The sequence below is a fragment of the Pseudomonas sp. 06C 126 genome (assembly GCF_001855215.1).
Lineage (GTDB): Bacteria > Pseudomonadota > Gammaproteobacteria > Pseudomonadales > Pseudomonadaceae > Aquipseudomonas > Aquipseudomonas proteolytica.
Window position 1 is genome coordinate 57,519 of the sequence record NZ_MIFU01000045.1, and the last position, 57,472, is coordinate 114,990.

Annotated in this window: 51 protein-coding genes and 1 tRNA gene (2 of these 52 only partly in view); 22 read left to right on the top strand and 30 right to left on the bottom strand. The window is 60.8% G+C overall.

What is annotated here, in order from left to right; all coding sequences use genetic code 11:
- Positions 1-24 carry the 3' portion of an acyl-CoA dehydrogenase C-terminal domain-containing protein gene (locus tag BHC62_RS06200; protein ID WP_070994497.1) on the top strand. The gene continues 1,761 nt to the left of window position 1, outside the view, so 24 of the gene's 1,785 nt are visible here — the last part of the coding sequence; its start codon lies beyond the left edge, outside the window; its stop codon occupies positions 22-24.
- Positions 25-158: 134 nt separating this feature from the next.
- On the top strand, positions 159-1,937 hold the full coding sequence (locus tag BHC62_RS06205; RefSeq protein WP_070994498.1) for an acyl-CoA dehydrogenase C-terminal domain-containing protein: 1,779 nt from the start codon (positions 159-161) through the stop codon (positions 1,935-1,937).
- 227 nt (positions 1,938-2,164) lie between these two features.
- Here BHC62_RS06205 and BHC62_RS06210 read toward each other — a convergent pair whose 3' ends face one another.
- Positions 2,165-3,085, bottom strand: coding sequence for a LysR family transcriptional regulator (locus tag BHC62_RS06210; protein WP_029296894.1), 921 nt, complete (start codon positions 3,083-3,085; stop codon positions 2,165-2,167).
- Between the two features lie 206 nt (positions 3,086-3,291).
- Here BHC62_RS06210 and BHC62_RS06215 point away from each other — a divergent pair, with 206 nt between their 5' ends.
- From BHC62_RS06215 to BHC62_RS06230, 4 genes are all read left to right on the top strand, one after another.
- Entirely contained in the window at positions 3,292-4,563 is a 1,272-nt protein-coding gene (locus tag BHC62_RS06215) for an aspartate aminotransferase family protein (protein ID WP_070994499.1), read from the top strand.
- 233 nt (positions 4,564-4,796) lie between these two features.
- Positions 4,797-5,162, top strand: a complete 366-nt coding sequence (locus BHC62_RS06220; RefSeq protein WP_070994500.1) for a type II toxin-antitoxin system RelE/ParE family toxin — start codon at positions 4,797-4,799, stop codon at positions 5,160-5,162.
- A complete protein-coding gene (locus BHC62_RS06225) occupies positions 5,146-5,466 on the top strand; it encodes a DNA-binding transcriptional regulator (protein ID WP_029296888.1) in 321 nt (106 codons plus the stop codon). The genes BHC62_RS06220 and BHC62_RS06225 overlap by 17 nt, the downstream gene beginning before the upstream one ends.
- A 97-nt stretch (positions 5,467-5,563) precedes the next feature.
- Entirely contained in the window at positions 5,564-5,722 is a 159-nt protein-coding gene (locus tag BHC62_RS06230; RefSeq protein ID WP_007904205.1) for a YqaE/Pmp3 family membrane protein, read from the top strand.
- Positions 5,723-5,726: 4 nt separating this feature from the next.
- Here BHC62_RS06230 and pqqE read toward each other — a convergent pair whose 3' ends face one another.
- From pqqE to rpsU, 16 genes are all read right to left on the bottom strand, one after another.
- Entirely contained in the window at positions 5,727-6,857 is a 1,131-nt protein-coding gene (gene pqqE / locus BHC62_RS06235; protein WP_371128907.1) for a pyrroloquinoline quinone biosynthesis protein PqqE, read from the bottom strand.
- A complete protein-coding gene (gene pqqD / locus BHC62_RS06240; RefSeq protein ID WP_070994502.1) occupies positions 6,850-7,125 on the bottom strand; it encodes a pyrroloquinoline quinone biosynthesis peptide chaperone PqqD in 276 nt (91 codons plus the stop codon). Before pqqD ends, pqqE begins: the two co-directional genes overlap by 8 nt.
- On the bottom strand, positions 7,122-7,874 hold the full coding sequence (gene pqqC / locus BHC62_RS06245; RefSeq protein WP_070994503.1) for a pyrroloquinoline-quinone synthase PqqC: 753 nt from the start codon (positions 7,872-7,874) through the stop codon (positions 7,122-7,124). Before pqqC ends, pqqD begins: the two co-directional genes overlap by 4 nt.
- Positions 7,875-7,884: 10 nt before the next feature.
- Positions 7,885-8,796, bottom strand: a complete 912-nt coding sequence (pqqB, locus tag BHC62_RS06250; RefSeq protein ID WP_070994504.1) for a pyrroloquinoline quinone biosynthesis protein PqqB — start codon at positions 8,794-8,796, stop codon at positions 7,885-7,887.
- A gap of 75 nt (positions 8,797-8,871) precedes the next feature.
- On the bottom strand, positions 8,872-8,946 hold the full coding sequence (gene pqqA, locus BHC62_RS06255) for a pyrroloquinoline quinone precursor peptide PqqA (protein WP_003194766.1): 75 nt from the start codon (positions 8,944-8,946) through the stop codon (positions 8,872-8,874).
- Positions 8,947-9,109: 163 nt separating this feature from the next.
- Positions 9,110-11,506, bottom strand: coding sequence for a pyrroloquinoline quinone biosynthesis protein PqqF (pqqF, locus tag BHC62_RS06260; RefSeq protein WP_070994505.1), 2,397 nt, complete (start codon positions 11,504-11,506; stop codon positions 9,110-9,112).
- A 50-nt stretch (positions 11,507-11,556) separates the two neighbouring features.
- On the bottom strand, positions 11,557-12,351 hold the full coding sequence (locus tag BHC62_RS06265) for a carbon-nitrogen hydrolase family protein (RefSeq protein WP_070994506.1): 795 nt from the start codon (positions 12,349-12,351) through the stop codon (positions 11,557-11,559).
- Between the two features lie 11 nt (positions 12,352-12,362).
- Entirely contained in the window at positions 12,363-14,054 is a 1,692-nt protein-coding gene (locus BHC62_RS06270) for an NAD(P)/FAD-dependent oxidoreductase (RefSeq protein ID WP_070994507.1), read from the bottom strand.
- Between the two features lie 145 nt (positions 14,055-14,199).
- The gene (locus BHC62_RS06275; protein WP_029296872.1) at positions 14,200-14,661 is read right to left on the bottom strand and encodes an Lrp/AsnC family transcriptional regulator; all 462 of its coding nucleotides are present in this window, start codon (positions 14,659-14,661) and stop codon (positions 14,200-14,202) included.
- Between the two features lie 380 nt (positions 14,662-15,041).
- Positions 15,042-15,284, bottom strand: coding sequence for a hypothetical protein (locus BHC62_RS06280; protein WP_070994508.1), 243 nt, complete (start codon positions 15,282-15,284; stop codon positions 15,042-15,044).
- Positions 15,285-15,294: 10 nt separating this feature from the next.
- On the bottom strand, positions 15,295-15,795 hold the full coding sequence (locus BHC62_RS06285) for a hypothetical protein (protein WP_070994509.1): 501 nt from the start codon (positions 15,793-15,795) through the stop codon (positions 15,295-15,297).
- A gap of 243 nt (positions 15,796-16,038) precedes the next feature.
- Positions 16,039-16,115: transfer RNA gene (locus tag BHC62_RS06290), tRNA-Ile, on the bottom strand.
- A 15-nt stretch (positions 16,116-16,130) separates the two neighbouring features.
- Positions 16,131-19,874 carry a bifunctional diguanylate cyclase/phosphodiesterase gene (locus BHC62_RS06295; protein ID WP_070994510.1) on the bottom strand — a complete coding sequence of 1,248 codons (3,744 nt, stop codon included), beginning with the start codon at positions 19,872-19,874 and terminating at the stop codon, positions 16,131-16,133.
- Between the two features lie 125 nt (positions 19,875-19,999).
- Positions 20,000-21,850, bottom strand: coding sequence for an RNA polymerase sigma factor RpoD (gene rpoD, locus BHC62_RS06300; protein ID WP_029296867.1), 1,851 nt, complete (start codon positions 21,848-21,850; stop codon positions 20,000-20,002).
- 67 nt (positions 21,851-21,917) lie between these two features.
- On the bottom strand, positions 21,918-23,888 hold the full coding sequence (dnaG, locus tag BHC62_RS06305; RefSeq protein WP_070994511.1) for a DNA primase: 1,971 nt from the start codon (positions 23,886-23,888) through the stop codon (positions 21,918-21,920).
- 454 nt (positions 23,889-24,342) lie between these two features.
- Positions 24,343-24,558, bottom strand: a complete 216-nt coding sequence (gene rpsU / locus BHC62_RS27265; RefSeq protein ID WP_002551877.1) for a 30S ribosomal protein S21 — start codon at positions 24,556-24,558, stop codon at positions 24,343-24,345.
- A 203-nt stretch (positions 24,559-24,761) separates the two neighbouring features.
- On the opposite strand from rpsU, the gene tsaD reads away from it, so the two are divergent.
- Entirely contained in the window at positions 24,762-25,787 is a 1,026-nt protein-coding gene (tsaD, locus tag BHC62_RS06315) for a tRNA (adenosine(37)-N6)-threonylcarbamoyltransferase complex transferase subunit TsaD (protein WP_029296833.1), read from the top strand.
- A 34-nt stretch (positions 25,788-25,821) separates the two neighbouring features.
- On the opposite strand, the gene plsY is transcribed toward tsaD, so the two are convergent.
- Entirely contained in the window at positions 25,822-26,391 is a 570-nt protein-coding gene (plsY, locus tag BHC62_RS06320; RefSeq protein ID WP_029296831.1) for a glycerol-3-phosphate 1-O-acyltransferase PlsY, read from the bottom strand.
- Positions 26,392-26,465: 74 nt separating this feature from the next.
- Here plsY and folB point away from each other — a divergent pair, with 74 nt between their 5' ends.
- Together folB and folK are read left to right on the top strand one after the other, a co-directional pair.
- On the top strand, positions 26,466-26,819 hold the full coding sequence (gene folB, locus BHC62_RS06325; RefSeq protein ID WP_029296829.1) for a dihydroneopterin aldolase: 354 nt from the start codon (positions 26,466-26,468) through the stop codon (positions 26,817-26,819).
- A complete protein-coding gene (gene folK / locus BHC62_RS06330; protein WP_070994512.1) occupies positions 26,810-27,322 on the top strand; it encodes a 2-amino-4-hydroxy-6-hydroxymethyldihydropteridine diphosphokinase in 513 nt (170 codons plus the stop codon). The genes folB and folK overlap by 10 nt, the downstream gene beginning before the upstream one ends.
- A gap of 73 nt (positions 27,323-27,395) precedes the next feature.
- Here the strand turns inward: folK and BHC62_RS06335 are convergent, their stop codons facing one another.
- The 11 genes from BHC62_RS06335 to BHC62_RS06385 all read right to left on the bottom strand — a co-directional run bounded on the left by BHC62_RS06335 (position 27,396) and on the right by BHC62_RS06385 (position 41,516).
- Positions 27,396-28,625 carry a multifunctional CCA addition/repair protein gene (locus BHC62_RS06335; protein ID WP_070994513.1) on the bottom strand — a complete coding sequence of 410 codons (1,230 nt, stop codon included), beginning with the start codon at positions 28,623-28,625 and terminating at the stop codon, positions 27,396-27,398.
- Between the two features lie 63 nt (positions 28,626-28,688).
- Positions 28,689-30,251, bottom strand: coding sequence for a SpoVR family protein (locus BHC62_RS06340; RefSeq protein ID WP_029296823.1), 1,563 nt, complete (start codon positions 30,249-30,251; stop codon positions 28,689-28,691).
- The gene (locus tag BHC62_RS06345; RefSeq protein ID WP_029296821.1) at positions 30,248-31,519 is read right to left on the bottom strand and encodes a YeaH/YhbH family protein; all 1,272 of its coding nucleotides are present in this window, start codon (positions 31,517-31,519) and stop codon (positions 30,248-30,250) included. The genes BHC62_RS06340 and BHC62_RS06345 overlap by 4 nt, the downstream gene beginning before the upstream one ends.
- 113 nt (positions 31,520-31,632) lie before the next feature.
- A complete protein-coding gene (locus tag BHC62_RS06350) occupies positions 31,633-33,555 on the bottom strand; it encodes a PrkA family serine protein kinase (protein ID WP_017739508.1) in 1,923 nt (640 codons plus the stop codon).
- 283 nt (positions 33,556-33,838) lie between these two features.
- Positions 33,839-34,168: a thiosulfate sulfurtransferase GlpE gene (glpE, locus tag BHC62_RS06355; protein WP_029296818.1), complete on the bottom strand. Its 330-nt coding sequence runs from the start codon at positions 34,166-34,168 to the stop codon at positions 33,839-33,841.
- 32 nt (positions 34,169-34,200) lie between these two features.
- Positions 34,201-35,052, bottom strand: a complete 852-nt coding sequence (locus tag BHC62_RS06360; RefSeq protein WP_070994514.1) for a symmetrical bis(5'-nucleosyl)-tetraphosphatase — start codon at positions 35,050-35,052, stop codon at positions 34,201-34,203.
- The gene (apaG, locus tag BHC62_RS06365; RefSeq protein WP_029296814.1) at positions 35,052-35,432 is read right to left on the bottom strand and encodes a Co2+/Mg2+ efflux protein ApaG; all 381 of its coding nucleotides are present in this window, start codon (positions 35,430-35,432) and stop codon (positions 35,052-35,054) included. Before apaG ends, BHC62_RS06360 begins: the two co-directional genes overlap by 1 nt.
- A 187-nt stretch (positions 35,433-35,619) precedes the next feature.
- Positions 35,620-36,432: a 16S rRNA (adenine(1518)-N(6)/adenine(1519)-N(6))-dimethyltransferase RsmA gene (gene rsmA, locus BHC62_RS06370; protein WP_029296812.1), complete on the bottom strand. Its 813-nt coding sequence runs from the start codon at positions 36,430-36,432 to the stop codon at positions 35,620-35,622.
- A complete protein-coding gene (gene pdxA, locus BHC62_RS06375) occupies positions 36,429-37,418 on the bottom strand; it encodes a 4-hydroxythreonine-4-phosphate dehydrogenase PdxA (RefSeq protein WP_070994515.1) in 990 nt (329 codons plus the stop codon). Before pdxA ends, rsmA begins: the two co-directional genes overlap by 4 nt.
- Positions 37,415-38,749 carry a peptidylprolyl isomerase gene (locus BHC62_RS06380; RefSeq protein WP_169851218.1) on the bottom strand — a complete coding sequence of 445 codons (1,335 nt, stop codon included), beginning with the start codon at positions 38,747-38,749 and terminating at the stop codon, positions 37,415-37,417. Before BHC62_RS06380 ends, pdxA begins: the two co-directional genes overlap by 4 nt.
- Positions 38,730-41,516 (bottom strand): LPS-assembly protein LptD, encoded by a 2,787-nt coding sequence (locus BHC62_RS06385; protein ID WP_070994516.1) that lies wholly within the window; start codon positions 41,514-41,516, stop codon positions 38,730-38,732. The genes BHC62_RS06380 and BHC62_RS06385 overlap by 20 nt, the downstream gene beginning before the upstream one ends.
- A gap of 130 nt (positions 41,517-41,646) precedes the next feature.
- On the opposite strand from BHC62_RS06385, the gene BHC62_RS06390 reads away from it, so the two are divergent.
- From BHC62_RS06390 to BHC62_RS06400, 3 genes are read left to right on the top strand one after another with little or no spacing between them, the layout of a single operon-like run.
- Entirely contained in the window at positions 41,647-42,672 is a 1,026-nt protein-coding gene (locus tag BHC62_RS06390; protein ID WP_070994517.1) for an aminoglycoside phosphotransferase family protein, read from the top strand.
- The gene (murU, locus tag BHC62_RS06395) at positions 42,669-43,343 is read left to right on the top strand and encodes an N-acetylmuramate alpha-1-phosphate uridylyltransferase MurU (protein ID WP_070994518.1); all 675 of its coding nucleotides are present in this window, start codon (positions 42,669-42,671) and stop codon (positions 43,341-43,343) included. The genes BHC62_RS06390 and murU overlap by 4 nt, the downstream gene beginning before the upstream one ends.
- A 1-nt stretch (position 43,344) precedes the next feature.
- Entirely contained in the window at positions 43,345-44,112 is a 768-nt protein-coding gene (locus tag BHC62_RS06400) for a DnaJ domain-containing protein (protein ID WP_029296800.1), read from the top strand.
- 113 nt (positions 44,113-44,225) lie between these two features.
- On the opposite strand, the gene BHC62_RS06405 is transcribed toward BHC62_RS06400, so the two are convergent.
- Entirely contained in the window at positions 44,226-45,203 is a 978-nt protein-coding gene (locus BHC62_RS06405; protein ID WP_070994519.1) for an alpha/beta hydrolase family protein, read from the bottom strand.
- Between the two features lie 61 nt (positions 45,204-45,264).
- Here BHC62_RS06405 and BHC62_RS06410 point away from each other — a divergent pair, with 61 nt between their 5' ends.
- The 10 genes from BHC62_RS06410 to trpE form a co-directional block, all read left to right on the top strand.
- Positions 45,265-47,658 carry a PAS domain S-box protein gene (locus tag BHC62_RS06410; RefSeq protein ID WP_176770968.1) on the top strand — a complete coding sequence of 798 codons (2,394 nt, stop codon included), beginning with the start codon at positions 45,265-45,267 and terminating at the stop codon, positions 47,656-47,658.
- A 137-nt stretch (positions 47,659-47,795) separates the two neighbouring features.
- A complete protein-coding gene (locus BHC62_RS06415; RefSeq protein WP_029296794.1) occupies positions 47,796-48,425 on the top strand; it encodes a response regulator transcription factor in 630 nt (209 codons plus the stop codon).
- A 223-nt stretch (positions 48,426-48,648) separates the two neighbouring features.
- Positions 48,649-49,761, top strand: coding sequence for an ABC transporter ATP-binding protein (locus BHC62_RS06420; protein WP_029296791.1), 1,113 nt, complete (start codon positions 48,649-48,651; stop codon positions 49,759-49,761).
- Positions 49,762-49,807: 46 nt separating this feature from the next.
- The gene (locus BHC62_RS06425) at positions 49,808-50,848 is read left to right on the top strand and encodes an ABC transporter substrate-binding protein (RefSeq protein WP_029296789.1); all 1,041 of its coding nucleotides are present in this window, start codon (positions 49,808-49,810) and stop codon (positions 50,846-50,848) included.
- Between the two features lie 157 nt (positions 50,849-51,005).
- Complete coding sequence (locus BHC62_RS06430; RefSeq protein ID WP_070994521.1) at positions 51,006-52,253, top strand: ABC transporter permease; 1,248 nt, start codon at positions 51,006-51,008, stop codon at positions 52,251-52,253.
- A 12-nt stretch (positions 52,254-52,265) separates the two neighbouring features.
- Positions 52,266-53,093 carry an ABC transporter permease gene (locus tag BHC62_RS06435; RefSeq protein ID WP_029296783.1) on the top strand — a complete coding sequence of 276 codons (828 nt, stop codon included), beginning with the start codon at positions 52,266-52,268 and terminating at the stop codon, positions 53,091-53,093.
- 216 nt (positions 53,094-53,309) lie between these two features.
- Complete coding sequence (locus BHC62_RS06440) at positions 53,310-54,458, top strand: iron-containing alcohol dehydrogenase (RefSeq protein ID WP_029296779.1); 1,149 nt, start codon at positions 53,310-53,312, stop codon at positions 54,456-54,458.
- Positions 54,459-54,542: 84 nt separating this feature from the next.
- A complete protein-coding gene (gene rpe / locus BHC62_RS06445; RefSeq protein ID WP_029296776.1) occupies positions 54,543-55,217 on the top strand; it encodes a ribulose-phosphate 3-epimerase in 675 nt (224 codons plus the stop codon).
- Positions 55,214-56,032, top strand: a complete 819-nt coding sequence (locus BHC62_RS06450) for a phosphoglycolate phosphatase (protein ID WP_029296774.1) — start codon at positions 55,214-55,216, stop codon at positions 56,030-56,032. Before rpe ends, BHC62_RS06450 begins: the two co-directional genes overlap by 4 nt.
- 68 nt (positions 56,033-56,100) lie before the next feature.
- Positions 56,101-57,472 carry the 5' portion of an anthranilate synthase component I gene (gene trpE, locus BHC62_RS06455; RefSeq protein WP_029296771.1) on the top strand. The gene runs 110 nt beyond the window's last position, so 1,372 of the gene's 1,482 nt are visible here — the first part of the coding sequence; it begins with the start codon at positions 56,101-56,103; its stop codon lies beyond the right edge, outside the window.

The window sequence follows — 57,472 nt, forward strand, 5'->3', positions numbered from 1 at the left end:
CCTGCCGAGCTGTTCGCCTTGTAGGAATCGGTGGCGTGACTGTTAAATACCAATTGGTCACAAGCAGACCCTATGTGTCACAAAAGTTGTTCGGTTACACTCCGGGTCTGTGAAACCGATCCTACCGAATCACTTTTAACGTTCCTACGAGGTTTGCCATGGCTGACTACAAAGCGCCGCTGCGCGATATGCGCTTCGTCCTCAACGAAGTATTCGAGGTTGCCAAGCTGTGGGCGCAATTGCCGGCCCTGGCCGAGACCGTCGACGCCCAAACCGTCGAGGCAATCCTTGAAGAGGCTGGCAAAGTCACCGCCAAGACCATCGCCCCGTTGAGCCGCAGCGGCGACGAGGAAGGTTGCCGCTGGGACAACGGCGTGGTCACCACCCCGGCCGGCTTTCCCGAAGCCTACAAGACCTATGCCGAAGGCGGCTGGGTGGGCGTCGGTGGCGACCCGGCCTACGGTGGCATGGGCATGCCCAAGGCCGTGTCGGCCCAGGTCGAAGAAATGATCAACTCCTCGGGCCTGGCGTTTGGCCTGTACCCGATGCTGACGTCCGGCGCCTGCGTGTCGATCAACACCCACGCCAGTGAAGAACTGAAAGCCACTTACTTGCCGAATATGTACGCGGGCGTGTGGGCCGGTTCCATGTGCCTGACCGAGCCCCATGCCGGTACCGATCTGGGGATTATTCGTACCAAGGCCGAGCCCCAGGCAGACGGTTCCTACAAGGTCAGCGGGACCAAGATCTTCATCACCGGTGGCGAACACGACCTCACCGAAAACATCATCCACCTGGTGCTGGCCAAGTTGCCGGACGCTCCGGCCGGTCCAAAGGGCATCTCGCTGTTCCTGGTGCCCAAGTTCATGGTCAATGCCGATGGCAGCCTGGGCGCACGCAACACGGTGACCTGTGGTTCGATCGAACACAAGATGGGCATCCAGGCTTCCGCCACTTGTGTGATGAACTTCGACGACGCCGTTGGCTACCTGGTCGGCGAGCCGAACCGTGGCCTGGCGGCTATGTTCACCATGATGAACTACGAGCGCCTGGGCGTCGGCATCCAGGGCCTGGCGACCGGCGAGCGCTCTTACCAGAACGCGGTGGAATACGCGCGTGACCGCCTGCAAAGCCGTTCGCCGACTGGCCCCAAGGCCAAGGACAAGATCGCCGACCCGATCATCAACCACCCTGACGTGCGCCGCATGTTGCTGACCATGAAGGCGGCGAACGAAGGCGGCCGTGCATTTTCCACTTATGTGGCGATGCAACTGGACACCGCCAAGTTCAGCGAAGACGCCGCGACCCGCAAGCGCGCGGATGACCTGGTGGCGCTGCTGACCCCGGTATCCAAGGCCTTCCTCACCGACCTGGGCCTGGAAACCACCGTGCACGGCCAGCAGATCTTCGGCGGCCATGGTTATATCCGTGAGTGGGGCCAGGAGCAGTTGGTGCGTGACGTGCGTATCACGCAGATCTACGAAGGCACCAACGGCATCCAGGCGCTGGACTTGATGGGGCGCAAGATCGTTGGCAGCGGCGGGGCGTTCTACACCCTGTTTGCCGATGAGATCCGCCACTTCATCGCCACGGCCAGCAGCGACCTGGCTGAGTTCACCCAGCCCCTGAGCGCTGCGGTGGACGAGCTCGACACCTTGACTGCCTGGGTGCTGGATCGCGCCAAGACCAACCCGAATGAAATCGGCGCGGCGTCGGTGGAGTATCTGCATGCCTTCGGCTACATGGCCTATGCCTATATGTGGGCGTTGATGGCCAAGGCGGCTTTGGGCAAGGAGACCGAGGAAGACTTCTATGCCAGCAAACTGGGGACGGCGCGCTTCTACTTCGCTCGTCTGCTGCCGCGTATTCACTCCCTGAGTGCCTCCGTGAAGGCCGGCAGTGAATCGCTGTTCTTGCTGGACGAAGCGCAGTTCTAATCGGGGGAGGTCATGTAAGCATTCTCTTACATGACGTACTGCTAATCGTCCTCTATCGCCAGATTGGATCCACAGCTAATCTACTTCACATGGACGTCGCGCAGGAAGCGCAAAGCAACAACAGGGACACGTAGGATTCTGCCAGGGTGGCGGAGTGAAATGGATGTCAGGGAAACAGTCTGCAAAGCCCCGCTTCGGCGGGGTTTTCTTATTGCCCGCGAAAAAGTTCAGGCCAGCCCGTCGACCGTGCTTGCCGGCCCATGTGGCCCATTCATCACGTCTTCGAGCAAGGTGCGCAGCAACTCCAGCGTGGCTTGCTGACGTTGTACATCCCGGCACACCAAACCCACTTTCAGCGGCACCCGTGGCTCACTCAAGGGCTTCCACAATAGCGCGTGGCTGCTGTGTTCATCCTGTGATCGGCCAGGCAGTACTGTCGCCAGCCGGGTATGGGGCAGGCTGTCGAGAATCCCCACCATAGTGTTCAGCTCGGCCTGGACCTGCGGCCGGCGCCCCAGGTTCGCCAGTTGCGCCTGCCAGATCTGCCTGATCTGGAACTCTTCCCCGAGCAACAGCATGGGCAATTCCGCTGCTTGTTTGAGGGAGACCTTCTTGAATTCACGCAAAGGGTGGTCGGCAGGGATGACTACTTTCAGTTCATCTTCATACAGCAGTACGCCGTGCAATCCCGGTTGGCGTGCCGGTAGGTAGCTGATGCCAATGTCCAGCGAGCCATTGAGCAGGCGACGTTCGATCTCCAGGCCCGTCAGCTCATAGATCTGCACCACCAGGTGTGGCTGGGCTTTGCGCACGCGTTCGAGCATCTGTGGCACCAGGCTGGTGTGCACGGTTTGCAGCACACCGATAGCCAGGGTCCGCAGCGCCTGGCCCTTGAAATGCCGCAGGGCCTCGACGGCTTGCTGCATGCCATCGAGCAGCGGCAGGGCATGGTTGTACAAGGTGTGGGCAGCCAGGGTCGGCAACAGGCGTTTGCTGCTGCGTTCGAACAAGCTGACATCGAGGTGCTGCTCCAGCTGGCGGATCTGCTGCGACAGCGCTGGCTGGGAGATCGACAGGCGCTCTGCGGCCCGGCCCACATGGCCCTCTTCGTACACCGCGACGAAATAACGCAGTTGCTTGAAATCCATAAGTAATGCTTATCGAAAATGCTGGAAAATCGAAATGGCTGTACGCCCCCAAGGCGCCTAGTCTAGCGCCTATTCATAGGGCTTACAGGGCCAAGACGCGAGATGAATACCGTTTACAGCGATGGTGTTTACATAGGCAAGGCAAAAAACGAATTGCCGGGCTTCCGCCAATCCAGAGTTGCCAACAACCGGTGGGGTGTGCAGGCATGAACCTGTTCAACTTGCGCCGTCCGGCGCCGAGCCTGGACGATCTGTTACTGGACGCGAAAACCCCGATGCTGCGTGATGAGCTTTCCACTCAATCCCTGATGCCCACAGTGGCCCGCCCTCCGCAGGTTTTCGTACGCGGCCAGGGTTCGTGGCTATGGGACAGTGAAGACCGTGCCTACCTCGACTTTACCCAGGGTGGTGCGGCCAACAGCCTTGGCCACAGCCCTTCAGTACTGGTGCGCGCGTTGGCCGACCAAGCGCAAGCGCTGATCAACCCCGGCAACGGGCTGCACAACCGCAGCCAACTGAACCTGGTGGACCGCTTGTGTCACAGCACCGGCAGCGACCAAGCCTACCTGCTCAACAGCGGTACGGAAGCCTGCGAGGCGGCGATCAAGCTGGCGCGCAAGTGGGGCCAACTGCACCGTGGTGGCGCCTATCGCATTATTACCGCTGGCAACGCCAGCCACGGGCGCAGCCTGGCGACGCTGGCGGCCTCTGGCGACAATCGTTTCGAGCCACAACTGCCAGGCTTCTGCCACGTACCGTTCAATGACCTGCCCGCCCTGCATGCCGCGGTCGACGCACAAACCGTCGCGATCATGCTGGAACCGATCCAGGGCGAAGCCGGCGTCATCCCGGCCACCGAGCATTACCTCAAGGGTGTGGAGCGGCTGTGCCGGGAGTTGGGCATTCTGCTGATTCTTGATGAAGTACAGACGGGGATGGGCCGTTGCGGCACCTTGCTGGCCGAACAGCGCTACGGCGTGCGCGCCGATATCGTCGCCTTGGGTAAAGGCCTGGGTGGCGGAGTGCCATTGGCTGCACTGCTGGCTCGCGGCAAAGCCTGCTGCTTTGAAATCGGTGAGTTGGAAGGCACCCATCACGGCAATGCCCTGATGGCGGCCGCCGGCGTCGCTGTGCTCGATAACGTGCTGGGGCACGGCTTTCTCGAACACGTACGTGATACCAGCCAGTACCTGGGCGAAGGCCTGGCGCGGCTTGCCCACCGCTATGGCCAGGGCGAACTGCGGGGTCAGGGCCTGTTGTTGGGCCTGAGCTTGTCAGATGATTCGGCAGATGCGGTGGTAAAAGCGGCGCTTTATGAGGGCCTGATCCTAAATGCCCCACAACCCGACTGCCTGCGCTTTACCCCGGCGTTGACGGTAAGCAAGAGCAATATCGACGAAATGCTACTGCGCCTGGCCCGTGCGTTTTCCCGTGTGCACACCGCCCAACTGCAATGCCGCAAGGGCATCGCTGTTTAACCCTTATTCCTGAACCGTCTCGCGGTATACGCAGCGCCTCCAGCTTGATTCTTTTGGCTGGGGGCGTTTTTTTGTGTGTAATTTCTGGATTGAAAAGGACGCTTGAGGCTCATCGAGAAAAATGGCTTTTTAGCGGGCACCGGCAGGGAGTGCCGGAAGGGCGCAAAGATTGTTTGTGGGCCCTATTTCTAATCTATACCACCAGGTGGTATGTTTGTGGGGAAGGGATGCCTATGAAGCTGCGACTGTTCAAAAGCCGGCATTTTGCTGATACAGCCAGCAAGGCCTGGATCTGCGATTCGCAATTAAGAGAGGCATTTGGTGAGATGCTCAGGGGCCAGGCGGACAATCTGGGTGGTGGAGTCTGGAAGAAACGCCTCAATCACAACCGGCATCGCTCCATCGTCCTGGCGAAGGGCAGGCATTACTGGGTTTATCAGTTTCTGTTCGCCAAGCAAGACCAAAGCAATATCAGTCACAAGGAATTGACTGGGTTTCGGGCGTTGGCAAAGGCCTATGAAGGCTTAAACGAAATACAGATCCAGCAGTTGCTGGATCTCAGGGAGTTTGTGGAGATACATCATGACCAAAAAATATGAAAGCCAAGCGCTGGAGTCCATTCACCAATCGGCCAGCGCGCTGCATTCGATTGGCGCTATCAGCAAGACCACCCTTCGTGAATTCGATGAGCTGTGCATTGCGCCTGTGCCGGCACAGATACCTGCCGACCAGATCAAGCAACTGCGCGAGCGCAGTCATGTCAGCCAACCGGTGTTCGCCCGCTACCTGAACACTAGTGCGTCGACAATCAAGCAATGGGAGTCCGGCGAGAAGCAACCCAGCGGCATGGCGCTCAAGCTGCTGAGCATCGTGCAAAAGCACGGATTGGAGATCCTTGCCTGAGGAGGATGGCCCGGTGCCAGATTCCACTGAACCCTCACGCGCGGCCAGGGTCGATTAGCTGTACGGCTCACACGAGCCGATTATTCGGAGCTGACCCATGGATTTCATTCGTATCATCATCGCCATTCTGCTGCCGCCACTGGGTGTGTTCCTGCAAGTGGGTTTCGCCGGCGCGTTCTGGCTGAATATCCTGTTGACCCTGTGCGGCTACATCCCTGGCATCGTGCATGCGGTGTACATCATCGCCAAGCGTTGATCGGTCAGCCTTTGGCGATCAGCCTGGAGTTTCGCTCATTGCGAAAAGCCAGTTGCTCGATGGTCTGCGTAGCGTGCTCGGCTTCGAGCCGGGCATTGAGGATGATGCTGTGATCGGCGGATTTACTGCACACCGGGTCAGCATTGCTGGCATCCCCTGTGAGCATGAACGCCTGGCAGCGGCAGCCGCCGAAGTCCTTTTCCTTCTCGTCGCACGAGCGGCATGGCTCTGGCATCCAGTCGTAACCACGAAAGCGGTTGAAGCCAAACGAGTCGTACCAGATGTGCTGCATGCTGTGGTCGCGCACATTGGGAAACTGCACCGGCATCTGCCGGGCGCCGTGACAAGGTAGGGCAGTGCCGTCTGGTGTCACTGTCAGAAAGATACTGCCCCAGCCATTCATACAGGCCTTAGGGCGTTCCTCGTAGTAGTCCGGCGTGACAAAGATCAGCTTGCACGGATGCCCTTCGGCTTCCAGCTTGGCGCGGTATTCGTTGGTGATGCGCTCGGCACGGGTCAGTTGTTCCTGAGTCGGCAGCAGGCCAACACGGTTGAGCTGGGCCCAGCCATAGAACTGGCACGTGGCGAGTTCGACAAAGTCTGCCTCCAGCGCAATGCACAGTTCGATGATGCGGTCGATCTTGTCGATATTGTGCCGATGGGTTACGAAGTTCAGCACCATCGGATACCCATGGGCTTTGACCGCCCGGGCCATTTCCAGCTTCTGCGCGAAAGCCTTTTTGGAGCCGGCCAGCAGGTTGTTCACCTGTTCATCGCTGGCCTGGAAGCTGATCTGGATATGGTCCAGGCCGGCTTTCTTGAAGTCGCTGATCTTCTGCTCGGTCAAGCCGATGCCGGAGGTGATCAGGTTGGTATAGAACCCCAGCTTGCGCGCCTCGGCGATCAGCTCGGCGAGATCCTGGCGCACCAGTGGCTCACCGCCGGAAAACCCCAGTTGTGCCGCGCCCATTTCCCGGGCTTCGCGAAACACCTTGATCCATTGCTCGGTACTCAACTCCTTGCCCTGCTCGGCGAAATCCAGCGGGTTGGAGCAGTACGGGCACTGGAGCGGGCAGCGATAGGTCAGCTCGGCGAGCAACCATAGCGGCAGGCCGATCTCGGGCTTTTCAGGCAAGTTCGATCCAGTGCTGTGCACGCGCCACCTCCATGAATTGCTCGATGTCTTCACCGAGTTCGGGTACGCCGGGGAATTGCTGCTCCAGCTCGCCAATGATGGCCGCCACACTGCGCTCGCCGTCGATCAAACCGCCAATCAACGCGGCGCTGTCGTTGAGCTTGATCATGCCTTCGGGGTACAGCAACACATGGCCCTTCTGCGCTGGCTCGTACTGGTAGCGGTAACCCTGGCGCCAGGTCGGCTTTTTGCTGCGGTCGAAACTCATAGTGTGATCCCTTTATGCCAGACCCGTTGCGCGGTCACGCTGTGATAAGGCGGGCGGTTCAGTTCGTAGGCCATGCTCATGGCATCGAGCATGCTCCAAAGGATGTCGAGTTTGAACTGGAGAATCTCCAGCATCCGCTCCTGACCGGCGCGGCTGGTGTAGTGCGCAAGCGTGATCGCCAGCCCGTGCTCGACATCACGCCGGGCCTGGCCCAGGCGGGTACGGAAATACTCGTAGCCGGCAGGGTCGATCCATGGGTAATGCTGGGGCCAGCTGTCGAGGCGCGACTGGTGGATGTGCGGGGCGAACAACTCGGTCAGCGAGCTGCTGGCGGCTTCCTGCCAACTGGCCCGGCGGGCGAAATTGACGTAGGCATCCACGGCAAACCGCACGCCGGGCAACACCAGCTCCTGGGAGCGCAGTTGATCCGGGTCCAGGCCCACCGCCTGGCCCAGGCGCAGCCAGGCTTCGATGCCGCCGTCTTCGCCGGGTGCGCCGTCATGATCGAGCAGGCGCTGGATCCACTCGCGGCGGATTTCCCGGTCCGGGCAGTTGGCCAGGATCGCGGCGTCCTTCAGCGGGATGTTCACCTGGTAGTAGAACCGGTTGGCGACCCAGCCCTGGATCTGCTCGCGGGTGGCCCGGCCTTCATACATCGCCACGTGGTACGGGTGATGGATATGGTAGAACGCGCCCTTGGCCCGCAAGGCCTGTTCAAATTCGGCGGGGGTCAGCGGTGTGTCGGTCATTGGGGCTCTCCTACAATTCAATGCTCATGCCGTCGTAGGCTACTTCTACATTGCGCCGCGCCAACTCGGCCCGTTCAGGCGAGTCTTCGTCGAGGATCGGGTTGGTGTTGTTGATATGGATAAGTACCTTGCGCTGCTTGGGCAATTGCTCCAGCACTTGCAGCATGCCGCCGGGGCCGTTCTGCGCCAGGTGGCCCATTTCGCGGCCCGTGCGGGTGCCGACGCCACGGCGCTGCATTTCATCGTCATCCCACATCGTGCCGTCCACCAGCAGGCAGTCGCTTTGCGCCATGATTTGAAGCAGCGGCGCGTCGACTTTGCCCAGCCCGGGCGCGTAGAACAGTTTGCCGCCGGTGCGCAGGTCTTCGACGATCAAGCCGATATTGTCACCCGGGTGCGGGTCGAACCGATGGGGCGAGTAGGGCGGCGCGGCGCTGCGCAGGGGCAACGGGGTAAAGCGCAGGTTGGGGCAGGCTGGAATGCTGAAACTGGCGTCCAGCTCGATACGGTTCCACGCCAGGCCGCCATTCCAGTGGGTCAACATGGTGAACAGCGGGAAGCCGGTGCTCAGGTCTTCATGGACCATGTCGGTGCACCACACCTGGTGCGGGCAGCCCTCGCGCAGGCTGAGCAGGCCGGTGGTGTGGTCGATCTGGCTGTCCATCAGGATGATTGCGCTGATACCGGTATCGCGTAGCGCGCGGCCAGGTTGCATCGGCGCAAAATTTTGCAGTTGGGCGCGGATATCCGGCGAGGCGTTGCACAGCACCCAGTTCACGCCATCGTCGGACAGGGCGATGGACGATTGGGTGCGCGCCTGGGCCCGCAGGCTGCCGTCGCGAAAGCCGGCGCAGTTCACACAGTTGCAATTCCACTGCGGGAAACCGCCACCGGCCGCCGAACCTAGAATCTGGACGAACATCGCTGCTCCTTTACACAAGACTCAAAATAAAAACGCCCCGGCGAGCCGAGGCGTTGCATTGCAATACAAAAGCAATCAGCGGCTGGCGAAGTACATGGTGACTTCAAAACCAATACGCAGATCAGTGTAAGCAGGTTTGGACCAGGTCATATTCATACTCCTACGAAGGGATGGGACGTTTACTACCAAGTAATACATATAGTCCACCTCCAGTCGGAGATGTTCAGATGCGTGGCGCGATTTTACTCATTTCTGGTCAAGCTAGCGCTGTCTTGGTGGAAAAAGCCTGTTGCAGCATCGGCAACGATCAACGTCATATCTGCCAGTGATCGCCCGCTGCCGCGCCATTCGCCAGGCAGCGCCAGCCGCCTGCGGCTTGGTTGAGTTGCGTCGCCGCCTCCACCAGATGCTGGCGTGTACGGGTCTGGATCAACTCGCGTAATTGTTCAAGATAGTTCGCGCCATGCCCGGCCAACCTGGCCTGCCAGAGCAGCTCGGCGGCTTGGGATGTGGGCAGCGCCTGCGGCGAAAATTGCCGGGCCAGGGCCGCGTTGCCCAGCTCGTCGCTCCCATTGATCAAGGCCGGCAATTGCTTGATGAAGGCCTGGATGTGATCGAGCAGGTCCGCCAGCGCCACATCGGGCGACTGCACGCCAAACAACAGACCGGTTTGCCCGTTGAACTGTCGGATACCGCTGAATACGGCGTAGCCCACCTGCAATTCGCCCCGTAGACGCTGGTAGAACGGGGTCTGGGCCAAGTGAGCGAGCAATCGCCAGTCGGCCTCGTCGGCCAGGGATTGGCTCGGGGCCGGGCACAGCAGCAGCAAGGCGGCTTCGGTGGAAGCGGTGTCTAGCTGATGCCAGCGATACAGTCCGTTGATGGGGTGGGCGATGCGTGCAATCTCGGCACATTGCCCGGGCAGGCGTGCGGCCGCATGCTTGATCGCCGTTTCGCACGCAGCCGGCAGGCCCATGCCCAGGCCTTGCCACGTGGTAGTGGCCCATCCACTGGGCAACGGATTGGGGTGCCCAGTGAAGGCAATGTCGGCAGCGCAGGCCGGCAATGCCTTGAGCAGTTCGCGGATGGCCATCTGTGGCGTCGGGCTGGCGGGCGCGTCTTGTTCAAGGTTGGCGTCGGCCTGGGTCAGTTCGCGAGCCAGTTGCTCGACGATAGCGGGCATGGGGTCATGCAGCCCGCTCATTTTCAGCAGCCAACAATTGCCTACAGCTTCGCAGGACATTTCCACGCCGGCCTGGCGGGCGTTGGTCTGCAAAGTTTGCAGGCTGTTACCTATGCCATGGGCGGCCGAATCCAGTTGCCAGCACAGGTAAAGGGCGCCCTCATCGTGATCGGCGGGCAACGCTTGGCTGAATGAAAGGCCTGGCAGTTCGCGCCGGCCACGGGAGCGATCCTGGGCGAAGGTGCGCAAGCCACGATGGGCGCTGGTCTGGCCGCGAATCAGTCCGGGGCGTGGTTCCTGGGTTTGCGGTCGCAAGAATGGGTTGCCCGGCGGCAACTGCCAGGCCTGTTGCGCAGGAGCCGATTGCAGCAGGTTCAGCAGGGTCTTGAGCGCTTGGCAATGCTGCTCGGACAACGGCGCTTCGCGGTTCTCACTGTCATGGCGGGCCAGGGCCAAGGCGCCACTGATCTGCTGTTGGCGGTTGATCAGCAGCGCGTACTCTTCGCGCAACGCAGTCCAATCGCTGTGGGCGAAAAAGCTCAACCAGTCGTTCAACAGGGCTTCGATTGCCAGGGACTGTTGTGAGCCCTGTGGCCCCAGGGTGAATTCGATATCCAGCAGCGCCTGCCCGGCGAACGAGTACAGCACCCTGGCGTGCAGCGCGCTTGCCCAGCCCCGGGTTTTCAATTCGGCCAGCAGACCACCGGGTGCCGTGGCATTCAGCCAGGTGTAGAGGAAATCCAGGGCTTCGCGGGGCGCGTTACAGGCGATGAGGTGATGCAGGTGCTGGTTGTTGAGGTATTGATAGCGATATTTATCGCCGTCCATCAAGGCCGGTGGTGGCTGCTGCGGGCGTAGCGGGCCCGGGCGCAGGCACTCGCCAAAGCGCTCGGCCAAGGCTTGCAGTTCTTCCAGCGATTGCGGGCCGGCCAGGCTCAAGGTCAGCTGTCCTGCTTGATAGAAGTCTTGATAAAACCCCAGCAAGCCTTGTTGGAAATCCTCCTGTGGCACCGGCAGGCTCTCGCGGTTGCCCGCATGAAAACCCCGCAGCGGATGTTCGGCAGCAAGGCCTTCAAGGATCGCGACTTGATGCTGTGCCTCGGCATCCTGGGACCAGGCGATAAACTCGGCCTGCAGCACTTCGCGCTCGCGCAATTGATCGTCCATGGCCAGGCGCGGATGAGCGAGCATATCGGCCAGGCGCTGCAGTGCGCCGTCAAACACCGGGGCGGGCACTTCAAAGAAGAAGTCCGTGGTGCGCTCACGGGTGCTGGCGTTGACCTGGCCACCGTGGCGCTGCACGTAGGCCATCAAACCGTCCGGTGCAGGAAAAGCCTCGGTGCCAAGAAACAGCAGGTGTTCCAGAAAGTGCGCCAGCCCCGGCCAGGCCAACGGCACGTCATGGCTGCCCGCCGCTACCCGCAGGACAGCTGCACAGCGCTTGAGACGTGGGGCATGACGCAGGGAAACCCGCAGGCCATTGGCCAGGGTCAGTTGCAGGTGATGAGGGTGGGCCGGCACAGGCATGAGCACTTCCAGAACGTAGGAAGTGCCTATGCTAGCGCAAAGCGCAGTGGTCAGTGTTTATGCAGCGCGGCATAGAGTTCGGGGCGACGGTCCGCCAGGTAATGGTTGGCCGCTTGCGCGGCGTGTATCACCTGGCGGTCGAGGGTCGCGACGATCAGCGCCTCATCCAGCCCCGCCAGGGCGACGCGTTGCCCATCCGGCGCGGCGATGCTGCTTTGCCCGCAATAGTGGATCTGGTCTTCATGCCCGCAATAGTTGGCGTAGGCCACATAGCACTGGTTTTCAAAGGCCCGGGCGCGCACGGTGACGTCCGCGACGAAGTCGAAGGGCACCATGTTGGCCGTCGGTACCAGGATCAACTCGGCACCTGCCAGGGCCAGGCGCCGAGTGTTTTCCGGGAACTCCAGGTCGTAGCAGATGAGAAACCCCAGCTTCCAGCCGTTCAGTTCGACGACAGGGAACTCGTCGCCACCGGGGCTGAACATCGAGTGATCAAGGTCGCCGAACAGATGGGTCTTGCGGTAGTTGCACAGGCGCTGGCCATTGGCGTCGATCAGCTGCACGGCATTGTAGATCTGGCCGTCCTCGGCCCGTTCCGGATAGCCATAGAGAATCGCCAGGCCCGTGTTGCGCGCCAGTTCGGCAATGGTCTGGGCCGACTGCCCGTCCTGCGCTTCGGCCAGGGCGCCGACTGCTTCAGCACCGATGTTGTAGCCGGTGAGGAACATCTCCGGCAGCACCAGCACGTCGGCATCGCATGCTTCATGCGCAACGCTGTGCAGACGCTTGAGATTGCCAGCGACATCCAGCGGCAATGGCGGGCATTGATACAGGGCAACACGCATGGCTTGGCTCCTTATTCGGCCAGGGCGATAGGGCCGATCTCGTCGAACACATCCCCCGGCCCCGGGTTTTGTGGGTGGGTACTGCCACCGAAGTGGGTCATGATGCCCCAAACCGCGTTCAACGAGGTCTGCACTGCGCCTTCGACCCAGGCTGGGGTCCAGGACACATCGTCGCCGGCGATGAAAATCCCGCGCTGCTCGGCCGGCATATCCTTTTGCATGAAGTGCGCGTACATGCGCTGGTTGTAGCGGTAGTGGCCCGGCAACGCGCCCTTGAACGCGCCGAGGAAGTGCGGATCGGCTTCCCAGGAAACGGTGATCGGGTCGCCAATGATGCGCGCCTTGATATCGACTTTCGGGTAGATTTTTTTCAGCGCATCGAGGGCCAGCTTCACCCGTTTATCGATGGGCTGCGGGAGCATTTTCAGGGCGTCGCTCATCCACGAGTAAGACAGGCAAATAACCCCCGGCTTGTCGTCGCCATTGTCGAACAGGTAGGTGCCACGGGTCAGGCGATCAGTGAGGGTCATGCTCATCAGGTCGCGGCCGGTTTCCGGGTCCTTGTCCTTCCAGAAAGGCCGGTCGACCATGACAAAGGTTTTCGACGACTGCATATAGCGCGTGCGGTCCAGGGCCATCCACATTTTTTGCGAGAACAGGCTTTCGTCGCATTCGATCTGGGTGGTCAGCAGCCAGCTCTGGCAAGTGGTCAGCACGGCGGCGTATTCCCGGGTGTCACCGTAGTTGTCGGTCACCGCAAAACGCCCATCGGCGGCATGGGCAATGCGCTTGACCCCTGCCCGTGGCGCGCCGTGATGCAGGGAGCTGAGGCTGGTGCCGGCCGGCCAATGGGCGCATCGCTCTGGCACGTGGCGCCAGATCCCCATGGGCACTTGCGCCACGCCACCGACCACCAGGTGTTGGTGATCGTCGCAGTTGGTCATCACCACGCGGAAGATTTCCAGCATCGAGTTGGGGAAGTCCGAGTCCCAGCCACCGGTGCCGAAACCTACCTGGCCAAACACTTCGCGGTGATGGAACGACAGTTTGGCGAATGCCTTGGACGTGGCAACGAAGTCGTAGAACGTGCGGTCGTCCCACAGCGGCACCAGCTTGTTCCACAGCTCCTTGAGCCGTGGCACGTCACGGTCGCGAATCGCTTGCTGGATATCACCGAACTGCGAGCCGGCCTCCAGGGCGTCGGCCCAGGCGTCAGCCACTTCCTGGAATAGCGCAGGAAGGTCGGAGATTTTCTGTGCGTAGTGAGTCTGGCCTTCCAGGTCGATCACAGTGCTACCCGAGGCTGGTGTCAGCGGGTTGGGGAACGGCTTGGTTTCAAGGCCCAGCTTGTCCACATAGTGGTAGAACGCCGTCGATGACACCGGGAAGCGCATCCCGCCCAGCTCGGCGATGATGCCTTCGGCCCCTTCAAAAGCCTGGGAGCGCAGGCGCCCGCCCATTTTCGAGGCTTCGTACACCACCGGCTTGAGGCCCAGCTTCATCAACTCGTAGGCGGCCACCAGGCCGGCGATACCCGCACCGACAATCGCCACTTCGGCGCCATGGTTGGCGACGGGAATACTGCCCAGCCCGGCGGGGTGTTCGATCCAGTCATCAAAGGCGAACGGAAAATCCGGGCCAAAGATAGTGATGGGTTTTTTACCGTCTGCAGGGTGGCGATTGTTCTTGTAGGTGGCGTTCATGGCTGACCTTGCTGGCACTCGACGGGGCACGACCCGTGAAGTATAGGAAAAGATGGCAGCCATTCTAGGGAGCGTAGCGCTCGTTAATAAGACGCAATGTGTCGTCGTATTGAATTGTTTTTAGTCGAAGTGACGAGGTTGGCGGTCAGATTGGCTGGCCGCGATCCAATTTGTTACTGAGGATGATCGAGGTGGTGGTCTTTTCTACCCCGTCGACACTGCCGATCTGGTCCAGCAGTTGATCCAACTGCTCCGGCGAATCGGTACGCAGCCAGGCCACATAGTCAAACTCACCACTGACCGCACACAACTGCTGAACCTGGGCCATGGCGCTGAGGCGACGCAGCACTTCCTTGCCGGAGCGCGCTTGCACGGTAATCCCCACATACGCCTGCAACCCACCATCCACCACACGCTGGCCAAGGCGCACGCCATAGCCGGTAATCACCTGGGTCTTTTCCAGGCGCGCCAGGCGCGAGGTCACGGTGGTGCGGGCAATCCCCAGCTGGCGAGCGAGCATGGCCACGCTTTCACGGGCATTGATCTGCAAGGCCGCAATCAACTGGCGGTCGATCTCATCGAGAACGGGAGGGCGGGGGGCGGACAAGATGGGCTCCGGCGTGGGTGGCAATGGGGGAGCATGTTACAGGCTCGTGTTCGCGGGTGGCGATTGCGGTGACCTTTCATGTGCGCTAGATCCGGACTGCCTAGGATCAGAATTAGGCCGCGCCCGCAGAGTTGGCGAGGCTGGCCAATGTGGCATTACACATTTGCGATGCACCTGGCCTGCGTGACAGCCGCCACCCATCATTTAGCAGTGATTTTGGTGGCATCTAACCTACGTTAGGCGTTACCAGTATGTTCAAAGTAACCCCCCAGTCCGCCGGCAAGGTCCAACGCTAAGATCATCGATCAACGCGCTGTTGATCGACTGTTGTCCCATCTGATTTTGGGGCAGAGACGGCACCGAGAAATTGTGCCAGGGCTTCAGTCCCCCTCCGTGAACCGCCGCCGCGTCAGGAAAAGTACCACGCCCAGCGGCACGGCCAGCAGTGCTAGCAGCTCCAGGTCAAAGCCCAGCACCTGCTGCTCACCCACCTTGAAGAGGCTGACCAAGCCCGTTGCCAGCAGCGCCAAACCCAGCCACTTGCGCAGCGGGTATGGTTTCAGAAACTGAACGAGAATCGCGCCCAGCACCAGAAGGACGACAGTTTGCATGATGTAGGGCATGTGCAGTTCCTCAGACCTTGATGACCAGCGTCACGACAGAGCGCTGTGGGCCAATCCCGCCATGGACCTCTCCCTCGATGCTGACCAGCACGTCACCTGCATGCAGGGTCGGCAGGGCTCCTTTGAGGTACCAGTTGACACCTGTCGTCACGACTGCACCTGAAGCCCAGCCAATGAGCGGCCCGCCCAACGCACCTACCCTCCCGGCAACACCACCTGAGGCCGCAGCAATTCCCTTGGCGACGTTGCCACGCATAGTGTTGATAGCATCGGCCTGCTGACGGGTGAGGGGATTGGAAATGCAGACTGTCAGCAGGCATGGCAGGTTTCGAGCCTGCATTCGGTCGTACATATCGACGACCATGCTGTTGACTTGGTAATGGGCGCGTTTCGCTTCGCCAAAGTGCAGCTCGCGCAGGCGACCTCGGTCGCTTTCCATGAGGGTGATTTGAGACAGATTGAAGACGATCCCCTCCTCGGACCTGTACTGCGTGGTCTTCTCGAACTTCATGCGCGTATCCATTCGTGCAAAAAGACGACGATTTTCTACAAGCGGTGACTAAGATGCAAACAGTCTTTGATGTGAGGCCGCGGGGAATTTGACGTCTGCATGGGTCTCATCGCCAGTAAGCCAACTCCCCGATAACAACACATCGAATGCGTCGGTTTTGGAGACGTTAGGCCGAGGCGCCTCCGTGTATCTGCGGTGGTCCATCCAGAAACACGAAAGCCGCGCAATGCGCGGCTTTGAGTATGGTGGGCCCAGTAGGACTCGAACCTACGACCAAGGGATTATGAGTCCCCTGCTCTAACCAACTGAGCTATAGGCCCTCAGTAGGTCGCGGATTATAACGATGGTTTCTCCACTGTGCTATCCGAAAAATCTGAATGGGTCATGTGAAGGAAGGTCGCGGCGAAGATGTCGGCGGGTAGGGGCAGGCTGACGATGTAGCCTTGCATTTGTTCGCAGCCCTCGTCGGCGAGGAAGGCTTGCTGGGCGGGGGTTTCGACGCCTTCGGCGATGATGGTGAATTGCATGCTGTGGCCCAGGGCGATGATGGCGCGCACGATGGCGGCATCGTGGGGGTCGTCTGGCAGGCCGCGGACGAAGGACTGGTCGATTTTCAGGAAGTCCAGGGGCAGGCGCTTGAGGTAACTCAAGGACGAGTAGCCGGTGCCAAAGTCGTCGATGGCCAGTTGGACGCCCAGGCGCTTGAGTTTATGCAGCACTTCAAGAGCCTCTTCGGCCTGGCTCATGATGAAGTTTTCGGTGATCTCCAGTTGCAGGCAGTCCGGCTCCAGGCGGTTGTCCCGCAGCAGTTGCTCGATGCGCCCCAGCAGGTTGGGGTGGCGCAGTTGGGCACCGGCAAGGTTGACGGAGAGCGGGCCAAAGTCGTCATAGGTTTTGCGCCACAGGTGCAGTTGGCGGCAAGCCTGTTCCAGGACCCAGTCGCCGATTTGCAGGATCATGCCGTTCTCTTCGGCCAGGGCAATGAAGTGCTCAGGTGGCACGTCGCCAAAGGTGGGGTGGCGCCAGCGGATGAGGGCTTCGGCGCCGATCAGTTGCTGGGTCTCCAGGCTCAGCTTTGGCTGGTAATACAGAAACAGTTCGTCGCGCTCTATGGCGCGGCGTAGTTCGTGTTCGAGGGCAACGCGCTCGTTGGCCTGGGCGGTGAGGTCCTGGGTGTAACGTTCGACCCGATTGCGGCCCTTGGCTTTGGAACGGTACATGGCGGCATCGGCGTTTTTGACCAGGGTGGCGACGTCGATGCCGTCCTGCGGATAGAGGCTGGTGCCGATGCTGGCGCTGATAAAGAACTCGTGCTCGCCCGCCTGAAAGGGCAGGGTGAAGCAGGCCAGCAGCTTATTGGCCAGGTGCTGCGCGTCGCTGGCTTGTTGCAGGCCGGGCAGCAGGATGATGAATTCGTCACCGCCCAGGCGGGCCACGGTGTCGATGTCGCGCAGTTGCTCCTTGAGGCGCACCGCGATGTCTTTGAGCAGCAGGTCGCCAATCGGGTGGCCGAGGCTGTCGTTGATGTGTTTGAAACGGTCGAGGTCGAGAAACAGCACCGCACCCTGGCTGCCGGTTTCCTGTTGGCTGGTGAGGGCGGTCTGCAGGCGGCTCTCAAACAGGGTGCGGTTGGGCAGCCCGGTAAGCGGATCGTGATGCGCCTGGTAGTCGAGCCGCGCCTGGGCGTGCTTGAGGCTGGAGATGTCGGCAAATACCGCCACGAAGTGGGTGATTGACTGCTCGTGGTTGCGCACGGCACTGATGGTCAGCCAACTGGGGTACAACTCGCCGTTCTTGCGTCGGTTGGAGATCTCGCCTTGCCAATGGCCGTTGGCGGTCAGTTGATGCCACATGGCGGCGTAGAACGCGCTGTCATGCAGGCCGGAGGCCAGCAGGCGCGGGGTGTGGCCGAGGGCTTCGGCTTCGCTGTAGCCGGTGATTTCGCTGAAGGCACGGTTGACGGCGCTGATGTTTTGCCCGGTATCGGTGATCAGTACGCCCTCGGCTGTGCTTTCAAAAACCGTCGCGGCCTGTTGCAGTTTTTCCTGCATCAACTGGCGTTCGGTAATGTCGCGGGCGATGGTCAGCATACAGTCGTCATCCCCGATCGGCAGTGGACGACTGGACACTTCGCACAGGCGAATCTGGCCGTCACTGCGTCGGATATGACAGACAAAATCACGCACCAGGCCGTCGCGGTGCAGCAGGTCGAGCATGTGTCTGCGTTCGTTCAAGTCCACCCAGATGCCCAGGTCCAGGGTCGACTGGTCCAGGGACATTGCACTGTTGAAACCGGTGATGCGGCTGAAGCCTTCGTTGACCTCCAGCAGTAGGCCATCATGCTGGCGTGTCAGTAGCAAGCCGTCGGGCGAGGCATGGAAGGCCTTGGCGAACTTTTCTTCGGAAGTCTGCAGTAGTTGCTGGGTTTCCTTCAGTTGGGTGATGTCCCGCACCACCACGACAAGCGCTTCGGTTGCATCGAGTTGGAAGGGTTCGGCGGAGATCAGCCCGGTAAACGCCTGGCCATTACTGCGCAGGAACGGCATCTCCAGGTTGCGAATGCTGGTGGTCTGCACGCGCTTGAGCAGGTTGGGGCCTACGCCCTGGATGCCCCAGATGTTCAGCTCGGTGGCGGTCTTGCCGATGACGTCTGCAGCACTCAGGCCTATCTGGTCCTCGAATGCCTTGTTGACCTCCAACAGGCAACCATCGGACAGGCGAGCGATCACCAGTATGTCCGGGCATTGCTGGAACACCGAGGCGAACTTCTCCTCTGAGAGCTGCAATGCTTCCTCGGTGCGCTTGGCCTCGCTGATATCGATCATCAGGCCTCGCATGACGGGCTCATGCCCATGCTTGATCAGGCTGACAATGTCCCTGACCCATAGGCAACGGCCGTCGGCGGTGATTACCCGGTAATCGATGCTGTGGTCGCGGTTGGCGCGGGTTTCCCGTTGGCAGAAGGTGTCGGCGCGGGTCAGGTCGGCGGGGTGGATGATATTGCGCCAGAAGCCTGGGATCAGCCAGTGCGCCCTTGGATAGCCCAGCAGTTCCTCGGCGTGGGGCGACACATAGCTGTAGGTGAAATCATGGATGTCAGCTTCCCAGGCGATGGCTGACAGGCTTTCTACCAGCCCGCGGTAATGGTATTCGCTGCTGCGCAACTCCTGTTCCAAGGCCACCCTGCGGGAAATCTCCGAACTGAGCCGACGATTGATCCGAATCACGATGGCCAGCACGGTACTCAACAGCAGCACCGCAGGCAGGCCGTAGAGCAGCAAGTCGGTCCAGAAGGCGCGGTGATCGATGACATTGCCGACCCAGTGCTCCTGGATCTCATCAATTTCCCGGGGGCTGAGGTCGGCGAGGACTTTATCCAGGATGCCAATCAGCATTTTGTTTTCGCGGGGCACGCCCATCGCCAGTTGATAGCGATAAGGCGTTTCGCCACTGACATATAAACCATCGAGCTTGAGTTGGCGCAGGCTCCAGACACTGGAGGCCAGGTCCCCGACGACGGCGTCCACCTCATCGGTGGCCAGGGCCTGTAACGTCGAGCTGACGTTGGGCATCGCCACCAGGTTCAAGTCGGGGTGGTGGGTGCGCAGCAACTCGTGTGGGGCATAGTTCTCCACCACGGCAATCTTCAACCCATACAGGTCCTTGAGGGAGCGGGGTTGGGCGCCGCCTTCGTGGGCGAGGATGACTATCGGGAAGTCGAGATAAGGCCGGGAAAATGCCAGGAAACCCTGGCGCTCCGGGGTGGACATAATGCCCGGCAAGAGGTCGAGCTGGTTGTTCCTGGCCTGCTCCAGCAGTGCGCTCCAGTTGGCGGGCTCGATCAACTTGACCTTGATACCCAGGCGATCCTGGATCAGTCGAACATAGTCAGCCGCCAGGCCCTGGTAGCGGCCTTCTTCATCGCGATATTCAAATGGCGGCCACGACGCATCAACGCCCAGGCGCAACTCCGGGTGGTCCGCCAACCAGCCATGCTCTTCATCAGTGAGAGTCAACGCGCCAGCCGTTGCGGTCCAGGTCAGCAGCGACAGCAGTAGCACGGTCGGCAGTCTGGGCATAACGGTCTCGTTATGGCACGGGGAATATTTCGAGTGTAGACGGGCATTGCGAGGGGAGGTAAAGCGGGGGGAGATTTAATCTGCACAAAGCAAAACCCCCAGGCCTGGGCCTGGGGGTTTTGTGATCACTCGTCGAGGAAGGAGCGCAAATGCTCGCTTCTCGTCGGGTGGCGCAACTTGCGCAGCGCCTTGGCTTCGATCTGACGGATCCGCTCGCGGGTCACGTCAAACTGCTTACCGACTTCCTCAAGGGTGTGGTCGGTATTCATGTCGATGCCGAAACGCATGCGCAGTACCTTGGCTTCACGGGCAGTGAGGCCAGACAGTACGTCGCGTGTCGCTTCTTTGAGGCTCTCAACGGTGGCGACATCGATTGGCGACTGCATGGTCGAGTCTTCGATGAAGTCACCCAGATGGGAGTCTTCGTCATCACCAATCGGGGTTTCCATGGAGATCGGCTCTTTAGCGATCTTCAATACCTTGCGGATTTTATCCTCAGGCATTTCCATGCGTTCACCCAGCTCTTCCGGGGTCGGTTCGCGACCCATTTCCTGCAACATCTGCCGGGAAATACGGTTGAGCTTGTTGATGGTCTCGATCATGTGCACCGGAATACGGATGGTGCGGGCCTGGTCGGCGATCGAGCGAGTGATCGCCTGACGGATCCACCAGGTGGCATAAGTCGAGAACTTGTAGCCGCGACGGTATTCGAACTTGTCCACAGCCTTCATCAAGCCGATGTTGCCTTCCTGGATCAGGTCGAGGAATTGCAAGCCACGGTTGGTGTACTTCTTGGCGATGGAGATCACCAGACGCAAGTTCGCTTCAACCATCTCTTTCTTCGCGCGACGGGCCTTGGCCTCGCCGATCGACATGCGACGGTTGATGTCCTTGATCTCGGCAATCGTCAGACCGGTTTCGGTCTGCAATGCAGTCAGCTTCTGCTGGCAACGAACGATGTCGGCCTGGAAGCGACCAATGGCTTCAGCGTATTTGCTTTTGCCCTTGGCCAGTGCGTCGGTCCAGCTTTCGTCAACTTCATTGCCCGGGAACTGGCGCAGGAAGTCGGTACGCGGCATGCGCGCATCACGGACACAGAGCTGCATGATCGCACGCTCTTGTGCACGCAGACGCTCAAGGGCGCTACGAACCCGCTCAACCAGGCCTTCGAATTGCTTCGGCACCAGTTTGATCGGCATGAACAGCTCAGCCAGGGCCAGCAGCTCGGCGGTTGCCTGCTTGCTGCCACGACCGTGCTTCTTCAGGGCCTTGCGCGCCAGTTCCATCTGATCGGAGACCGCGCCAAAGCGCTGGGCTGCGATGATCGGATCCGGGCCGCTTTCGACTTCTTCTTCGTCGTCGGTGCTGGCTTCAGCCTCGTCGTCGTCGGTTTCGTCGTCCGCTTTCACGGCCTTCGGGTCGACAGGCGGCGGTATTTCGGCGGCAGGCGGCGTAATGCCGTCGTCCGGGTCGATATAACCGCTCAGGACGTCGGACAGGCGGCCACCTTCGGTGGTAACGCGGGTGTACTCGGAGAGAATGTGGTCAACCGTGCCGGGGAAGTGCGCAATTGCGCCCATCACTTCGCGGATGCCCTCTTCGATACGCTTGGCGATTTCGATTTCGCCTTCGCGTGTCAGCAGCTCAACCGTACCCATTTCACGCATATACATGCGCACAGGGTCGGTGGTGCGACCGATATCGGTCTCCACTGCAGCCAGCGCGGCAGCAGCTTCTTCAGCGGCGGCCTCGTCGGTATCGGCGTCCGCCAGCATAAGAGAATCCTTATCTGGCGCAGCTTCGAATACGTTGATCCCCATGTCGTTAATCATGCGGATGATGTCTTCCACCTGTTCCGGATCTGAAATATCCTCCGGCAGGTGGTCGTTGACCTCCGCGTAAGTCAGGTAACCCTGCTCACGACCAAGGACGATCAACTCTTTGATACGAGACTGCTGTTGCGCTTTTCCGGACATAACACCCTATCCACTGAAGGTCTTGGCGGGCAAAAAACAAGCCGAGGATTATACCCGAGCTATGACCTCACACGCCAGCTGAGGTCGGGTTTGATGCGGAAACATTCTGTTTTAAGAGGTCGCGCATCTGCTTTGCTATCTGAATTTGCTCTTCAGCCGACAATCCTGGCTGCCTTGCTTTCTTGATAAGTTCATCGAGGGTCTGCGTGTGCTGACCCGCGGATAACCTAGTAATGGTGTCTAAAAACTGTTGTTCAAGGTTATCGCCGTCAATTAACCACTCCTTTTCTGCGAGTGCTTTCAACAAACGTCCTTGCTCCGTGCCATGCCAGCGGGCCATCAGCTGGATTGAGTTTAGCTTAGGATTTTTCTGCACGGCCTCGATCAGGGCAATCAGCACCTGGGCGTAGGTGTTGCTTTCGTTGGCAAAATGTTCGGCGCTTTCCACTCGGCCCGCCAGTTGCGGGTGGTGGATAAGGGTGCGCAGGGCAATCAGCGTCGGCGCTTCTACGGCCACCGGCGTGCGCGGGGCGTACGGTTCGTCGCGGTCGCCGCGCTTGCCGTTTTTGTTCCAGGGCTTCTTGTCCCATTTCTTGCCGCCGGCGCCGGTTTTTTTCGGTGTCCAGTCCTGTTGCGGCACAAAGGCTTCTTGAGGCTGGTGAAAATCCCCATAGTCCGGCATGGCGTCGTAGTCGAAGCCCGGGTCGTAGGCCGGTGGCGCATCCTGGGGTGCGCTGTGCACCAGCTGGCTGACCGCCTCGCCGCTCAGCCCGGTGATTTCCAGCAAGCGCTGGCGCATCAGGGCCTTGAGGTTGGCGCCGGGAACCTTGTCGATCAGCGGTGCCGCGAGGGTGGCCATGTGGGCCTTGCCTTCGAGGGAGCGCGGGTCGGCTTCTTCGGTCAATTGCTGGAAGAAATAATCGGCCAGCGGCTGCGCGTGCTGATGAATGCGCGCGCGAAACGCATCGGTACCTTCGGAGCGCACCAGGGTGTCCGGGTCTTCACCTTCGGGCAGGAACAGAAAGCGCGCGCGGCGCCCGTCCTGCAGGCTCGACAGGGTCGCTTCGAGGGCGCGCCAGGCGGCATTGCGGCCGGCCTGGTCACCGTCGAAGCAGAACAGCACGCTAGGCACCACGCGAAACAGGCGTTTCATGTGTTCTTCGCTGGTGGCGGTGCCGAGGGTAGCCACGGCATTGCGCAAGCCTTGCTGGGCCAGGGCGATAACGTCCATATAGCCTTCAACCACGATGATTTCATCGAGGTTGCGGTTGTTCTTGCGCGCTTCGAACAGGCCGTAGAGTTCCTGGCCCTTGTGAAACACCGGGGTTTCCGGGGAGTTCAGGTATTTGGGCTTGTCGTCGCCCAATACCCGGCCGCCGAAGGCGATGATGCGGCCACGGCTGTCGCGGATCGGGAACATCACTCGGTCGCGGAAGCGGTCATAGCGCTTGCCGGTCTCGGCATTTTCCACCAGCAAGCCAGCGTCGATCATGGCTTTTTGCTGCAGGGTATCGCTGCTCAGGTGCTTGTACAGGTTGTCCCAACCCGGCGGGGCGAAGCCCAGGCCGAAGTCGCGGGCGATTTCCCCGGTCAGGCCGCGGCCCTTGAGGTAATCCACGGCGGCTTTGCGCTGTGGATGGCTTTTAAGGGCCTGGCGGTAGAACTCGGCGGCGGCGGTGAGCAGCGGATACAGCGGCGAATCGGTAGGCTGGCGTGGTTTGTGCGGTCGGCCACTTTCTTCGCGGGGGATTTCCATGCCGGCGGCTTTTGCCAGTTCCTCGACGGCCTGGGGGAAGTCCAGGTTGTCATGGTCCATGATAAAGCCGAGGGCATTGCCGCCCGCGCCGCAACCGAAGCAGTAGTAGAACTGCTTGTCGGGGCTGACGCTGAACGATGGAGTCTTTTCTTTGTGGAACGGGCAGCAGGCGGTGTAGTTCTTGCCGGCCTTTTTCATTTGCACGCGCGAGCTGACAACATCGACGATGTCGGTGCGGTTCAGAAGGTCGTCAATAAAGCTCTGGGGAATTAGCCCGGCCATGGCGTTCTCGTCATCACTGCGTGTAAATGAGGGCCCGTGACGCACTCAAGTCGCGCATGTCGGCGGCTTGATCATCGATTGTCTGTTTGGGCTGTCAGGAAGTCTATCTGTCGAGCGTTCACTGACGTTAGTTCCAATCAGTCTTCGACGTATCTGAAAGTGTTGCCCTGGAGTCCGGTCACGGCCAATGGCGGCCTCGGAAGCTCATCGTGGGGCACAGCCGACCTATTGATCGCCTGTTTGGAAAATAAGTGTGCTCGTCAGTAGCCTTGTTAGGCTCGTCAGAAGAGACGTGCACCGCTGGCAAAAGAGCCAGTCCTGACGTTTGAAACAGTGAAGCTTTGTCTCGGTCGCATGGGCGGCGTCGACGGTGAAGCATCAAGCGATATCCGCAAATGCCAACAGCCCGGCTGAGGGCCGGGCTTGGCAGAAGCTTGCTACGAACGTCTGTGTATTAGTACAGACGAACGGCGCGGCGCTGTTCGCGCTGAACTTTCTTGGCGTGACGCTTAACAGCGGCTGCTGCTTTACGCTTACGCTCAGAAGTTGGCTTCTCATAAAATTCGCGGCTACGAACTTCAGCCAGAACACCGGCTTTTTCGCAGGAGCGCTTGAAACGACGCAGAGCTACGTCGAAGGGTTCGTTCTCTTTTACTTTGACGGCTGGCATCCAGAGCTACCTTCTTTCATTACCGGGAATCAACGTTCTCGTCGCAAAAAATTCGCGGCTGAGGTCGTCGGTTTTTAAGGGTTGCGGATGTTAACCCCTCATTGCCCGGAATGCAAAGCCTCTGATCGAAAACCGCTAGTCGGGAGGGGGCATGGCGACTATTATGCGCGCCTTCGAATTCAGCCTCTACAAGGCGCAAACCCATGTTAGTACTGGGCTTAGAAACCTCCTGCGACGAGACCGGCGTCGCGCTTTACGACAGTGAACGCGGGCTTTTGGCCGATGCACTGTTCAGTCAGATAGACCTGCATCGCGCCTATGGTGGCGTGGTGCCGGAGCTGGCCAGCCGTGATCACGTCAAACGCATGTTGCCATTGATCCGCCAGGTGTTGGACGAGGCCGATTGTGTCGCGACCGAGATCGATGCCATTGCCTACACCGCTGGCCCTGGATTGGTCGGGGCCCTGCTGGTTGGGGCTTCCTGCGCCCAGGCGCTGGCATTTGCCTGGGGTATTCCAGCCCTTGGCGTGCACCACATGGAAGGCCATTTACTGGCGCCCATGCTGGAAGAAAACCCGCCCGAGTTCCCGTTCGTCGCTTTGTTGGTTTCGGGCGGCCATACGCAGCTGGTTCAGGTCGATGCAATCGGTCAGTACACGCTTCTGGGGGAAACCCTGGACGATGCCGCCGGTGAAGCGTTCGACAAGACCGCCAAGATGATGGGCCTCAATTACCCCGGTGGTCCGGAAATTGCGCGCCTGGCGCAAAAAGGTGTGGCTGGGCGCTATACCTTCCCCCGCCCCATGTGTGATCGCCCAGGCTTGATGTTCAGCTTCAGTGGCTTGAAAACCTCGGCCTTGAACACCTGGCAGCAAAGCGTCAGCGCCGGGGACGACAGTGAGCAAGCCCGTTGCGACATCTCTCTGGCGTTCCAGCAGGCGGTGGTGGAGACTTTGACCATCAAGTGCAAGCGCGCCTTGAAGCAGGCCGGGATGAAGCGCCTGGTGATTGCGGGCGGCGTCAGCGCCAATAAGGCCTTGCGTCTGTCCCTGGAGAAAATGCTCGGCGACATGAAGGGCAATGTGTTTTACGCGCGCCCCGAGTTCTGTACCGATAACGGCGCGATGATTGCCTTTGCCGGGTGCCAGCGCTTGCAGGCAGGCCAGCACGAGAGCCTGGCCATCAGCGTGCAGGCGCGCTGGCCGATGGAGCAGTTGCCGCCCTTGTGAGCAGACGAACATGAGCCGGGCTCACCGGGCATATTTAAAAATGCCGTTCGCGCCCGGCAAACAGGTCGCGTAAATTGCCGCGATGGCGCCAGACGATCAGCAGGGTGAGCACGCTCATCGGCAGCAGCGCTGCCGGCTCCTGCCAGGCCAGTAGTGGCAGGGTCAGGGGGGTGGCGATCAACGCTGCGAGGGAGCTGGTGCGGGTCAGGTAGAACGTCAGCAACCAGGCGGCAATGGCCAGCAACGCCGCTGGTGGGTAGATTCCCAGCAGCATGCCGGCCGCCGTCGCGACGCCCTTGCCGCCGCGAAAGCGAAAGTACAGTGGGAACAGATGGCCGAGCACGGCGCATACGCCAATCCAGGCCTGTTGTTGCAGGGAGAGGCCAGCCAGATCGGCTATCAGTACCGGCAGCAGGCCTTTGCAGACGTCGCCGAACAAAGTCAGCACGGCGAGTTTTTTGCCGGCCAGGCGCAACATATTGGTGGCGCCGGCATTGCCTGAGCCACTCATTCGCGGGTCGGGATTTCCCGTCAGGCGGCTGAGCAAGATGGCAAAGGACAGCGAGCCGAGCAGGTAGGCGAGGGTCGCCAGTAACCAAGACATGCTAACTATTCCGGGCGAGGACGCCTTGATTCTAACGGGGCATTGCGCCCTTGTCGTGCTGTGGAGAAGAGTGCTTGGACAGAGTGTTTATCGAAGGCCTGGAAGTCGACACCGTGATCGGGGCCTACGACTGGGAGCGAGGTATCCGTCAGTGCCTGCGCCTGGACCTGAGTTTCGCCTGGGACAATCGCCCCGCCGCGGCCGGAGATGACCTGACCCTGGCGCTCGATTACGCCAGTGTTTCCACACGTATCCAGGCCTTCGCCGCGCAGGCGCAATTCCAACTGGTGGAAACGTTTGCCGAGCGCCTGGCGCAAGTCCTGATGGAAGAATTCCAGATTCCCTGGTTGCACCTCAAGTTGACCAAGCCCGGTGCCGTCCCGGCCGCCAAGGGCGTGGGCGTGGAGATCGAGCGCGGATGTCGCTAACTCAGGTTTACCTTGGTCTTGGCAGCAATATCGAGCGCGAGTCCCATCTGTGTGCGGGCCTTGACGCGTTGGCGGGCTTTTTGACGGACTTGCGCTGTTCGGCGGTGTTCGAAAGCCAGCCAGTGGGAATCAAGAGCGGGCCGTTTTTCAACCTGGTGGTGTCGGCATATACCGATTTGCCCTTGATGGAACTGGATCGCCGCTTGAAGTTCATCGAGGCCGACAATGGTCGCTATGCGCCGGATCGCAAGGGTCTGCCTTTGGATATCGATGTGCTGCTGTATGGCGACCTGAGCGGTAACTTCGATGGATTGGTGTTGCCGCGTGCGGAAATCCTGAAGAATGCCTTTGTGTTGTGGCCGCTGTCGTTGATGGCGCCAGAGCGTGTGCATCCGGAGGTGGGCAAAACGTTCGCCGCGTTGTGGCGCGACGCGCAGATCGATCAGGTGCTGGCCCCTGTTGCCTTCAAGTGGCGCGACCAGCAGCTCACCCAGGGCCTGTAGGGGGCGGCCTGCCGGCGACGGCGCCCTCTGGTTTGCGGGGATGCTGCTGACGCCATCGCGGGCAAGCCCGCTCCTACACTGAATGCTGTTCTTTGTAGGCTTTCAGGGCATTGAGCCGTTCACGCTTGAGTGCCTCGCCCAGTTGCGGGCCCTTGAAGCCTTTCTCCAGCAGTGGCGCCACTGCAACACCTCGCGCCACCTGCGCAGCACCCCGTAGATAATCCGCCTGTGGATAACTTCTCTGCTCAAGGCCCTTGCGGCCCCGCGCGTCCATTTCGCAGGCGACGATAAACTCCTCAAAGCGCTGTGGCCGGCGGAACACGTCAAAACTCTGCAGCAACTCCAGCAGGGTCGAGGCCTTGAGCTCCAGTGCCCGATGCCCATGGGTGTGATACTCGCCGACCAGCAGTGCCAATTCCTGGCAGTCCTTTGGCACTTTGAAGCGCTCATTGACCGCTTTGATCAGCTTCAGGCCTCTCTGCTCGTGAGCGATATGCCTGGGTAACTTATCCACAGGTGTCAGGCCCTTGCCCAAGTCGTGCAGCAGGCAGGCCCAGCGCACAGTCAGGGGTTGGGCGTGCAGGGCGGTTTGCTCCAGCACGCTCAGGGTATGGATGCCCGTATCGATCTCGGGGTGGTGGGCCTCGGGCTGGGGCACACCGAACAGCGCATCCACTTCTGGCAGCAGGGTTTTCAAGGCGTGGCAGTCGCGCAGCACCTGGATAAACACCTGTGGCTGATCTTCCATCAGGGCTCGGGAGATTTCCTTCCAGCTGCGCTCTGGCGTCAGGGCTTCCAGTTCACCGGAGTCACTGAGTTGGCGCATCAATTCCAGGGTTTCGGGGGCGATAGTAAAACCGAGGCCGGCATAACGGGCGGCAAACCGTGCGACGCGCAGCACGCGCAGCGGGTCTTCGGCGAACGCCGGGGAGACGTGGCGCAATACCCGCGCTTGCAGGTCGCGCTGGCCGTTATACGGGTCGGTCAGGTTGCCGTCGTCGTCTTCGGCCATGGCATTGATGGTCAGGTCGCGGCGGATCAAGTCTTGTTCGAGCGTGACTTCGGGGCTGGCATGAAACACAAAGCCGCCATAACCCCGGCCACTTTTGCGCTCTGTACGGGCGAGGGCGTACTCCTCGTTGTTCTTCGGATCAAGGAACACCGGAAAGTCAGAGCCTACGGGCCGATAGCCCTTGGCGAGCATTTGTTCGGTGGTGGCGCCAACAACGACCCGATCTATATCGGTAACGGCAATGCCCAGCAAGCGATCACGCACTGCTCCGCCGACTTTGTAGATTTGCATGAAAAAGCCTCCATTAGCCCTACAGGATAACGCCTGTGCCAGGCCAATGGAGGCATTGCTGCGTCAAAGGTGAACCACGGCCAGGTCCAGGCGGCCGTAGTCGTTGTCGTTGTGGTCGTTGCGCGGCGGAACATGGTGGGTCTTCATGACCTGGTCGCCTTGCAGCGTCTCCAGATGGATGTCGAACCCCCACAGCCGGTGCAGGTGCTTGAGCACTTCATCCGTGGATTCACCCAGGGGTTTGCGATCATGCTGCTGGTGACGCAGGGTCAGGGAGCGATCACCACGCATGTCGATGCTGTAGATCTGCACGTTGGGTTCGCGGTTGCCCAGGTTGTATTGGGCCGCCAGGGTTTCGCGGATGGTGCGGTAACCGGCCTCGTCGTGGATCGCGGGTACCAGCAGGTCGTCCTTGAGGTCGTCATCCATGATGCTGAACAGCTTGAGGTCGCGAATCACTTGGGGCGACAGGTACTGCAGGATAAAGCTCTCGTCCTTGAAGCTGCTCATGGCGAACTTGATGGTCGATAGCCAGTCACTGCCGGCGATCTCCGGGAACCAGCGGCGGTCCTCTTCGGTAGGGTGTTCGCACATGCGTCGGATATCCCGGTACATGGCGAAGCCCAGGGCATAGGGGTTGATGCCGCTGTAGTAGGGGCTGTCGAAGCCCGGTTGGAAGACCACGCTGGTGTGGGAGGTGAGGAACTCCATCATGAAGCCGTCGGTCACCAGTCCTTCGTCGTAGAGGTCGTTCATCAGCGTGTAGTGCCAGAACGTGGCCCAGCCCTCGTTCATCACCTGGGTCTGGCGCTGTGGATAGAAGTACTGCGCGATCTTGCGCACGATCCGCACGATCTCCCGTTGCCATGGCTCCAGCAGTGGCGCGTGTTTTTCCAGGAAATACAGGATGTTTTCCTGGGGTTCGACGGGGAAGCGCGCATTGTCCTTGTCGCTGTTCTTGTCGGCGCGTTTGGGGATGGTGCGCCACAGATCGTTGATCTGTTTCTGCAAATGCTCTTCACGATCCTTCTGGCGAAGCCGTTCTTCTTCGGCGGAGATAGGGTAGGGGCGTTTGTAGCGGTCCACACCGTAGTTCATCAGGGCATGGCAGGAGTCCAGCAGATCCTCCACGGCGTCGATCCCGTGGCGTTCCTCGCACTGCATGATGTACTGCTTGGCGAACACCAGGTAGTCGATGATCGAACTGGCGTCGGTCCAGGTACGGAACAGATAGTTGCCCTTGAAAAAGCTGTTGTGACCGTAGCAAGCGTGGGCAACTACCAATGCCTGCATGCAGATGGTGTTTTCTTCCATCAGGTAGGCGATGCACGGGTCGGAGTTGATCACGATCTCGTAGGCCAGGCCCATCTGGCCACGGGTGTAGGATTTCTCGGTGCTGAGGAAGTGCTTGCCGTAGGACCAGTGGTGATAGCCCAGGGGCATGCCCACCGAGGCATACGCGTCCATCATCTGCTCGGCGGTGATCACTTCGATCTGGTTGGGGTAGGTATCCAGGGCATATCCGGCCGCAATACGGCTGATTTCCCGGTCATAGGCCTGGATCAGTTCGAAGGTCCATTCGGACCCTGTGGAAATGGGTTGGCGCTTATGCTCTTTGGCGGTCATGTCACTAACCTGCGCTGGAAGAGTTCACGGAAGACCGGATAGATATCGCCGGCCGAGACCAGTTGTTGCTGGGCGAAGGTATCGGCGAAGGCTTCACCGATGCGCTCGTATTCGAACCACAGGGCCTGGTGCTCGCGGGGGGTAATCTCCACATAAGTGTAGTACTGCACGAACGGCATGATCTGGTTGACCAGGATGTCGCGGCAGATGGGCGAGTCGTCGTTCCAGTTGTCGCCGTCGGAAGCTTGGGCGGCGTAGATGTTCCACTCGTTGGCCGGGTAGCGCTCGGCCATGATTTCCTGCATCAATTTCAGCGCGCTGGACACGATGGTGCCGCCGGTCTCCCGTGAATAGAAAAACTCTTCTTCGTCGACCTCACGGGCACTGGTGTGATGGCGGATAAACACCACGTCGATCTTGTCGTAGTTACGCTTGAGAAACAGGTACAGCAAGATAAAAAAGCGCTTGGCGATGTCCTTGGTCGCCTGGGTCATCGAGCCGGAAACGTCCATCAGGCAGAACATCACTGCCTTGGAACTGGGGTTGGGTTGCTTGACCAGCAGGTTGTACTTCAAGTCGAAGGTATCGAGGAATGGCACGCGGTGAATGCGCGCGCTGAGTTTCTCGATTTCTGCCTCGATTTCCTGGATATCGCCGAAGTTGTCCGGTTCTTCGCGCTTCAAGCGCGCCAACTCTTCCTTGGCCTCCTTGAGTTTGGCGCGGCTGCTGCCGGACAGGGCAATACGCCGAGCATGGGCCGAGCGCAGGGTGCGGATGATATTGATGCGTGAAGGATTACCCTCGTTGCTGATGCCCGCGCGTACGGTCTTGAACGTGTCGGTGCCGGTCAGGTTGCGCTTGACCAGGTTGGGCAGCTCCAGGTCTTCGAACATGAACTCGAGGAATTCTTCCTGGGTAATCTGGAACACGAACTCGTCCATGCCTTCGCCGGAATTGCCGGCCTTGCCTGGACCTTTACCACCGCCACCGCCTTGAGGGCGCTGGATATGCTCGCCGGTGGTGAATTCCTTGTTTCCCGGGTGAACCACAGTCTGTTTGCCGCCACGGCCGTGATGCAGCACCGGTTCGTCGATATCTCGGCCGGGAATGCTGATCTGCTCGCCGTGTTCCATATCGGTGATGGAACGACGACTCACCGCCTCTTCGACGGCCTTTTTGATGTGGTCACGGTAGCGCCGCAGGAAACGCTGGCGGTTTACCGTGCTCTTGTTCTTGCCATTGAGGCGTCGGTCGATCACATAGCTCATAGGGAGCCCTCCGGGCAGCTTCACGTTACAAGCTTCAAGCCGCGAGCTGGAAGCTTAGAGACAAGCGGTCAGCTGCCAGGCCTGGGGCCCGGCAGCGCGCGCCTGTCGCTGCCTTACTGCGATTTGCGAACCCGCAGGTACCACTCGGAAAGCAGCCGTACCTGTTTGTCGGTGTAGCCACGCTCGACCATTCGTGTGACGAAGTCGTTGTGTTTTTGCTGGTCCTCCTTGCTGGCCTTGGCGTTGAAGCTGATGACTGGCAGCAGGTCCTCGGTGTTGGAGAACATTTTCTTCTCGATGACCACCCGCAGCTTCTCGTAGCTGAGCCAGGTAGGGTTCTTGCCGTTGTTGTTGGCCCGGGCGCGCAGTACGAAGTTGACGATTTCGTTGCGGAAATCCTTCGGATTGCTGATGCCGGCCGGTTTTTCGATCTTCTCCAGTTCCTCGTTGAGGGCTACGCGGTTGAGGATCTCGCCGGTTTCCGGGTCACGGTATTCCTGGTCCTGGATCCAGAAATCTGCGTAAAGCACATAGCGATCGAAGATGTTCTGCCCGTATTCGCTGTAGGACTCCAGGTAAGCAGTCTGGATTTCCTTGCCGATGAACTCGATATAACGCGGCGCCAGGTACTCCTTGAGGAAGCGCAGGTAGCGCTCGCGGGTTTCGGCCTGGAATTGCTCCTGTTCGATCTGCTGCTCCAGTACATAGAGCAGGTGCACCGGGTTGGCAGCGATCTCATGGGGGTCGAAGTTGAAGACCTTGGACAGGATCTTGAACGCGAAGCGGGTCGACAGGCCGTTCATGCCCTCATCCACGCCCGCCGTATCGCGGTACTCCTGGATCGACTTGGCCTTGGGGTCGGTGTCCTTGAGGTTTTCCCCGTCGTAGACGCGCATTTTCGAGTAGATATTCGAGTTTTCCGGCTCCTTGAGGCGCGACAGCACGGTGAACTGGGCGAGCATCTTCAGGGTGTCTGGCGCGCAATGGGCCTTGGCCAGGGAGCTGTTGAACAGCAACTTGTCGTAGATCTTGATTTCATCGCTGACCCGCAGGCAGTACGGCACCTTGACGATATAGATCCGGTCGATGAAGGCTTCGTTGTTCTTGTTGTTGCGGAAGGTGTGCCATTCCGATTCGTTGGAGTGGGCCAGCAGGATACCGGTGAACGGAATCGCCCCCAGGCCTTCGGTACTGTTGTAGTTGCCTTCCTGGGTCGCGGTGAGCAGTGGGTGCAGCACCTTGATCGGCGCCTTGAACATCTCCACGAACTCCATCAGGCCCTGGTTCGCCCGGCACAGTGCGCCTGAGTAGCTGTAGGCATCGGCGTCGTTCTGCGGGAATTCTTCCAGCTTGCGGATATCGACCTTGCCCACCAGCGCCGAAATGTCCTGGTTGTTTTCATCCCCTGGTTCGGTCTTGGCGACGCCGATCTGGTTGAGGATCGACGGGTAGAGTTTGACCACCCGGAACTGGCTGATATCGCCGCCAAACTCGGCCAGGCGCTTGGTGGCCCAGGGCGACATGATGGTATTGAGATAGCGGCGCGGGATGCCGAAGTCTTCCTCGAGGATCGCGCCATCTTCCGTGGCGTTGAACAGGCCCAGGGGCGACTCGAACACCGGGGAGCCCTTGATCGCGTAGAACGGCACCTTTTCGATCAGTTGCTTGAGTTTTTCGGCCAGGGAAGATTTACCGCCGCCCACCGGGCCGAGAAGGTAGAGGATCTGTTTCTTCTCTTCCAGTCCTTGGGCGGCATGGCGGAAGTAGGAGACGATCTGGTCGATGCATTCTTCCATGCCATGGAAGTCTTCAAAGGCCGGGTAGCGGCGGATCACCTTGTTGGAGAATATTCGCGACAGTCGCGAATTGTTGGAGGTGTCTACCAGCTCCGGCTCGCCAATCGCCAGTAGCAGGCGTTCGGCGGCAGACGCGTAGGTGCTGCGGTCCTTTTTGCACAGCTCAAGATACTCTTGCAGCGTGAGCTCTTCCTGCTGTGTGGACTCGAAGCGTTGTTGGAAGTGGCTAAAAATACTCATGACGTCGTCACCTCGCTCGATACGTGGAGCCGACGCCGGATCAATCAGTCGATGCTGGCAGCCAGTGGCGCTTGCCGTGGCCATTTCCCCCCAGAACACCCTGAAACGCTACCGATGACCCGCACGCCGGTGTACCGGCTCTCCCCTGTTTTGGATGGCCTGCGCTTAATGATAGTTGGGAATCCGGGAGGTCAAGGCGAGATGCCGAATTAGTTTGGGCGCACCGTTCGTCAGAATCGGCGCGAGCCCAAGCGTCACGCGGGGTAGCGGGGTTTGAAAAAAATTATTGCGAATCGCCTGTGGCAATTTCTGCAGGATAGGTCGTACGCCATAGCTCAAAGCCACCGTCCAGGCTGTAGACATCGGAGAAGCCCTGGCTGACCAGATAGGCGGCAGCGCTCTGGCTGGAGTTACCGTGATAGCAGGCCACTATCAGTGGCGCGTCGAGGTCGGCTGCGCGGATGAAGTCGGCGATATTGACGTTGTCCAAATGCTTGGCCCCGCTGATGTGGGCGGCGGCGTAAGTAGGCTGGTCACGGATATCCACCACCACGGCGCCTTGCTCGCGCAGGGCCTGGGCTTGTTCGGGGGGGATACGTTTGAATTCGGTCATGGCGGGCTCCTTGGGCGTGCGGCAAGCGGCGTCTAGCGCTTGGCGGCAGCCGGCTGTGTTATGGGAAGGGGAGATTCACACTGGCAGCTCAGACGCTCGCCGGTATCGATGTTCATCAAGGTCATGGCCCCGCCCCACACACAACCGGTGTCGAGGGCGAAGACGCCGGGCTCGTCGCAATGGCCTTCAAGGGCGGCCCAGTGACCGAAGATGATCTTCGTGTCGCGGGTCTTGCGCTCCTTGTGGGCGAACCAGGGTTTGTAGCCGGGCAGGGCGGTTTCGGCGCCTTCCTTGCTCTTGAGGTCGAGTTTGCCTTCGGCGGTGCAGAAGCGCATGCGCGTGAAGTAGTTGGTAATGACCCGCAGGCGGGTGATGCCGGTCAGGTCGTTATCCCACTTCACTGGCTCATTGCCGTACATGCCGTCCAGATAGGTGGCGAACAGGGTGTCATCGGCCAGGACGGTTTCGACTTCGGCGGCACATTTGAGGGCTTTTTTCAGGGTCCACTGCGGCGGGATGCCAGCATGCACCAGGGCGGTATTACGGCTTTCATCGTAATGGACGAGCTTTTGCCGGCGCAGCCAGTCGAGCAGCTCGGCGCGATCCGGGGCCTCGAGGATTTCCCGCAGGGTGTCGCCCTTTTTCAGACGCTCGATGTTATTGCCGGCCGCCAGTAGGTGCAGGTCGTGGTTGCCCAGCACGCAGACCAGGGAATCGCGCAGGCGATACAGGTAGCGCAGGGTCTCCAGGGATTGCGGCCCACGGTTGACCAAGTCGCCCACCAGCCACAGCCGATCTTCGGCCGGGTCGAAGGCTACGCGTTCAAGCAGGCATTTAAGCGGCTCCAGGCAACCTTGCAGGTCGCCGACAGCATAGGCTGCCATCAGTGCAGGGCTCCCGGCACCGCCAGGCGGAAGGGGGCAATGATGGCGTCGAAATGTTCGCCGTCTTCGGCCAGCATCTGGTAGCTGCCCTGCATCGTGCCGACCTTGGAGGTCATCACGGTGCCGCTGCTGTAGGTGTGGCTGGCGCCGCTGTCGATCAGTGGCTGTTGGCCGATGACGCCGGCACCGCGCACTTCTTCGACATGGCCGTCACCGTCGGTGATCACCCAATGACGCGACAGCAGCTTGGCGGGCACTTGGCCGTTGTTCTTCACCGTGACGGTGTAGGCAAAGGCGTAGCGGTTCTGTTCGGGTTGCGATTGTTCCGCCAGGAAGCGGGTGACGACGCTGACGTCGATCTGATAGCGAGGATCGGACATGCAAGAGGCCTTAAGAGCAAAAGCGGAGGACAGCAGATGCGGATCAGTCTAGGCCATGAGGTGGGCACTAGGCCAGACATGCTGTCTGGCCGTGGATAATCCTGAGATCGCTATCGCTGGCAAGCCAGCTCCTACAGATGGCGCGGTGTGTGTCTGTAGGCGCCGGCTTGCCGGCGATGGAGCTGTGTCAGTCGGCAGTGGGTGCCGGCTGAATCGCTAGCTGGTCGGCCAAGCGTACGAACGCGGCCAGGTCCAACTGCTCCGGGCGCAGGCTGCCGTCGACACCGGCCGCTTCGATCTCGGCGTTGCTCAACAGCGCCTTGAGTGTATTGCGCAAGGTCTTGCGCCGCTGGTTGAACGCTTCACGCACCACTCGCTCCAGCAGGCGATGATCCTTGGCCGGATGCGGCAGCACGGCGTGTGGCACCAGGCGCACAATCGCCGAATCAACTTTTGGCGGTGGATTGAACGCGCCCGGCCCCACATTGAACAGGTGCTCGACCCGGCAGTGGTACTGAACCATGATCGACAGACGACCCCAATCACCGCCGCCAGGACCGGCCGCAAGACGTTCGACCACTTCTTTCTGCAACATGAAATGCATGTCGCGGATGATCCCGGCGTTGTTCAGCAGGTGGAAGATCAGCGGCGTGGAGATGTTGTATGGCAGGTTGCCGACCACTCGCAGGCTGTGGGGGGCGGCATTGAGGCTGTTGAAGTCGAACTTCAACGCGTCGCCTTGGTGCAGGTTGAAGTTGGACTTGCCGGCAAACTGCTGGTTGAGGATCGGAACCAGGTCCTTGTCCAGCTCAATCACATCCAGCTGGCCGCCACTATTGAGCAGGCCCTGGGTGAGTGCGCCCTGGCCCGGGCCGATTTCCAGCAGGCGGTCTTCGGGCTTGGCATGGATGGAGCGCAGGATACGGTCGATAACGCCAGCATCGTGCAGGAAGTTTTGCCCGAAGCGCTTGCGCGCCCGGTGTTGGTAATGCTCGGTCATATACGGGTCTCGGCCATCTGATAGGCGGTTTCCAGGGCCACGTGCAGGCTACCGGTATCGATCTTGCCGCTACCCGCCAGGTCCAGGGCGGTGCCATGGTCGACGGAGGTGCGAATGATCGGCAGGCCCAGTGTCACGTTGACTGCGGCGCCGAAACCTTTGTATTTCAGCACGGGCAGCCCCTGGTCATGGTACATCGCCAGCACTGCGTCGCAGTGCTCCAGATATTTGGGGGTAAACAGAGTGTCCGCAGGCAGTGGGCCACGCAGGTCCATGCCTTCTTGGCGCAGACGCTCCAGGGTTGGTTCGATGATGTCGATTTCTTCGTGGCCCAGGTGGCCGCCTTCACCCGCGTGGGGGTTGAGGCCGCACACCAGGATCCGTGGCTGGGCGATGCCGAACTTATGTTGCAAGTCAGCGTGCAGGATGCGCGTTACGCGCTCCAGGCGTTCTGGGGTGATGGCATCGGCAATCTGGCGCAAGGGCAGGTGAGTGGTCACCAGTGCCACGCGCAGGCCGCGGGTTGCCAGCATCATCACCACTTGTTCGGTGTGGGTCAGCTCGGCAAGAAACTCCGTGTGACCGGAGAAGGCGATACCGGCTTCGTTGATCACGCCTTTATGCACCGGCGCTGTGATCATCCCGGCGAAGTCGCCGTCGATGCAGCCTTGCCCGGCACGGGTCAGGGTCTCCAGCACAAAGGCCGCATTGGCCTTGTCCAGATGCCCGGCGACCACCTTGGCTTGCAGCGGGGTATCCCATACATACAGGCTGCCCGCGGGTGCCGGCAGGTTGGGCCAGTTGCCCGGTGCGGCGTCCAGCAGGTTGACAGCCGCGCCCAACTGCGCGGCCCGCTCAAGGAGCAGGTCGCGGCTGGTAATGGCAATCAGGGGGTGGGGCTGAGCTTGCGAGGCGAGCAGCAGGCACAGGTCTGGACCTATGCCGGCCGGCTCGCCGGGTGTCAACGCGAAACGCTGGGGTTTCACTGGGCTGCCTGGTCGGTGCCTGTTGTGTCGGCGCCAGGAAGCTTGTTTTCCACGTAGGCTTCGTCACGGATCTGACGCAACCAGGTTTGCAGCTCTTCGTCGTACTTGCGGTTACGCAGTACAGTCAGCGCTTGTTGCTCACGAGCCTGGGTGGTGTTGTCGGTGGCGCGGCGGCCAAGGACTTCCAGGACGTGCCAGCCATATTGGGTCTTGAACGGCTTGGACAGCACGCCTTGCGGCGTATCGTTCATGACTTGCTGGAACTCGGGCACCAGGGCGCGTGGGTCGATCCAGTTAAGGTCGCCGCCGTTGAGGGCAGAACCCGGGTCTTCCGAGAAGCTTTTGGCCAAGGTGGCGAAGTCTTCACCGCCTTCGATGCGCTCATAGATCTTTTGCGCCAGTTCCTTGGTTTGAGCCTCGGTGCGAATCTCGCTCGGCTTGACCAGGATATGGCGGACATGCACTTCGTCTTTCAACGAAGCCTCACCGCCGCGACGCTCCAGCAATTTCAGAATGATGAAACCACCCGGCGTACGCGCAGGTTGGGTGATACCACCCACTTCCATGGCGCTCAGCTCACGGTCAAACGGTGGTGGCAATTGAGCAGCTTTACGCCAGCCCATATCACCGCCTTCGAGGGCGTTATCGCTGCCGGATTGGGCAATGGCCATCTGGGCAAAGTCAGCACCGGCCTTGAGGCGGTCGTAGATCGCCTGGGTCTTGGCCGCTGCAGCATTGAGTTGCTCGGCGTTGGCGCTGTCTGGCGTCGGGATCAGGATATTGGCCAGATGCAGTTCTTCGGAGAGCTGCATCTTGCCCAGGTCCGAGGCCAGGAAGTTCTTCACTTCCTGCTCAGAGACCTGCACGCGTTCGGCCACACGGCGCTGGCGCACACGGCTGATGATCATTTCGCGGCGGATCTGGTCACGGGCGTCCTCATAGGAGAGGCCATCACGAGCCAGGGCCGCGCGGAACTGATCAATGCTCATGTTGTTGCGTTGAGCGATGGTGCCGACGGCCTGGTTCAGCTCTTCGTCGGTGATGCGGATGCCGGAGCGGTCGCCAATCTGCAGTTGCAGGTTTTCGACGATCAGGCGTTCCAGCACCTGTTGGTCCAGGACGCTGGTCGGCGGCACGCCACCGCCACGCTTGGCGATGGTTTGCTGAACTTCCTTGACCCGTTGGTCGAGTTGGCTCTGCATGATCACGTCGTTATCGACGATGGCCACTACTTTGTCCAACGGTTGCACTGCAGCGTGCGCCGCTGCAGTACCCAGGAACAACGCGCCCAGCATCAGCGGGCGCAGACAATCAGAAAGCTTGATCTTCACGTTCACGATAACCTTGGATGCCTTTGTCGAGGAAGCTCTCTACCTTGGCGCCAGTCAGGCCGCCGAGTCCCTTGAGGACGATTTGGAGGAAGAGCCCGTGGTCGCCTTTTTCGTTCTGTGGGGCGATCTGGGTGTATTCGTCGTTGGAAACCCAATAACGGTTGATCACACGCAGTTTCCAGCAGCAGTTGTCGTACTCGAAACCACCGAAGGCTTCCAGGGTACGGTTGCGTGCATAGTCATACTGCCAGCGGGTGATCAGGTTCCACTGTGGAACGATCGGCCACATCATCGAGAAGTCGTGTTGCTGGATTTTGTAGTAATCCTTCACGAAGTTCGGTTGCCCTGCTGTCCCGTAGTCGCCGCCAAACTGCCATTTACCGGTCAGTTGGTTGTAGACCACCTGGTCATTGCGATAGCGATAACCGACGTTGATCACCTTGTTCAGGTTGTCTTCCGGCTGGTAGTGGAACATCGCGCTGCCGGAGCGTGCGGAGTGCTCCTCGGTGTCCCAGTTGTAGTCGGCGGTCGCGCGCCAGTCGCGGTTGAAGCGGAACTCGTAGTCCAGGGCGATTGGCGAGACGTCCGACCGGGAGTCGGCGCGATCGGCAGCCACGATGCCAGGCAGTTGAACCTCGCGGTCCTTGAAGTACAACGCTTGGCCGATGGCGACACGCTGACGCTCAAAGCCGTTGTCTTCGATCCAGCGGCTGGTCAGGCCCAGCGACAGTTTGTTTTCGTCACCGATCCGGTCAGTGCCCGAGAAGCGGTTGTCGCGGAACAGCGAGTTGTAGTTGAACGTGGTTTCGCTGCTATCGAACACCGGGATATCGGACTGGTCTTTCTCTGGAACATAGAGATAGAACAGGCGCGGCTCCAGGGTTTGGGTGTAGTCCTTGCCAAACCATTGGGTGCTGCGGTCGAAAAACAGCCCGCTATCGACACTGGCGATCGGAATGGAGCGATCTTGAGAACTCTTGAAGTCCTGGCCCGCGCGAGCCATATCGGCCTTGCCAGTGCCGTCAAGGTCCAGGTCATACTTGGTATAGGCGTATTTGAGCTTTGGCGTGATGAAGCCGTAACTCGAGGTCATCGGTAGCGAAATGCTTGGTGCTACGTTCAATCGAGTGCCGTTGGCACGGGTCAACCCAGTTACATATGTATCCAGACGGCGTTCGCCGTCAGGGAACGGGCCTCCGTCTTTATTGAAGATATTGCCAGTCCTCAGATCCCGATCAAACCGGACGGCCTCGGCGTCATAAGCAAAGTACAGTCCGCCAGGACGGTAAGGCAGTGCACCATTGATGGTTAACTGCGGCAACCGGTTGTACGGAGTGATCTGGGAGATCGTCGCCAACTCGTAGGCTTGTACATTCAACTGAGCGGTATAGGTATCGCCGCGATAGCTGGCACTGCCTTGCTGGTTGACGAACTCACGAGACTCAACGCCAATCTGGTTGGACTTCAAATCCTGGAAGTAGAACGGATCGCTGATCTTGGTGTAGTCGATCTCAGTCAACAGCCGCGAATCCAACCCACCCTTATGCTGCCAATTGAGCATATAGCGGGTTTTGTTGTAGTCGCTCTGTTTCTTCCGTTCGTCGCTGTCATCGTTCAGATACGCGCCGCCGAACTGACCTTCGCTGGACTTGGTGAGGTAGCGGAACTCGCCTTCCATCAACATGCCGCGCTTGGTCATGTACTGCGGGTACAACGTGGCATCGTAGTTCGGCGCCAGGTTGAAGTAGTAAGGCGTCACCAGAGTAAAGCCACTTTCCCCACCCGAGCTGAAGCTCGGCGGCAGGAAGCCGGATTGACGACGATCGTCAATCGGGAAGTAGATGTACGGGGTGTACAGGATCGGGATGTTCTTGACCCGCAACGTCGCGTTGGTCGCCGTACCGAAGCCGGTGGCCGGGTTCAACGTGATGTTGTTGCCACGCAGTTGCCAGGCATTGCTGTCCGGCTCGCAGGTGGTGTACGTACCATCCTTGAGGCGGATGATCGCGTTTTCGGCACGCTTGGCGTACAGCGCGTTACCGCGGATGCGCGATTTGTGCATCACGTATTCGGCGTTGTCGATCTGGGCCGCACCGGTGTCCAGCTGGACCTGGGCGTGGTCGCCGACGATCAGCGCGCCGTTATCGCGCATACGCACGTTGCCGTTCAGCTCGCCACGGTTCTCGGCCTGGTACAGGCTGGCCTCTTGGGCCTCGACCTGCATGCTGCCCTGGCGCATGACTACGTCACCGGCCAGGGTTGCGACTTGGGTTTCCTGCTCGTAACGAGAGGCTTTGGCACCGATGAAGGTCGGCGCGTCGCTCTTGTCCGTCTTGTCGTTCATGCCAGGACGGATCGGCTCGATGTACGCACCGGCGCAATAAGGACCGGTTTCGGCCAGTTGCGCTGCGGTGAGTTTCTCGCGAGGGACCCAGTCCAGGTGGCTGTAGTCGGCGCTGCGCGAGCGCAGGCCACGGCCCTTGGATTCGGTGACCAGCGTGGTCTGCGGCACGGCTTCGGTACCAGCAGCTTCGCCTTGCGGCGTGCCGTTGGCCGAGCTGACGGCACTGCCGTCATGCACCGGACGCGGTGGCAAAGGGGCTGCGCTGGCTTTCGGCGCGCAATCCCAGGCACCCGAAGCAGAGACTGAGCAGTCATACTGTTCCGCGGCGACCACGAATGAGGTGGCGAAAGGTTGCATGGCCAGCAGACTGCCGGTTACCAGCAACGGAAATTTTCTACGAAACGCGGGGGATTTCAATGCCATCTTATTAGTCCGGGCTTCCTGCGTGCCATCTGCCCGCGGTGTGGGCCGCACGCCTCTCGATGGTCTGAAAAAGATGCGTGATAATAAAGCATGACCCGCTTGACGGCTAGCGCCGTCGGAGACCCTTGTAATGCCCGACCAAGATCTACGTTTGCAACACCTGAAAGTCTGGCTTGATCAGCAGTTACCCGAGCTTTTCCATGCCCAGGGTTGGGGGCCCGTACCCCCGGCTACATTGACTGCGGCCAGCAGCGACGCGAGTTTCAGACGGTACTTCCGTTGGGAAGGTGAAGGTCGCACATTCGTCGTGATGGATGCCCCACCCCCCCAGGAAAACTGCAAACCTTTCGTCGATATCGCACGAATGTTGGCCAAATCGGGAATAAATGTTCCACAAATTTATGCCGAAGATCTGTCCCAAGGCTTTCTTTTGCTCAATGACCTGGGCAAAAACACCTACCTGGATGTGATCGACGGTGAAAATGCCGACCAATTGTTTGCCGAGGCCATCGACGCGTTGCTGGCTTTCCAGCAATTGCCGATGGACGCCGGGTTGCCCAGCTACGACGTGCCGTTGTTGCGCCGGGAGTTGGAGTTGTTCCCCGAATGGTACGTGCGCCGGCACCTGGGCATTGAGTTCGATGAGCAACAGGCGGCGCTATGGCAGCGGGTCAGCCAATTGCTGATCGAGAGCGCCCTGGCCCAGCCCAAGGTCCTGGTGCATCGCGACTATATGCCGCGCAACCTGATGATCAGCGTGCCGAACCCTGGCGTGCTGGACTTCCAGGATGCGGTCTACGGCCCTGTGACCTACGACATTACCTGCCTGTTCAAGGACGCCTTCCTCAGTTGGCCCCAAGCGCGGGTGCGTGAATGGCAGCGTGGTTACTGGGAACGTGCTGGCCAGTTGGGCATCCCGGTACAGGCGGATGTTGAAGACTTCCTGCGTGCCAGCGACTTGATGGGGGTGCAGCGTCACCTCAAGGTCATCGGGATCTTCGCGCGTATCTGCCACCGTGATGGCAAGCCGCGCTACCTGGCGGACGTGCCGCGCTTCTTTGCCTATATAGACGCGGTGCTGGCTGATCGCCCGGAACTGGCCGACCTGGGCGAGTTGCTGTCCAGCCTGCGCCAACCGGTCGAGGCCCACGTATGAAGGCCATGATCCTGGCGGCCGGCAAGGGCGAGCGGATGCGTCCGCTTACCCTGCACACCCCCAAGCCACTGGTCCAGGCCGGTGGCAAGCGCCTGATCGAGTATCACCTGGAGGCGCTGGCGAAAGCCGGATTCACCGAAATCGTCATCAACCATGCCTGGCTGGGCCAGCAAATCGAGAGTTACCTGGGCAATGGCGCGCAATACGGCGTGCGCATCCAGTATTCGCCCGAAGGCGAACCGCTGGAAACCGGAGGCGGGATTTTCCAGGCCCTGCCCCTGCTGGGGGACGAGCCGTTCCTAGTGGTCAATGGCGATATCTGGACCGACTACGACTTCGCCCGCCTCAAGCAGCCCTTGAGCGGCCTCGCGCACTTGGTGATGGTCGACAACCCGCCTCATCACCCCAGCGGTGGCGATTTCTATATCAAGGACGGTTTGCTTCATGATGCCGCGCCCGATGCCGATAACCTGACCTTCAGTGGCATTTCGCTGCTGCATCCCAAGTTGTTCGCGGGTTGCAGCGCCGGTGCCTTCAAGCTGGCGCCCTTGTTGCGCACGGCGATGGCTCAAGGCTTGGTTTCGGGGGAGCACATGGATGGACGCTGGATTGACGTCGGTACGCTGGAGCGCCTGGCGCAGGTTGAAAGTCTGCTGACCGTGGGCCAGTAAGATGCTGTGGCCAGGGACTCTGATCGGAGCCGGGGCGGGGTTTGCCATCGCCAGTATTCCGGGGGCCATGTTGGGCGCGCTATTGGGCCAGGCGCTGGATCGGCGCCTGCAATTGCGCAGTTGGGCGCATCTGCGCGAGCGCCTGGGCGGCCGACCGGCGCTGCGTAATGACGAATTGCTGTTTGTGTTGCTCGGCCGCCTGGCCAAGAGCAACGGGCGGGTGGTGGACGGGCATATCCAGCAGGCGCGGGTGGAGATGCGCTCGCTGGATATGACCGAGCCGGCCCAGCGCCGGGCGATCGCGGCGTTCAATCGGGGCAAGTCGGGGACCGATCGTGTGCGCAGTTACCTGCGTGTGCTCAAGTCCCAGCCCCATGCGGCCGAAGGTGTGCTGCGTGCTTGCTGGCGCATGGTTTGGGCTGACGGCAAGGCCAGCCTCGCCGAGCGCGACCTGATCGCGCTATGGGGCAAATGGCTGGGGTGGACGCCACAACAGATCCAGGCACTGGCCCATGACTACGAGCCGGAGCGTAAACCCCTGGCTACTCGCGGCGGCACTTACCAGGACGCGCTTCGGATTCTCGGGGTCAGCGCGACTACTGAGCCGGCGGTCATCAAGCGTGCCTATCGACGGCTGCTCAGCCGTCATCACCCGGACAAGATTGCCGGCAGCGGCGCCAGCCCCGCGCAGGTACGCGAGGCCACGGAACGTACGCGGGAACTGCATAGTGCCTACACGATCATTCGCGAGCAGCGCAATTTCCGCTGAGCCCCTGTAGGAGCGAGCTTGCTCGCGAAAAACGTAAGCTCAATGCGTTTATTCTGGCTAAACGCGGCGACCTCAGGTTTTTCGCGAGCAAGCTCGCTCCTACAAGGAGGGGATCAGCTTGCGCTGTTTTGCGGGCTCAACCAGCCGCGAATCCGCCGGTACAACTGTTCCTGGGCCGCTGCGCTATTGCCGGGGATCGTCTTCAACGACACCTGCTTATAGTTGTCATTCTTCAGCCGCTTGCTCGCCTGGCCGCGTTCGAGCGCCAGTTTGCTTGCCAGGGCGCTGTCCTGATAGAAGACATCGGCAGTCGCCAACTTCAAGGCCGGCACCAACTGTTGCAGGTCCGGTTGACGGCCCACCGGCGTCTGCGCGGCGACCATAACGAATTTCTGCACCTGGGCTGGTTGTTTTTCGCTCAGGTAGCGCGCTGCCCACCAGGCACCGGTGCCGTGCCCCAGCAGCACGACGCTGCGGGCGTTCTGGGACTGGGCGTAGGCGACAGCGGCATCGATACGGGCGAAGATCCGTGTCGCATCGGTCTTGTCCTGCTCGTCCACGCCGGGAACCACGACCGGGTCGGTGCCCTCGGCTTCGGCGCTGGCCGCTTGTTCGATCGGCTTGGGTGCGGCGCTGCTGGCATCCTTGCTGCTGGTGTCGACGGCCGCGTCGGGCGCCTGCATGACCCGAGGTGGCAGGGTGTCCAGGCTCAGGTCGGGCAGCGACAGGCTCAGGCTGCCCCACGCGGCATCCGGCAATTTCTGGCGCAAAGGCCCGATTGCTTGCGGCCAGTCAGCCGTTTCTCCGGCGCCGGGGACGATAATCACCACACCTTGCGGCTCGGCGCTGTTGGCCGGCTTCCACAGGGCCAGGAACGACTCGTCGCCGGCCTGTAACTGTTGCTGTTCCTGAGGCGGCAATTGCCGCTCCAGGGCGCTGGCTTCTTCTTGGCTGCGCTCGGGTAACGGCTGGCGTTCCGGTGGCTTTTCGGCGGTAGCCGGCGCGGTATCAGCCGCCTGTACGCAAAAGGTGCTGGTAAACAGTAGCGACAGGCACAATGCTGGCAGTGTCGAGCGGTGAAGCAGGGGCATAGTGGAATCCCGGCCAGAAGTGATCCCGGCAGCCTAATGGGTTGGATGTGAGATGTGAATGATGATTTTTCGCTGTCTGCTGGTTATCGGCTATCTGTGCTTTCCCTTGATGGCGAGTGCCGCGCCTGCTTCCGTGGTGCCGCCGGCGGTGCTCAGTGCCCAGCAGCGCGAGTGGCTGGCGCAGCACCCGCAACTGCGGGTCGGTGTGGTGTTGCAGGCGCCCTACGCACAATACGACCGGCGCCTGCAGCGCTTGTCCGGGGCCAATGTCGAGCTGATGCAGGCGCTGGCCAAGGCGCTGAATATCGAACTGACCTGGCGCAACTTCCCCACGCAAGAGCAGTTGGAGGACGCCTTGCGTGAGGACGCGGTCGACCTCGCGCCTGGCCTGCTGCAAACCCCGGCCGGCCTGCGCCTGTGGCTGTTTTCCGACCCCTATATGCGTGTGCCCCAGCACATCGTGGGTATCCGTGACGGCAGCGGCGCAGTGGACCTGGAAAAACTCGACGAACACTCGCGGGTTGCGGTGCGCATGCCCAGTGCCGTGGCCGAATACCTGCGCAGCAATTACCCCAACCTGAACCTGCAAGGCGTGCCCCTGGAGCGCCAGGCCCTGCAATTGTTGGTCAGCCAGCAGGCGCGCTATGCGGTGATCGATGAGGCGCAGTTGAGTCGGTTGTCGGTCGAGCCCGAATTCGCCGGCCTGGCGGTGGTAGGTGATATTGGCCTGCCGCAACTGCTGCGGGTGGCCGCGCGGCGTGACTGGCCACCCTTGGCGGACATTGTCGAGAGCGGCCTGCGGGCCATTCCCGCCCGTGAGTTGGAGCAATTGCACGCCCGTTGGCTGCAACCCAAATATCCGCGGCTCTCGGAATCTCCGGGGTTCTGGCAAAACCTCAGCCTGCTGCTGGGCCTGCTGTTGCTCGCGTGCCTGGCGGTCGCTGTGTGGCAGCGCCGGCAAAAACATGCCCTGGAGCACCAGTTGCTGGCCACCCGCGAAGAAAGCGCGGCCCGCGCCGCCGGTGCCGAAGCCTTGCGCCTGACCCAGTTTTCCATCGACCAAAGCACCGTGGGTATCCTCTGGGTCAATTGGGACAGCCATGTGCGCTATGCCAATGTCGCCGCCGAAGCCATGCTCGGCTACGCCCCAGGCGCGCTGATCGAACGCCCGTTGATCGAGTTCGAACCCAACCTGAGCATGGACCGCTGGCTGAACCTGTGGAAACGCGCGCGAGCCAGCGAAGACGGCCCCCAGAGCTTCGCCACCCAGTGCCTGCGTGCGGATGGCAGCCTGTTGCCCACGGATGTGTCCCTGAGTTTCCTGCGTTTTGCCGGTGGCGAATACCTGGTGGTGTACCTCACCGACGTTACCGAGCGCCGCCGCGCATTGGCCGCCCTGCAGGAAAGTGAAGCGCGTTTGCAAGGCATCGCCGCCAATGTGCCGGGGATGGTCTTTCGCCTGGAGCGGCTGGCGCTGAGTGCCGATATCGACTTCGCCTATATCAGTGAAGGCAGCGAGCGCCTGGTGGGCTACTCGCCGTCCGTGCTCAGCCATCGCGATGTGGGGATTCGCAGCCTGGTACACCCCGATGACCGCGCCAGTTACCACCAGACCCAGGACCAGGCCATCGACAGCGAGAGTAACTGGTCGTGGCAGGGCCGCATCCTCACTCGCCAGGGCGAGCAGCGCTGGGCCGAGATCAAGGCCGTTACCCGGCGCCTGGAGGATGGGGCGGTGGTCTGGGACGGGATCGTCTGGGACATCAGCGACAGCAAGCGAATTGAATTGGAACTGGATGCCTCGCGTGCGCAACTGCGCGAGCTGTCAGCCCACCTGGAGACGGTGCGCGAGGAAGAGAAGGCGCGGATTGCCCGCGAAGTCCACGATGAGCTGGGGCAGATGCTCACGGTGCTGAAACTGGAAACCTCCATGTGCGAGCTGGCCTACGCGCAACTGGACCCCGGCCTGCACGAGCGCCTGAACAGCATGAAGCGCCTGATCGCCCAGTTGTTTCAACTGGTGCGCGATGTGGCCACCGCGCTGCGCCCGCCGATTCTCGACGCAGGGATTGCCTCGGCCATTGAATGGCAAGCGCGGCGCTTTGAGGCGCGCACGCAGATCCCTTGCCTGGTGCAAGTGCCAGATAACCTTCCGGTGTTGAGCGACGCCAAGGCCATCGGCCTGTTTCGCATCCTGCAAGAGGCGCTGACCAATGTCATGCGCCATGCCCAGGCGCATACTGTGGAACTGACCCTGGCGGTGGAGGGCGCCAATCTGCGGCTGACCATCAGCGACGATGGCGCAGGCTTTGTCGCCGCGCCGGGGCGACCGGTGTCGTTTGGCCTGGTGGGTATGCGCGAGCGGGTGCTGATCATGGGCGGGCAGTTGAGCCTGGACAGCGAGCTGGGGGAGGGCACCACCCTGAGCGTGACGGTGCCGTTGGATGCGCCCTAGGCCCTTGTGGGAGCGGGCTTGCCCGCGATGGCGGTGTCACAGTCAGCGGATGCATAAGCTGCTAAACCGCCTTCGCGAGCAAGCCCGCTCCCACATTTTGAATATCGGCGTTTAATCGTTATAGAGAGGAAAGTCCTGTGATCCGCGTATTGGTAGCCGAAGACCACACCATCGTCCGTGAAGGCATCAAGCAGTTGATCGGCCTGGCCAAGGATCTGCTGGTGGTGGGCGAGGCGGGGAATGGCGAACAGCTGTTGGAAGCCTTGCGCCATACACCATGCGAGGTCGTGTTGCTGGATATCTCGATGCCTGGGGTCAATGGCCTGGAAGCGATTGCACGGATTCGCGCGCTGAACAATCCGCCGGCGATCCTGGTGCTGTCGATGCATGACGAAGCGCAAATGGCCGCTCGGGCGCTTAAGGTCGGCGCGGCGGGGTACGCGACCAAGGACAGTGATCCGGCGCTGCTGTTGACGGCGATTCGCAAGGTGGCTGCGGGCGGGCGCTATATCGACCCGGACCTGGCCGACCGCATGGTGTTCGAAGTCGGCCTCACCGATGCCCGGCCCTTGCATTCGCTGTTGTCCGAGCGTGAATTCTCGGTGTTCGAGCGTTTGGCCCAGGGCGCCAATGTCAACGATATCGCCCAGCAACTGGCCCTGAGCAGCAAGACCATCAGCACCCACAAGGCGCGGTTGATGCAAAAGCTCAACATCACCTCCCTGGCAGAACTGGTGAAGTACGCGATGGAGCACAAACTCCTGTAGGCGTATCTATTTGCGACACCCCGGCAGCACCCCGCAGCCCATGCCTGCGGCTTGTCGCGTCCTCCTGACCGCTCAACTGTCCCATGCCCGCCATCCGTGTAGGGCAATCCCTACCCCGAACCTTCCACCGCGCTGATGCCAATCTCTCTTGCGCCCCGATTTTCGTGGGCTGGCGCCTGGACTACGCTTGCTCCACAGCAGTCCAAAACACAAAGGTGCGGGTATGAGCGAGGTGGATTCAAATGATGTGCTGGTCAGCTTTCGTGGTGTGCAGAAGAGCTACGACGGCGAGAACCTGATCGTCAAAGACCTCAACCTGGACATTCGCAAAGGCGAGTTCCTTACCCTGCTGGGCCCGTCCGGCTCGGGCAAGACCACCAGCCTGATGATGCTGGCGGGCTTCGAAACGCCGACCGCCGGGGAAATCCTCCTGGCCGGACGCTCGATCAACAACGTGCCGCCGCACAAGCGTGACATTGGCATGGTGTTCCAGAACTACGCGCTGTTCCCGCACATGACCGTGGCCGAGAACCTGGCGTTCCCCCTGACAGTCCGGGGTTTGAGCAAGACCGATGTCAGTGAGCGGGTCAAGCGCGTGCTGAGCATGGTGCAACTCGACGCCTTCGCCCAGCGCTACCCCGCGCAACTTTCCGGCGGCCAGCAACAACGGGTCGCGCTGGCCCGTGCCTTGGTATTCGAGCCGCAGTTGGTGTTGATGGACGAACCCCTCGGCGCCCTCGATAAACAGCTGCGTGAACACATGCAGATGGAGATCAAGCACCTGCACCAGCGCCTCGGCGTGACCGTGGTCTACGTGACCCACGACCAGGGTGAAGCGCTGACCATGTCCGACCGCGTGGCGGTGTTCCATCAGGGCGAGATCCAGCAGATCGCACCGCCGCGCACCTTGTATGAAGAGCCGAAAAACACCTTCGTCGCCAACTTCATCGGTGAGAACAACCGCCTTAACGGCCGCCTGCACAGCCACACCGGTGAGCGTTGCGTGGTCGAGCTGGCGCGGGGCGAGAAGGTCGAGGCGCTGGCGGTGAATGTCGGGCAGATCGGCGGCCCGGTAACCCTGTCGGTGCGCCCGGAACGGGTCAGCCTCAATGGCTCCAGCGAAAGCTGCAGCAATCGCTTCTCGGGTCGGGTGGCCGAATTCATCTACCTGGGCGATCACGTACGTGTGCGCCTGGAAGTCTGCGGCAAGGCTGATTTCTTTGTGAAACAACCGATCGCCGAGCTGGACCCGGCACTGACGGTCGGCGATGTGGTTCCGATTGGCTGGCAAGTCGAGCACGTTCGCGCACTCGACCCACTTCTAGAGGCGAATTGATCGCCCCCTTGGCTTCACCCAACCCTGCACGTGGAGAGAACAATAAATGTTGAGATCCCTGAAATTGACCGCCCTGGCCATTGGCCTGGCGGGTGCTTCACAGGTCATGGCAGGTCCCGACCTGACGGTGGTGTCGTTTGGCGGCGCGAACAAGGCGGCCCAGGTCAAGGCTTTCTATGCCCCGTGGGAAAGCGCGGGCAACGGCAAGATCATCGCCGGCGAGTACAACGGCGAGATGGCCAAGGTCAAAGCCATGGTCGACACCAAGAGCGTGTCCTGGGACCTGGTGGAAGTCGAGTCGCCGGAACTGTCCCGTGGCTGTGACGAAGACATGTTCGAACCGCTGGACCCGAAACTGTTCGGCAACCCCGACGACTATGTGAAAGGCGCGATCCAATCCTGCGGCGTGGGGTTCTTTGTGTGGTCCACAGTGATGGCCTACAACGCCGACAAACTGAAGACTGCGCCCACCAGTTGGGCAGACTTCTGGGACACCAAGAACTTCCCGGGCAAGCGTGGCCTGCGCAAGGGCGCCAAATACACCCTGGAATTCGCCCTGATGGCCGACGGCGTGGCGCCCAAGGATGTCTACAAAGTGCTGGCCAGCAAAGATGGCCAGGACCGCGCCTTCAAGAAACTCGATGAACTCAAACCGTCGATCCAGTGGTGGGAAGCCGGCGCACAGCCGCCGCAGTACCTGGCCTCGGGTGATGTGGTCATGAGCTCGGCCTACAACGGCCGGATCGCCGCTGTGCAGAAAGAGAGCAACCTGAAAGTGGTGTGGAACGGCGGTATCTACGATTTCGACGCCTGGGCGATCCCCAAGGGCCTGAGCAAGGAGCGCGCTGAGGCGGCGAAGAAATTCATCGCCTTCTCCGTGGCACCGCAACAGCAGAAAACCTATTCGGAAAACATCGCCTACGGCCCGGCCAATACCCAGGCTGTGCCGCTGCTGGCCAAGGACATCCTCAAGGATATGCCGACCACCCCGGAAAATATCGCCAACCAGGTGCAGATCGATGTGAGCTTCTGGGCGGATAACGGCGAGCAGTTGGAGCAGCGCTTCAATTCCTGGGCCGCCAAGTAATAAGCCGCGCCACATAACCCCTGTGGGAGCTGGCTTGCCTGCGATGGCATCACCTCGGTAGACCCGACACACCGAGGCGCTGGCATCGCGGGCAAGCCCGGCTCCCACAAGGGGGCCTTTCACACGGGTCTCAACAGTAGATTTTCCGGAGTTTGCCATGGCCATCGCCGTTCCCTCGAACGAGGTCACCACCCCCAGCTTGAAGCAGCGCCTGGCGCGTGCCGAGCGGCTTAACCGCTGGAAGGCCCAGGCGCTGATCGCGCCACTGGTGGTGTTTTTGCTGCTGGTGTTCCTGGTGCCCATCGTCGCGCTGCTCTACAAAAGCGTCGGTAACCCGGAAGTGGTCGCCGGCCTGCCGCGCACCGTGGTGGCGGTGACGGCCTGGGATGGTCGTGGCTTGCCCGGCGAGCCGGTGTACCAGGCCATCAGCGAGGACCTTGGCGAAGCCCGCAAAAACCAGACCCTGGGCGATCTGTCCAAGCGCCTGAACATGGAACTGGCGGGCTATCGCAGCCTGCTGACCAAAACCGCGCGGGCGCTGCCGTTCAGCGAAGTGCCTGCCTCTTATAAAGAAGCGTTGGAAAACCTCGACGAACGCTGGGGCGACCCCGCGTACTGGCAGGCAATCCGCCGCAATACCACCAGCCTGACGCCTTACTACCTGCTGGCGGCGGTCGATCATCGGATCGACGACCTGGGCGAAGTCGCCCCAGCCACGCCGGACCAGGCGATCTACCTCGATATCTTCGCCCGCACCTTCTGGATGGGCCTGGTGATTACCGTGTGCTGCCTGTTGCTGGCCTATCCGCTGGCATACCTGCTGGCCAACCTGCCGGCGCGGCAGAGCAACCTGTTGATGATCCTGGTGCTGCTGCCCTTCTGGACTTCGGTGCTGGTGCGGGTCGCCGCGTGGATTGTGTTGTTGCAGTCCGGTGGCTTGATCAACGGCGCGCTGATGAGCATGGGCATCATCGATAAGCCGCTGGAGTTGGTGTTCAACCGGCTTGGGGTCTACATCTCCATGGTACATATCCTGCTGCCGTTCATGATTTTGCCGATCTACAGCGTAATGAAGGGTATTTCACCGACCTATATGCGCGCGGCGATTTCCCTGGGTTGTCATCCGTTTGCCAGTTTCTGGCGGGTGTACTTCCCGCAAACCTATGCGGGCGTCGGTGCCGGTTGCCTGTTGGTGTTCATCCTGGCGATTGGTTACTACATCACCCCGGCGCTGCTGGGCAGCCCGAACGACCAGATGGTCAGCTATTTCGTGGCGTTCTACACCAACACCAGCATCAACTGGGGCATGGCCACTGCACTGGGCGGCTTGCTGCTGCTGGCGACCGTGGTGCTGTACCTGATCTACAACTGGCTGGTGGGCGCCAGCCGCCTGCGCCTGAGCTGAGGAGCGCCTGATATGTCCAGCAGTCCTTACATGTCACCCATCGAACGGGTGTGGTTCTACAGCTTGCGGATCCTCTGCGGCCTGATCCTGTTGTTCCTGATCCTGCCGGTGTTGGTGATTATCCCGCTGTCATTCAACTCCGGAAGTTTCCTGGTGTACCCGTTGCAGGGGTTTTCGCTGCACTGGTACCAGGACTTCTTCGCCTCGGCGGAATGGATGCGCGCCTTGAAGAACAGCATCATCGTCGCCCCGGCAGCGACGGTGCTGGCGATGGTATTCGGTACGCTGGCGGCCATCGGCCTGACCCGTGGCCATTTCCCCGGCAAAGCGCTGGTGATGGCCCTGGTGATTTCGCCGATGGTGGTGCCCGTGGTGATTATCGGCGTGGCCAGTTATCTGTTCTTTGCCCCGCTGGGATTGGGCAACAGCTTCTTTTCGCTGATCGTGGTGCATGCGGTGTTGGGCGTGCCCTTTGTGATCATCACGGTGTCGGCGACCTTGCAGGGGTTCAACCATAACCTGGTGCGGGCAGCGGCCAGCCTGGGTGCATCGCCACTGACTGCCTTTCGCCGGGTGACCTTGCCGTTGATTGCGCCGGGGGTTATTTCCGGGGCGCTGTTTGCCTTTGCCACGTCGTTCGATGAGGTGGTGGTGACGCTATTCCTCGCCGGGCCCGAGCAGGCGACCTTGCCGCGGCAGATGTTCAGCGGCATCCGCGAAAACCTCAGCCCGACCATTGCCGCGGCGGCGACCTTGTTGATCGCCTTCTCGGTGGTATTGCTGTTGACCCTGGAATGGCTGCGTGGGCGCAGCGAAAAACTGCGCACCGCGCAGGTCTGACTGCTGAAACCCGATCATCTGTGGAAGCTGGCTTGCCTGCGATGGCATCACCTCGGTACACCTGAGACACCGAGCCGATACCATCGCAGGCAAGCCAGCTCCTACAGTGACCGTGCCTGCCTGGAGTCATCCGACCATTCAGCCGCTGAATGGCAGACAACCCATATTCCCCAGCTATTCTTGTGCCAGCCCCCCAACTTATAAGAGGCCGCGCACATGAGTACCTCCTCATTCAAGATCGCCCATAAATTGCTCACCGGCCCAGGCGCCATCGAACAATTGGCCGCCGAGCTGACCCGGCTGGATATCGATAACCCGCTGATCGTCACCGATGCCGCGCTGGTCAAGTCCGGTACGGTGCAACTGGCGTTGGCGCAGTTGGGTGATCGTCCCTATGAGATTTTCGACCGGGTGTTGCCCGACCCGGAGATCGCCATTGTCGAAGACTGCATGCAGGTCTACCGCGAAGGCGGGCATGACGGCCTGATCGGTGTGGGCGGTGGCAGTGCCATTGATATCGCCAAGAGCGTTGCCGCCTATGCCGGTTATCACGGCGCCCTCGCGGATTTGTTCGGCGTGGACCAGGTGCCGCGCAAGGGGCCGCCGCTGATTGCGATTCCCACCACGGCCGGCACCGGTTCGGAAGTGACCAATGTGGCGATTCTTTCAGACAAGGCCGCGCAATTGAAAAAAGGCATCGTCAGCGACTATCTGCTGCCGGATGTCGCGCTGATCAGCCCGCAAATGACCCTGACCTGCCCGCGCAGTGTCACGGCGGCCAGTGGCGTGGATGCCCTGGTGCATGCCATCGAGTCCTATCTGTCGCTGAACGCCTCGCCGATCACCGATGCCCTGGCCATCGGCGCGATCAAGTTGATTGCCAAGGCCTTGCCCAAGGCTTATGCCAACCCGGCCAACCTGCAGGCGCGTGACGATATGGCCACCGCCAGCCTGATGGCCGGCATGGCGTTCGGCAATGCCGGGGTGGGCGCGGTGCATGCGCTGGCCTATCCGTTGGGCGGGCGCTTCAATATTGCCCATGGGGTGAGCAACGCGTTGCTGCTGCCCTACGTGATGCACTGGAACAAGCTGGCCTGTGTCGAGCGCATGCAGGATATTGCCCAGGCCATGGGCGTGAATGTCAGCGCGTTGAGTCTCAACGACGCTGCCGACCAGGCGGTGGAGGCGATGACGCGGCTATGTGCCGCAGTGGAGATCCCCCAGGGCCTGCGCAGCTTCGGCGTGCCGGAGGAGGCGATCCCGGCCATGGCGGTAGAGGCCGCGGGAATCGAGCGGCTGATGCGCAACAACCCGCGCAAGCTCAGTGCGGCGGATATCGAGAAAATCTACCGCGCCGCCTATTAGCCATTGAGTCAGGTCACGGTGCGCGCAGCAAAGCATGAGGTATACAATGCGCGCCATCGTGATTTAGCTCAGAAAAGGTGCGTCATGCAGCCCTTCGTTATTGCTCCATCGATCCTCTCCGCCGACTTCGCCCGCCTGGGTGAGGAAGTGGACAACGTGTTGGCCGCCGGTGCCGACTTCGTGCACTTCGATGTCATGGACAACCACTATGTGCCGAACCTGACCATCGGTCCGATGGTCTGTGCAGCGCTGCGCAAATACGGCGTGACCGCGCCGATTGACGTGCACCTGATGGTCAGCCCGGTGGATCGCATCATCGGCGACTTCATTGAAGCCGGCGCGACCTACATCACCTTCCACCCGGAAGCCACGCTGCACATCGACCGTTCCCTGCAGTTGATCCGCGAAGGCGGTTGCAAGGCCGGGCTGGTGTTCAACCCGGCGACGCCGCTGGACACGCTCAAGTACGTGATGGACAAGGTCGACATGGTCTTGCTGATGAGCGTCAACCCAGGCTTTGGCGGGCAGAAGTTCATCCCCGGCACCCTCGACAAGCTGCGTGAAGCCCGCGCGCTGATCGATGCCTCTGGCCGCGATATCCGCCTGGAGATCGACGGTGGGGTCAACGTCAACAACATCCGTGACATCGCGGCGGCGGGCGCCGACACTTTCGTCGCCGGCTCGGCGATCTTCAACACCCCTGACTATCAGGCGGTGATCGCCAAGATGCGTGCAGAACTGGCGCTGGCGCGTCCATGAGCGGTTTTGAGCAGTTGTTCCCCGGCAAGTTGCCACGGCTGGTGATGTTTGATCTGGACGGCACCCTGGTCGACTCGGTGCCGGACCTGGCAGTGGCGGTGGACCAGATGCTGCTCAAACTGGGGCGCAAGCCTGTGGGTATCGAGTCGGTGCGCGACTGGGTCGGCAACGGCGTGCAGATGCTGGTGCGCCGGGCCCTGGCCAATCACATCGACGCCCAGGGTGTCGATGACGTGGAGGCCGAGCACGCGCTGGAATTGTTCAACGCCGCCTACGAAGACGGCCACGAACTGACCGTGGTTTACCCCGGCGTACGCGACACCCTCAAGTGGTTGCACAAGCAGGGCGTGGAAATGGCCCTGATCACCAACAAGCCGGAACGCTTCGTTGCGCCGCTGCTGGACCAGATGAAGATCGGCCGGTATTTCCGCTGGATCATCGGTGGCGATACCCTGCCGCAGAAAAAGCCTGATCCGGCGGCGCTGTTCTTCGTGATGAAAATGGCCAACATCCCGGCGTCCCAATCGCTGTTTGTCGGCGATTCGCGCAGTGATGTGCTGGCGGCAAAAGCGGCGGGCGTGCAGTGCGTGGCCCTGAGCTACGGCTATAACCATGGCCGGCCGATTGCTGAAGAGTCGCCGGCGCTGGTGATTGACGACCTGCGACTGCTAATCCCCGGTTGCTTGGGAGCGGGCGCTGAGATAACGTTGCCCGACGCCGTCCCATCCCCTTCTGGAAATCCCATCGTGGTGGTCACTCGCAAACTCTGGATGAAAGTCATCAAGGCCCTGGCCCGCTGGCGTTGGCGCGCCTGACTGATCCTGGCCGCGCTGCGGCACGTTTGCATACCTGACCGTTAGACCCTCACGCCACGAGGCACCTCATGATCCGCGAAGAATTCCTGCGTTTGGCCGCTGCCGGCTACAACCGTATCCCCATGGCCCGGGAAACCCTGGCCGACTTCGATACGCCGCTGTCGATCTACCTGAAGCTGGCCGACGAGCCCAACTCCTACCTGCTGGAATCGGTGCAGGGCGGTGAAAAGTGGGGTCGTTACTCGATCATCGGCCTGCCGTGCCGCACGGTCCTGCGGGTGCATGACTATCACGTCAGCATCACCCATGACGGCGTCGAGATCGAAAGCCACGATGTGCAAGACCCGCTGGCCTTCGTCGAAGCGTTCAAGGCGCGCTACAACGTGCCGACCATCCCTGGCCTGCCGCGCTTCAATGGCGGCCTGGTGGGGTATTTCGGCTACGACTGCGTGCGTTACGTGGAACAGCGCCTGGGCAAATGCCCAAACCCCGATCCTTTGGGGGTGCCGGACATTCTGCTGATGGTTTCCGACGCGGTGGTGGTGTTCGACAACCTGGCAGGCAAGATGCACGCGATCGTCCTCGCCGACCCGGCCCAGGCCGATGCTTTCGAGCAAGGCCAGGCTAGCCTCGAGGCCCTGCTGGACAAGCTGCGCCAGCCGATCACCCCACGTCGCGGCCTGGACCTCAGCCGTCCGCCGGCGGCCGACCCGGTATTCCGCTCCAGCTTTACCCAGGATGACTACGAGCGCGCGGTCGATACCATCAAGGAATACATCCTCGCCGGTGACTGCATGCAAGTAGTGCCGTCGCAACGCATGTCCATCGACTTCAAGGCGGCGCCCATCGACCTGTACCGGGCGCTGCGCTGCTTCAACCCTACGCCGTACATGTACTTCTTCAACTTTGGCGACTTCCACGTGGTGGGCAGCTCGCCGGAAGTGTTGGTACGTGTCGAAGATAACCTCATCACCGTGCGTCCGATTGCCGGCACCCGGCCCCGTGGCGCCACCGAAGAGGCCGACCTGGCGCTCGAAGAAGACCTGCTGTCCGACGACAAGGAAATCGCCGAGCACTTGATGCTTATCGACCTGGGGCGTAACGACACCGGGCGCGTTTCGGAAATCGGCTCGGTGAAACTCACCGAGAAAATGGTGATCGAGCGTTATTCCAACGTGATGCACATCGTCTCCAACGTCACCGGCGAGCTGAAGGCCGGGCTGACGGCAATGGACGCGTTGCGCGCGATTCTGCCGGCGGGCACCTTGTCTGGTGCACCGAAGATCCGCGCGATGGAAATCATCGATGAACTGGAGCCGGTCAAACGCGGTGTCTACGGCGGCGCCGTGGGCTATTTTGCGTGGAATGGCAACATGGACACCGCCATTGCGATCCGCACGGCGGTGATCAAGGATGGCGAATTGCATGTGCAGGCGGGCG

Coding starts and splice junctions, on each gene's coding strand:
- BHC62_RS06425 (WP_029296789.1), top strand. CDS start 49,808: ATGTTGAGATCCCTGAAATTGACCGCCCTGGCCATTGGCCTGGCGGGT.
- BHC62_RS06285 (WP_070994509.1), bottom strand. CDS start 15,795: ATGAAGTTCGAGAAGACCACGCAGTACAGGTCCGAGGAGGGGATCGTC.
- BHC62_RS06450 (WP_029296774.1), top strand. CDS start 55,214: ATGAGCGGTTTTGAGCAGTTGTTCCCCGGCAAGTTGCCACGGCTGGTG.
- BHC62_RS06405 (WP_070994519.1), bottom strand. CDS start 45,203: ATGCCCCTGCTTCACCGCTCGACACTGCCAGCATTGTGCCTGTCGCTA.
- rpoD (WP_029296867.1), bottom strand. CDS start 21,850: ATGTCCGGAAAAGCGCAACAGCAGTCTCGTATCAAAGAGTTGATCGTC.
- BHC62_RS06400 (WP_029296800.1), top strand. CDS start 43,345: ATGCTGTGGCCAGGGACTCTGATCGGAGCCGGGGCGGGGTTTGCCATC.
- apaG (WP_029296814.1), bottom strand. CDS start 35,432: ATGTCCGATCCTCGCTATCAGATCGACGTCAGCGTCGTCACCCGCTTC.
- plsY (WP_029296831.1), bottom strand. CDS start 26,391: ATGTCTTGGTTACTGGCGACCCTCGCCTACCTGCTCGGCTCGCTGTCC.
- BHC62_RS06230 (WP_007904205.1), top strand. CDS start 5,564: ATGGATTTCATTCGTATCATCATCGCCATTCTGCTGCCGCCACTGGGT.
- BHC62_RS06435 (WP_029296783.1), top strand. CDS start 52,266: ATGTCCAGCAGTCCTTACATGTCACCCATCGAACGGGTGTGGTTCTAC.
- pqqC (WP_070994503.1), bottom strand. CDS start 7,874: ATGACCGACACACCGCTGACCCCCGCCGAATTTGAACAGGCCTTGCGG.
- BHC62_RS06265 (WP_070994506.1), bottom strand. CDS start 12,351: ATGCGTGTTGCCCTGTATCAATGCCCGCCATTGCCGCTGGATGTCGCT.
- BHC62_RS06345 (WP_029296821.1), bottom strand. CDS start 31,519: ATGAGCTATGTGATCGACCGACGCCTCAATGGCAAGAACAAGAGCACG.
- BHC62_RS06440 (WP_029296779.1), top strand. CDS start 53,310: ATGAGTACCTCCTCATTCAAGATCGCCCATAAATTGCTCACCGGCCCA.
- BHC62_RS06280 (WP_070994508.1), bottom strand. CDS start 15,284: ATGCCCTACATCATGCAAACTGTCGTCCTTCTGGTGCTGGGCGCGATT.
- murU (WP_070994518.1), top strand. CDS start 42,669: ATGAAGGCCATGATCCTGGCGGCCGGCAAGGGCGAGCGGATGCGTCCG.
- glpE (WP_029296818.1), bottom strand. CDS start 34,168: ATGACCGAATTCAAACGTATCCCCCCCGAACAAGCCCAGGCCCTGCGC.
- rpe (WP_029296776.1), top strand. CDS start 54,543: ATGCAGCCCTTCGTTATTGCTCCATCGATCCTCTCCGCCGACTTCGCC.
- BHC62_RS06385 (WP_070994516.1), bottom strand. CDS start 41,516: ATGGCATTGAAATCCCCCGCGTTTCGTAGAAAATTTCCGTTGCTGGTA.
- BHC62_RS06215 (WP_070994499.1), top strand. CDS start 3,292: ATGAACCTGTTCAACTTGCGCCGTCCGGCGCCGAGCCTGGACGATCTG.
- BHC62_RS06420 (WP_029296791.1), top strand. CDS start 48,649: ATGAGCGAGGTGGATTCAAATGATGTGCTGGTCAGCTTTCGTGGTGTG.
- pqqF (WP_070994505.1), bottom strand. CDS start 11,506: ATGCCTGTGCCGGCCCACCCTCATCACCTGCAACTGACCCTGGCCAAT.
- BHC62_RS06335 (WP_070994513.1), bottom strand. CDS start 28,625: ATGCAAATCTACAAAGTCGGCGGAGCAGTGCGTGATCGCTTGCTGGGC.
- BHC62_RS06340 (WP_029296823.1), bottom strand. CDS start 30,251: ATGACCGCCAAAGAGCATAAGCGCCAACCCATTTCCACAGGGTCCGAA.
- BHC62_RS06270 (WP_070994507.1), bottom strand. CDS start 14,054: ATGAACGCCACCTACAAGAACAATCGCCACCCTGCAGACGGTAAAAAA.
- BHC62_RS06430 (WP_070994521.1), top strand. CDS start 51,006: ATGGCCATCGCCGTTCCCTCGAACGAGGTCACCACCCCCAGCTTGAAG.
- BHC62_RS06360 (WP_070994514.1), bottom strand. CDS start 35,052: ATGGCAGCCTATGCTGTCGGCGACCTGCAAGGTTGCCTGGAGCCGCTT.
- dnaG (WP_070994511.1), bottom strand. CDS start 23,888: ATGGCCGGGCTAATTCCCCAGAGCTTTATTGACGACCTTCTGAACCGC.
- folK (WP_070994512.1), top strand. CDS start 26,810: ATGTCGCTAACTCAGGTTTACCTTGGTCTTGGCAGCAATATCGAGCGC.
- BHC62_RS06410 (WP_176770968.1), top strand. CDS start 45,265: ATGATTTTTCGCTGTCTGCTGGTTATCGGCTATCTGTGCTTTCCCTTG.
- rsmA (WP_029296812.1), bottom strand. CDS start 36,432: ATGACCGAGCATTACCAACACCGGGCGCGCAAGCGCTTCGGGCAAAAC.
- BHC62_RS06210 (WP_029296894.1), bottom strand. CDS start 3,085: ATGGATTTCAAGCAACTGCGTTATTTCGTCGCGGTGTACGAAGAGGGC.
- tsaD (WP_029296833.1), top strand. CDS start 24,762: ATGTTAGTACTGGGCTTAGAAACCTCCTGCGACGAGACCGGCGTCGCG.
- BHC62_RS06225 (WP_029296888.1), top strand. CDS start 5,146: ATGACCAAAAAATATGAAAGCCAAGCGCTGGAGTCCATTCACCAATCG.
- BHC62_RS06295 (WP_070994510.1), bottom strand. CDS start 19,874: ATGCCCAGACTGCCGACCGTGCTACTGCTGTCGCTGCTGACCTGGACC.
- BHC62_RS06220 (WP_070994500.1), top strand. CDS start 4,797: ATGAAGCTGCGACTGTTCAAAAGCCGGCATTTTGCTGATACAGCCAGC.
- rpsU (WP_002551877.1), bottom strand. CDS start 24,558: ATGCCAGCCGTCAAAGTAAAAGAGAACGAACCCTTCGACGTAGCTCTG.
- BHC62_RS06390 (WP_070994517.1), top strand. CDS start 41,647: ATGCCCGACCAAGATCTACGTTTGCAACACCTGAAAGTCTGGCTTGAT.
- BHC62_RS06350 (WP_017739508.1), bottom strand. CDS start 33,555: ATGAGTATTTTTAGCCACTTCCAACAACGCTTCGAGTCCACACAGCAG.
- pqqB (WP_070994504.1), bottom strand. CDS start 8,796: ATGTTCGTCCAGATTCTAGGTTCGGCGGCCGGTGGCGGTTTCCCGCAG.
- pqqD (WP_070994502.1), bottom strand. CDS start 7,125: ATGAGTTTCGACCGCAGCAAAAAGCCGACCTGGCGCCAGGGTTACCGC.
- BHC62_RS06205 (WP_070994498.1), top strand. CDS start 159: ATGGCTGACTACAAAGCGCCGCTGCGCGATATGCGCTTCGTCCTCAAC.